Consider the following 56,081-nt stretch of genomic DNA (forward strand, 5'->3'; position numbering starts at 1 on the left):
GGTCCGCGACATCGCCGACTACAAGGACCTGGTGCACGACCAGATCGCCGTACTGCTCTACCTCGTGTACGCGCTGCTCGGGCTCGCGATCATCATCGCGGTGCTCGGGGTGGTCAACACCCTTGCCCTGTCGGTCGTCGAGCGCACCCGGGAGATCGGGCTGCTCAGGGCCATCGGGCTGGCCCGGCGGCAGCTGCGGCGGATGATCCGGCTGGAGTCGGTGGTGATCGCCGTGTTCGGCGCGGTCCTGGGCCTGGCGCTGGGCCTGGTGTGGGGTGTGTGCACCCAGCAGGTGCTGGCGCTGCAGGGCATGACGGCACTGGCGATCCCGTGGGGCACGATCGTCGCGGTCGTGATCGGCTCGGCGGTGGTGGGTGTGGTGGCGGCGCTGCTGCCGGCGTTGCGTGCATCGCGCATGAATGTGCTGGCGGCCATCGCGCACGAGTGATTGGATCACGACAGACGCTCAAGTGCCCTTCAGGTGAGCGGAGTTCATGTCGCGACCGGTCGGCCCGCGCCCGTTCCGCTTCGGCGTCAGCCTCATGACCCCCGCACCGGCCGACGTGTGGCGGGCCAAGTGCCGCCGGGCAGAGGAACTCGGCTACGACGTGATCCTGGTCCCCGACCATCTCGGGATGCCCGCACCCTTCCCGGCCCTGGTCGCGGCGGCCGAGGCGACCGAGCGGCCCCGGCTGGGGACGTTCGTGCTGAACGCCGGTTTCTGGAACCCGGCGTTGCTCGCCCGCGAGGTGGCGACGACCGACGCCCTGACGGGTGGCCGACTCGAACTCGGCCTAGGCACCGGCTATGTGAAGGCGGAGCACGACAGGGCCGGTCTGCCCTGGGGCACCCCGCGCGAGCGCGTGGACCTGCTGCGGCGCACGATCGAGGAGGCGTACCGGTTGCTCGGCTCCGCCGAACACCGGCCGCAGCCGGTGCAGCGGCCCCGGGTGCCGCTGCTCGTCGGCGGCAACGGCGAGCGCGTGCTGTGCCTGACCGCCGAGTACGCCGACATCGCGGCCTTCACCGGAGCGCGCTCAGTGACCTCTTCATGGAACGCGTCCCGTACCTCACGGTGGACCAGATCCTGGAGCTGCCCATCGGGCTGGTCGGTACCGTGGCGGAGATGGCCGCCCAGGTGCTGGCGCAGCGCGAGCGGTACGGGTTCACCTATCTCACCGTGCTCGAACCGAGCATGGAGGCGTTCGCCCCGGTGATGGCACGGCTGCGTGCCGACCGGACGTCCGCATAGTGGAATCCCGCCTCCGCTCCTGCCGCCCGTGATGTGATCGCGGCATGACCGAACTGCGGATACGGGCCGCCACGGCCGCCGACCTCGACATCGTGCTGGCCTTCTGGAAAACGGCCGCCGAAGGCGCGAGCATCAGTGACGACCGGGACGGCGTGGAGCGGCTCGTCGCCCGCGATCCCGAGGCGCTGATCCTGGCCGAGCTGGAGGGCGAGCTGGTCGGTACGGTGATCGCCGGCTTCGACGGCTGGCGCTGCCACCTGTACCGGCTGGCGGTGCATCCGGAGCGCCGCCGCAGGGGCATCGGCTCGGCGCTGCTGGCCGCCGCCGAGGAGAGGTTCGTACGGCTCGGCGGTCGCCGGGGTGACGCGATGGTGCTTGTGCGCAACGAGACCGCGCATCATGCCTGGCGCGCTGCCGGGTACACGCCCGAGGAGCACTGGCGTCGGTGGGTGAAGCAGCTCACCGACTGACACAATTTATCCGCCCTTTACCATCGGGGGAGGCTTCGTCCCTCGATGAGGGATCACCCCGGTCCCCCATGAAAGGTGTGAACGTCCGCCCATGGGCGAGCCTCCCGGCACCCGACGTCGCGCGATCCTGACCGCCCTGTCCGACGATGGGACGGAGGTGTCCCGATGACCGAAGTGCTCCTCCTGCTGGTGGCGATCCTGCTGTCGCTCGCCTGTGGCGCGTTCGTCGCGGCCGAGTTCTCGCTGACCACGGTCGAGCGCAGCGAGCTGGAGCGGGCCGCGGAGCGCGGCGAGCGGGGCGCCGCGGGCGCGCTGAAGGCCGTACGCAGTCTGACTTTCCAGCTCTCCGGCGCACAGCTCGGCATCACGGTCACCAACCTGGTCGTCGGCATGCTGGCCGAGCCGTCGATCGCCGCCCTGATCGCGCAGCCGCTGGAGTCGCTCGGCATCTCCCGCTCGACGGCGAGCTCGATCGCGCTGGTGATCGGTACCGCCCTGTCGACCGTCGTGCTGATGGTGGTCGGCGAGCTGGTGCCGAAGAACTGGGCGATCTCCTCGCCGCTGGCCGTGGCCAAGCGGGTCGGGAACGCGCAGCGCTGGTTCAGCGCGATCTTCCGCCCCTTCATCACCCACTTGAACAACACGGCGAACCGGGTGGTGCGCCGTCTGGGTGTGGAACCCACCGAGGAACTGGCCGCGGCGCGCGGCCCGCAGGAGCTGGCCGCCCTCGCTCGGCACTCCGCCCGGGAGGGCGCCCTGGAAGCCGACACCGCCGAGCTGTTCGTACGGACCCTGAACCTGGCCGATCTCACCGCGGAGAACGTCATGACCCCGCGTGTCCAGGTCATCGCCCTGGAGGCCCAGGCCACCTGCGAGGACGTGGCGAACGCGACGCGGGCGACCGGGTTGTCCCGGTTCCCGGTCTACCGCGGCACCCTCGACTCGGTCGTGGGCACCGCGCACATCAAGGACGTCCTCGCGGTGTCCGCGGACCGCCGCCCGCGCGTCTCCGTCGCCGAGCTCATGCGTGAGCCGCTGCTCGTCCCCGCCACCCTCACCGTCGACCGGCTCCTCGACCGGCTGTCCGGCAAGCGCACCATGGCCGTGGTCATCGACGAGTACGGCGGCACGGCGGGCGTGGCCACCTTGGAGGACATCGTCGAGGAGGTCGTCGGCGAGGTGCGCGACGAACACGACCCGCACGAGACACCCGACATCGCCCCGGCGGGCGACGACGACGAGGGCCGGACGCTGTACTCGGCCGACGGTTCGGCGCGGGTCGACCAGCTCGCCCGGTTCGGACTGCGGGTGCCGGAGGGACCGTACGAGACGCTGGCCGGGCTGGTGGCGGCCGAGCTCGGCCGCATCCCCGTCGTCGGTGACCGGGTCGAGGTCGCCGGCTGGCGGCTGGACGTGGTGGACGCGGCGGGCCGCAGGGCGGCGCGGGTGCTGCTGCACGCCCCGCTCGAAGCCGCTCCGGACCAGGAGACGAGGGAGGGGCGATGACCGCCGTACAGCTGTTCATCGGTTTCCTGACGCTGATCGTCAACGCCTTCTTCGTGGGCGCCGAATTCGCGCTGATCTCGGTGCGGCGCTCGCAGATCGAGCCGTACGCCGAGCAGGGCGACCGGCGCGCCAAGAGCGTGCTGTGGGGTCTGCGGCACGTGTCCGCGCTGATGGCGGCCGCTCAGCTCGGCATCACCTTGTGCACACTGGTGCTCGGCGTGGTGGCGGAACCCGCCATCGCACACCTGCTGGAGCCGGTCTTCCACGCGGTGGGCGTGCCCGAGGGAGCCGGGCACGCGGTTTCCTTCGTGATCGCGCTGACGCTGGCCACGTATCTGCACATGCTGCTCGGCGAGATGGTGCCGAAGAACATCGCGCTGGCCGAGCCGGTGCGCAGCGCCCTGGTGCTCGGTCCGCCTCTGGTGGCGCTGTCCCGGGCGCTGCGGCCGGTGATCTTCACGGTCAACGCCTTCGCCAACGCCCTGCTGAAACTGCTGCGCGTCGAGACCAAGGACGAGGTCACCGCGACCTTCTCGGATGCCGAGCTGGCCCGGCTGGTGCGCGACTCCGGCGAGGCCGGGCTCATCGACGAGCGGGCCCGGGAGCGGCTGCACGACGCCCTGGAACTGGGCCGCAGGCCGGTACGCGACGTGGTGCTGCCGCTGGCGAGCGTCGTCCAGGCGCGCGTCGGTGTCACGCCGGAGGAACTGGAGCGGCTGTCGGCCGAGTCGGGCTTCTCCCGCTTCCCGGTCGTCGACGCGAACCGCCGTATCGTCGGCTACCTGCATGTGAAGGACGCCCTGGACGCCTCACCGCGGGATGTCCCGTTCCCGGTCCGGGAGATGCGTCCCATCGCGCGCGTACGGGAGAGCACACCGTTGGACGACGTGCTCACGGCGATGCGGGGCAGCCGGACGCACCTGGCGGCGGTGCTGGGTGGCGACGGGCGGCTGGCGGGGCTCGTGACCATGGAGGACGTGCTGCGGGAGCTGTTCGGGCAGCGGGCGTGAGAGCGGGGCATGCGACCCGACCGACCGCTGGGTATGGAGTTCGGGATACCATCGCTCCCGCCATGCAGACGAACCCCACTCACACCAGCCTGGTCGCCGTCGGCGACTCCTTCACCGAGGGCATGTCGGACCTCCTCCCGGACGGCTCCTACCGGGGCTGGGCCGATCTCCTCGCCGGCCGGATGGCCGCCCGTACGCCGGGCTTCCGTTACGCCAACCTGGCGGTGCGCGGAAAGCTGATCGGGCAGATCGTCGAGGAGCAGGTCGACGTGGCGGCCGCGATGGGCGCCGATGTGATTACCCTCGTCGGCGGCCTCAACGACACCCTGCGGCCCAAGTGCGACATGGGCCGGGTGCGCGGACTGCTCGAAGAGGCCGTGGAGACGCTCGCCCCGGCCTGCAAGCAGCTGGTGCTGATGCGCAGCCCGGGGCGGCAGGGGCCGGTCCTGGAGCGTTTCCGGCCCCGGATGGAGGAGCTGTTCGCCTGCGTCGACGCGCTCGCCGAGCGGCACGACGCGACCGTCGTCGACCTCTACGGGGTTCCGTCGCTGGCCGACCCGCGCATGTGGGACGTGGACCGGCTGCATCTGACGGCCGAGGGACATCGCCGGGTCGCGGAGGCCGTGTGGCAGGCACTCGGCTACGAGCCCGAGGACACCGACTGGCGTACGCCGGTGCCCGCCACCCTGCCGCCGGGGTGGGTCACGCGCCGGGTCGCGGACGTGCGCTTCGCCCGCCGGCATCTGCTGCCGTGGATCGCGCGGCGGCTGACGGGGCGGTCGTCCGGGGACGGGCTCCCTCCCAAGCGGCCCGAGCTCCTGCCGTACGAGGGCCCGGCGACGTAGGCGCTCGACCGGCCGTCCCACGCCCGGCCGCGCCGCCACGGGGACGCCCCGCTCCCATGGCAGCGCGGTGGCGGACCGTCCCCCGGCGCCTTCGGCGCTCTACCGGCGGGACGCTGCGGAGCGGCGGCCTCGCCGGTACAGCACTGTTCCGGCGACCAGCAGCGCCCCGCTCGCCGCGATGCCTCCGATGACGCTCCCGGCCCCGGTCTCGGGGATCTGCGGACGCTCCGGCTTCGCCGGGGGCGTCTTCGACGGACCAGGCGTCGGGGTGGGCTTGTGGGACGGCGGTGGCGTGGCGGTCTTGGTCGGAGTGGGCTCGGGCTTGTGCGTCTCGTCCCCGTAGCCGTAGCCATAGCCGTAGCCGTGTTCGGTCGGCTCCTCGGGGCCGTACCCGTAACCGTGTTCGCTCGGCTCCTCGGGCCCGTAGCCGTACCCGCTCGGCTCCTCGGGCCCGTAGCCCTTGCCGTTCGACTCCTCGGGCCCGTAGCCCTTGCCGGTCGGCTCCTTCGGCCCGTATCCGTGGTCGCTGGACTCCTTCGGACCGTAACCGTGGTCGCTGGACTCCTTCGGACCGTAGCCGTGGCCGCTCGGCTCCTGCGCATCGTCGTCGAAGCCGTCATGCGCGGGGGCGGGCAGGCGGTGCTCCATCTCGCCGAACGTGTCGTCCAGCTCGTGGAACTTCTCGCGGACCTCACTGAACTTGTCGTCCAGCCGCTCCTCCAGGGCGCCCGGGTCCCACACATCCGTGCGGCTCGACAGTGCGGCACCGGATTTGACCGCGGCCCCCTGCATGCCGGGGGCCGCGGACGACCAGGTGCCGTACAGGGACAGGGCGCTGGTCGCGGCGGCCACGAGCAATCCCTTGGCCAAGGTCTGTCGCATTCTCGTTTCTTTCTCTCGGGAGGAACGGGGAAGCCGACGTCGGTCGGTGACGCGATCTTGTTGAGTGCCGGGATGCGCAAGGTCATCGCGGGGGCGGTGATGCCGCACGTTCACATTCGCCATGACCTGCCGACTATGAACGAAATGTGAAGGCCTGAGGGGACCAGGACGCGTCGAACGCGGGGAATTCACCCGATCGCCCGTCTCGCGGGCCGACGCAGGGGCCGTATCCGGATCACCCCTGACCTGGGGGCCTCCGGACCGTATGGAGGATCCGGGGGCCGTCCGGCCGCCGGGTAAACTCCGTACACGTGACTTCTGCGCCCGCCAAGCCCCGCATCCCGAACGTCCTCGCCGGACGCTACGCCTCCACCGAGCTCGCCACGCTCTGGTCCCCCGAGCAGAAGGTGAAGCTGGAGCGTCAGCTCTGGCTCGCCGTGCTGCGGGCCCAGAAGGACCTCGGCATCGAGGTGCCGGACGAGGCGATCGCCGATTACGAGCGTGTCCTGGACACCGTCGACCTGGCCTCCATCGCGGAGCGCGAGAAGGTCACCCGGCACGACGTGAAGGCGCGGATCGAGGAGTTCAACGACCTCGCCGGGCATGAGCACGTGCACAAGGGCATGACCTCGCGCGACCTGACGGAGAACGTCGAGCAGCTGCAGATCCGCCTCTCGCTGGAGCTGATGCGCGACCGCACGGTGGCCGTGCTGGCGCGCCTCGGCAAGCTGGCCGGTGAGTACGGCGAGCTGGTCATGGCCGGCCGCTCGCACAACGTCGCCGCGCAGGCCACGACGCTCGGCAAGCGGTTCGCGACCGCGGCCGACGAGCTGCTGGTGGCGTACGGCCGCGTGGAGGAGCTCCTCGCCCGCTACCCGCTGCGCGGCATCAAGGGCCCGGTCGGCACGGCCCAGGACATGCTGGACCTGCTCGGCGGTGACGCGTCGAAGCTGGCGGACCTGGAGGGCCGGATCGCCGGGCACCTGGGCTTCTCGCAGGCGTTCACCTCGGTCGGCCAGGTCTACCCGCGCTCGCTGGACTACGAGGTGGTGACCGCGCTGGTGCAGCTGGCGGCGGCACCGTCGTCGCTGGCGAAGACGATCCGGCTGATGGCCGGGCACGAGCTGGTGACCGAGGGCTTCAAGCCGGGCCAGGTCGGCTCCTCCGCGATGCCGCACAAGATGAACACGCGGTCGTGCGAGCGCGTGAACGGCCTCATGGTGATCCTGCGCGGTTACGCCTCGATGACCGGCGAACTGGCGGGCGACCAGTGGAACGAGGGCGACGTGTCCTGCTCGGTGGTGCGCCGGGTCGCGCTGCCGGACGCGTTCTTCGCGCTGGACGGGCTGCTGGAGACGTTCCTGACGGTGCTCGACGAGTTCGGCGCCTTCCCGGCGGTCGTGGCGCGTGAACTGGACCGCTACCTGCCGTTCCTCGCCACCACCAAGGTGCTGATGGGCGCGGTGCGCGCCGGCGTGGGCCGTGAGCTGGCGCACGAGGCGATCAAGGAGAACGCCGTCGCCTCCGCGCTGGCGATGCGTGAGCAGGGCGCCGAGCGCAACGAGCTCCTCGACAAGCTGGCAGCCGACGAGCGCATCCCCCTCGACCGCGCCCAGCTGGACGCCCTGATGGCCGACAAGCTGTCCTTCACGGGGGCGGCCGCCGACCAGGTCGGCGTCGTCGTCGGCCGGGTCGAGGAGATCGTGAAGCAGCGTCCCGAGGCCGCGGGTTACACACCTGGGGCGATCCTCTGACGCGCTTCACAGCCGAGGAGCTGGAGGCCGCTCGCGACCGACTGGTGCCGGACGTGATCGCGGACGGTCTCCGTGTCCTCTTCTGCGGCATCAACCCCGGCCGGATGACGGCGGCGACGGGACACCACTTCGCCCGTCCCGGCAACCGCTTCTGGCCGGTGCTGCACCTGTCCGGCTTCACACCGAGACTGCTGAAGCCGTCGGAGCAGCGGGAGTTGCTGTCGTACGGGCTGGGCATCACGAACGTCGTGGCGCGGGCGACCGCGCGGGCCGACGAGTTGAGCGCCGCGGAGTACCGCGAGGGCGGGCGGCTGCTGGCGACGAAGGTGGCGCGACTGCGGCCGCGTTGGCTGGCCGTCGTGGGGGTCACCGCGTACCGGGCGGCCTTCGACGACCGCAAGGCCCGGGTGGGACCGCAGGAGCGGATGATCGGGGACACGCGGGTGTGGGTGCTGCCGAACCCGAGCGGTCTGAACGCGCACTGGACGGCGGCGACGATGGCGGAGGAGTTCGCACGATTGCGGGTGGCGGCGCAGGACGGCTGACGGGTCACGGCGGGGCGACGTCCGTGACCACGGCAAGGAGCTGGATGTGGTCCGCCGGGTCCCTGTCGGCGACGGCTGTCACGACCCAGCGTCCGGTCCCCTCCGCTTCCCAGAGGTCGGCGACACGGGCACGTGCGCTGAGCGAGGCCCAGGGTTCGGGTATCGCCTCTTCCCCGCTGCGCAGCAGAACGGTCTGCAGGTTCAGCCAATACCCCTCCCCCCAACGGGAGACGAGCAGTTCATGGAGGGCGTCCCGGTACTTCTCGTACTGCTCCACCCGCACCGCTCTCGTCCCGCAGTCGGCCCGGCTGCTCTCCAGCACCACGACGAGGTGGCCGGGGCCCCCGTCGCCGAGGTCCGACGGGCCGTGCTCCGCCGGAAAGGGACGGAAGCACAGCTCGTCGATGAGGGCGAGATGCCGTGCGATGTTCATGTGGTCCAGTAAACCGGGCACCACTGACAATTGGCGTGCCGTCAGGCGTCCCGGCGCACCAGGCTCCAGCCGCCCGCCAGCAACGCGGCCGTCGTCCTTCACCGCCTGCTGCGCAGCGGCAAGCGAGTCGCCGAGGGCGAGTCGCCGCTGTTCCCGGCCTCGGTGCGGCAGCTCGCCGCGCGGTACGGCGAGGCGGGCGGTGATCGGGCGGCCCGGGCGGCGATGGAGCGGGCCCGACTGACCGAACGCGAGGCCGAGGTGCTGCGCCTGATGGCCCGCGGGCTGTGGAAACGCGGAGATCGCCGCCCGGCTGGTCGTCGGCACGGAGACGGTGAAGTCGCACGTCAGCGCGGTACTGGCGAAGCTGGGGGCGCGGGACCGCACGCAGGCCGTGATCGCGGCGTACGAGTCGGGGTTCGTCGCGCCCGGCTGACGGGGACAGCAAGCGGTCTCTGACTCCCCGCGCTCGCCGGGTCACGCCGCGGCGAGTAGCATCCGGCCCACATGCGCACGAGCTGGGAGGACGGACGTTGGCTCGGCTGACCGGCGGGGATCCCTCGCTGCTGCGAAGGATCAACTCCGCGGTGGTGCTGCACGCGTTGCGTGCCACGGATGCCGCGACCCTGACGGAGATCACCCGGGTGACCGGGCTGTCCCGGCCCACCGTCGAGGGTGTCGTCGAGGGGCTCATCGAGGCGGGATACGTCGTCGAGAGGGCGGCCGAGGACAGCCTCGTGCGGCGCCAGGGGCGTCCGGCACGGCGGTTCCGGTTCCGGGCCGAGGCGGGGCACCTGCTGGGCCTGGACATCGGGGCGCACCGGGTGGCCGCGCTCCTCTCCGATCTGGACGGACGGGTGCTCGGGGCCGTCGCCAAGGACGTCGACGAGACGGCTCCGGCCGACGAGCGGCTCGAACGGCTGCGTACGGCCGTCGCCGAGCTGCTGCGCAGGGCCGGTGTCGCACGCGACTCGCTGCGGGCCGTGGGCGTCGCTACGCCGGGCATCGTGGAGGCGGACGGCACCGTACGGCTCGGAGCGGCGCTGCCCGAATGGACGGGGCTGCGGCTGGGTGAGCGGCTGAGCCGGTCCTTCAAGTGCCCGGTGCTCGTCGAGAACGACGCCAACGCGGCGGCGGTCGCCGAGCACTGGAAGGGCGCGGCCGGCGAGTCCGACGACGTGGTGTTCGTGCTGGCGGGGCTGAGCCCGGGCGCCGGATCACTGATCGGCGGGCAGCTGCACCGGGGGTTCGGCGGGGCGGCCGGTGAGATCGGCGCACTGCATCTGCTGGGCCGCGAGGCGACTCCGGAGACGTTGCTGTCCACCACGGACGAGCCGTTGCGTCCCCTGGACGAGCACGCCGTCGCCGAGGTCTTCGCCCAGGCCCGCGAGGGCGACGAGAGGGCTCGCGCGGCCGTCGACCGGTTCATCCAGCGCCTCGTCCACGACGTGGCCGCCCTCGTCCTGGCCCTCGACCCCGAGCTGGTCGTCGTCGGCGGGTGGGCGTCCGGTCTGGACGGCGTCCTGGAGCCGCTGCGGCGGGAACTGGCCCGCTACTGCCTTCGCCCGCCGAAGGTCGTCCTGTCCCTCCTCGGCGAGGCCGCGGTGGCGATGGGCGCGCTGCGGCTCGCTCTCGACCACGTGGAGGAGCAGCTGTTCGCGGTGGAGGGGGCGGCGACGGCGCGGCGGTGATGCCGGGGCCCACCGGTGAACGCGCCGCGCCCCGGAGCGGATCCGGGGCGCGAAGGGGTGGCGGTGCGCCGGTCAGGACGCCCGGCGCTGCGGGTCCTCGTGGATCTCCACGCGGCCGAAGTCGCCGAACGTCAACCGGCAGGTGTCCGCGCGGTACGTGGCCACGGACAGCGCGGCGGTGCGGCCCTCGGCGAGGTAGCGGGTGGTGACGACGAGGACGGGCGCGCCCGGGAGCCGGTCGAGTTCCTTGGCGTCCTCCGCGCGGGCCGAGCCCAGCTCGACGGCGCTCTCCTGCCCCTCCAGCTCCAGACGCTGCAGCTCGCGCAACACGGCACGCGCGCGTGCCACGCCGGACGGCGCGTCGATGGCGGAGAGGTCGGGCACCGACGCCTGCGGGACGTAGAGCAGTTCGGCGGCGACGGGCTGGCCGTGCGTCACCCGGGAGCGGCGCACCGTGTGCACGGGCTCCTCCCGGCCGCACCCCAGGGCGTCCACGACGGACGCCGGGGCGACCGCCTGGGTGCAGTCGGTGGGCTGCCAGACGTCGTCGGCCGCGCCCGGCCAGGTGTGCTGCTCGGTGCCGACAGCCACGCCCATGCGCGGGGGCGCGACGGTCGTACCGACACCGCGGCGGCGCTGCAGCCTGCCTTCCAGTTCGAGCTGTTCCAGGGCCTGGCGGAGGGTGGCCCTGGCGACGCCGAAGCGGGCCGCGAGGTCGCGCTCGTTGGGCAGGATCTCGCCCACGGTGAACTCGGAGTCGAGTGCCTCACTGAGCACGGTCCTCAGGTGCCAGTACTTCGGTTCCGGCACTGATTCCAGCTGCGTGGTCCCCACCCTGTCCTCCGCAATCGCCGTGGCCCGGAGGCCTTTTAGCGCCCTTGTTTATTAAAGGTTGTTGCACTTCTCTGCGACCATAGGGCGGCCCCCACCCTTGGTCAATACCAATCGCCGGGAACGTTCACGGCACGGCGTGCCGCCGCCGCGGCGTCGCGTGGCGGCGGGATCTAGGCGGTCGCCAGTGACCTGAGCTTGTCGGGGTTGCGGATGATGTAGACGGCCTGGATGCGGCCGTCGAGGACGTCCAGCTGGAAGATGGCGTCGGGCTTGTCACCGGACAGCACCAGCAGGGCGGGGCCGCCGTTGACCTCCATGAAGCGGAAGGACGCGTCGGACAGGCCCTTGCGGGCGGCGCCGATCAGGAAGCGGCCCACCTTGTCGGCCGACTCCATGACCCGTACCGGCGCCTTCGCCTTGCCGCCGCTGTCGCCGACGAGGCGGACGTCGGGGGCGAGCAGCGCCATGAGCCCCTCGATGTCACCGTCCGCGGCCGCGGCCAGGAACCGCTCGGTGAGGTCGCGGCGCTGGGCGGGGTCGACCTCGTAGCGCGGTCGCCGCTCGTCGACGTGTTTGCGGGCCCGTCCGGCCAGTTGGCGCACGGCCGCCTCGCCGCGATCGAGCATGGCGGCGATGTCCGCGTACGGGTAGCCGAAGGCCTCCCTGAGGACGAACACCGCGCGTTCCAGGGGCGAGAGCGACTCCAGGACGACGAGGACGGCGAGCGAGACCGAGTCGGCGAGCACGGCCCGTTCCGCGGTGTCCGGTACCGCGTCCCCGAAGTCGGTGACGTACGGCTCCGGCAGCCAGGGGCCGACGTAGGTCTCACCCCTGGCCTTGATCTGGCGCAGGCGGTCGATGGCGAGGCGGGTCGTGACGCGCACCAGGTAGGCGCGCGGCTCGCGCACCGCGGACCGGTCGGCGCCGGACCAGCGCAGCCATGCCTCCTGTACGACGTCCTCCGCGTCGGCGACACGGCCGAGCATGCGGTAGGCGACTCCCAGGAGGACGGGACGGTGCTCTTCGAAGACGTCGGTCTCGATGTCGGTGGTCACCGCACCATCCCAGCCGACGTGTCCGGCGCTGTCCAGGCGAAATCGCCGCCCCAGGGTGTGCGTCGCGCAACCTCGGGGCTGTTCGGACCCGTGGGGAGCCAGACACTCGCCCGAGGCCCGGGGCAGTCCGGGTCTACCCGTCGGTAGCAATTGCTGACAAGCTGTCTACGCCGTCCGTAGCGCGTCCCAGACGAGGAGCACCCCCATGTCCGCCACCGTCTCCTTCAAGGTCCCCTCTCCCCGCGGCCCGCAGAGCGTGACCGTCGACTACGCGCGCGTGGGCAGCGGTGAACCACTCCTCCTGCTGCACGGCATCGGTCACCACCGGCAGGTCTGGGACCCGGTGGTGGAGATACTCGCGGCCGAGCGCGACGTGATCTCCCTGGATCTGCCGGGGTTCGGCGCGTCCCCGGGGCTGCCGGACGACCTCGCCTACGACCTGCCCACGACGACGGCCGTGTTCGGCGCCTTCTGCGAGGCCATGGAGCTCGAACGGCCGCACGTGGTGGGCAACTCGCTGGGCGGACTGATCGCGCTGGAGCTGGCCCGCGAGAAGCTCGTGCGGTCCGTCACCGCCCTCTCCCCCGCCGGGTTCTGGTCCGCGGCCGAGCGGCGCTACGCCTTCGGCGTGCTGCTGACCATGCGCCGCATCTCGCGGCGGCTGCCGCTGCCGCTGGTGGAGCAGCTGTCCCGGTCCGTGGCCGGCCGCACCGTTCTGACCAGCGCCATCTACGCCCGTCCCGGCCGACGCTCACCCGAGGCCGTGGTCGCCGAGACGCTCGCGCTGGCGGGGGCCACGGGGTTCGACCAGACCCTCCGGGCGGGCGGGAGCGTCCAGTTCACCGACGACATCCCCGGAATCCCCGTCACGGTGGCGTGGGGCACCAAGGACCGACTGCTCCTGCGCCGCCAGGGGGTACGCGCCAAGCAGATCATTCCCCGGGCCCGTCTGGTCAGGCTGCCCGGCTGTGGCCACTGCCCGATGAACGACGACCCGGCCCTGGTCGCGCGCGTCATCCTCGACGGCAGCAGCTGATCCGCGCGGGGCGCGCCGGAGCGCGCCGGAGCCGAGGACCACGCCCGATCCGACCAGTGCGCTGCCCAGGACCTGGACGGCGCCGTAGGAGCCGGTCCCGACGAGCGGGGCGGTACAGGCGGCGGCGACCGGGATGAGGCCGGAGAAGAGGGTGGCACGCTCGGCGCCGATCCGCTGCATGCCCACGTACCAGCAGACGAAGCCGATGACGGTCACGACCACCGCCTGCCACAGCAGCGCGAGGGTCTCCGTGGTGTCCGGGCGCCTGAGCCACGCGGTGCCGTCCAGCAGCAGCCCGGCCACCACGGACTCGACGGCGGCGACCCCGCACACCGTGGCGGACAGCAGGCGTGGGCCCAGGGGCCGCAGGACGGGCACGGCGAGGACCGCGAAACCGACCTCACCGGCCAGCGCGCACACGGAGAAGGCGATGCCGGCGGCGTCCGTACGGCCCCAGCCCTGGACCGTGAACGCGCCGACGGCCACCAGCAACGCCCCGTACAGGACGGCGCGTTGGGGCCGGCGCCCGTCCAGCAGCGGAACGACGACGGCCACGACCACGGGCGCGCAGCCGACGAAGACACCGGGGACCGCCGGTTCGGCGGTGCGCTCGGCGGCGATGACGGCCAGGTTGAAGCCCACCATGCCGACGCCCGCCAGCAGCGCGAGGCGGCCCCACTGGCGGGCGCCGAGCGTGCGCAGCCGGGCCGGGGCGCCCCGCCCGGCCAGCGGGACGAGCAGGAGGCAGGCGAGGGCGTAGCGCAGGAACTGGCCGCCGGCGTACGGGTAGTCGCCGAGCAGGCTGTTGGCGGTGAAGGACCCTCCGACGAGGATGCAGGCGAGCGCGGCGAGCAGGGCACCGCGCGTGGTGGTGGCGTTCATGGGAGCGACGCTAGGAAGTGCGGCGGTCCGGATTAAGGTCCACTTTCATGAGGCGATCGCAGACCAATCCAGGCGGGGGGACGGTGGGCGCCGGTTCTGCAGGGCACACGGGGGGTGGAGATCCGGTCCAGGGGGCGGCGGGCGCCGGTCCGGCGGAGCCGCAGGGCGGCACTCTCGCCGGGCTCGACCAGCCGCCCACCGCGCCTTCCGGCGGCGATCCGAAGAGGCCCGCGCCATCCGGCTCCTCCCCCTCGGCCGCCTGGGAGTTGCTCCTGCCGGCCGCCTCGGCGCCCGCACGCGCGCGTGGACGTTCGCTGCAGGCGGCGCTGCGTGAGGCGGTCCGCTCGGGGCGGCTCGCGCCGGGCACGCGCCTGCCGTCGAGCCGGGATCTGGCCGCGGACCTGGGCGTGTCGCGGGGGCTGGTCACCGAGGCGTACGAGCAGCTGACGGCAGAGGGCTATCTGCGCAGCGGCCGCGGTGCCGGGACCTGGGTGAGCGGTGCCGTACGGGCCGCACGCCCACGCGCGCGTGACCTCGCTCCCCGCTCCACCGGCGCCCGGGCCGACTTCGTACCCGGGACGCCGGACCTGTCGCTGTTCCCGCGTGCCGCGTGGGCGTCGGCGCAGCGCGGGGTGCTGGCCGAGCTGCCGCACGCCGAGCTCGGCTATCCCGACCCGCGCGGTCTGCCCCGGCTGCGTACGGCACTGGCCGAGCTGCTCGCACGCCGCCGGGGCGTGGTCGGCGACCCGGAGCGCATCGTGGTGGTCTCCGGCGTGGCCCAGGCGACGACGCTGCTCGGTTTCGTGCTGCACGCGCGCGGGATGCGCGAGGTCGGCGTGGAGAACCCGGGAAGCCCGCAGCACGACGCCCTCTACGCCGCCGCGGGGGCCACCACCGTGCCGCTGCCACTGGACGGCCACGGCCTTGCCATCGGCCCGCTGTACGCGTCGGGCGTCCGCTCCGTCGTCACGACGCCGTCCCACCAGTTCCCCACCGGCATCGCCTACTCCGCCGCGCGCCGTACCGAGCTGCTCGAATGGGCGCGCACCGTCGACGGGTTCGTCCTGGAGGACGACTACGACGGCGACTTCCGGTACGACCGCGCCCCCGTCGGAGCCCTCCAGGGCCTCGACCCGGAACGTGTCGCCTACACCGGCTCGGTCAGCAAGTCCCTCGCTCCTGGGCTGCGGCTGGGCTGGCTGCTCGTACCGGAGGCACTGGCCGACGACGTGGTCGAACGCAAGCGGACCATGGATCTCGGTCACCCGTCGCTGGACCAGGCGCTGTTCGCGCGGTTCCTGGAGCGCGGTGACTACGACAGGCAGCTGCGACGCTGCCAGCGCGCGTACCGGGAACGCCGGGACGCCCTGGTCGGCGCCCTTGAGGAGCATTTTCCGGGCGCCGAGGTGACCGGGATCGCCGCGGGACTGCACGTCATCGCCGCGCTGCCGGAACGGTACGGCCCGCTGGAGCGGTTCGTCGCGCGCGTGACGGCCGCCGGCGTGGCGGTGCGCGCGCTGACGGACTACGCGCACCCGTCTGCCGGGGGCCGCGAGCAGGGGGACGTCCGGCTGGTCCTCGGCTACGCGCACCTGTCGCCCGAGCGCATCCGGGACGGCGTGCGGCTGATGGCGCAGGCCGCGGCCGCGCGCCCACGCTGACGACCTTCGGGGCCGCCGCGCCGAGCCGGCAGGGCGTGACCGGAAACGTGTGTCCACCCGCCTCCCGCTCGACGGTCCGGTTCCCCTGCGGGTGGGGTCAGTTGTTCACTTGTGGTTTGCGTGTGCGCTGCGGCGCACCAGTAGTTGTGGCAGTGCACACTGGCCGGATCCCGCCCCTGGAGGCCCCCATGTCACACCGCCCCTTCCCGGGCCGACGCAGCGTGCTGCGCGGCTCGCTCGCCGCGTCGGCGGCCCTGACCCTGCCCACCGCCCTCGGCTCGGCACCGGCCTTCGCCCGGTCGGGGCGTCCCAGTGCGGGCTGGGGTGTGCAGACGGGAGACGTGACCTGCGACTCGGGACTCGTGTGGGTGCGGTCCGACCGCCCGGCCCGGATGATCGTCGAAACGTCCGCCACCGAGTCGTTCCGCGACGCCCGCAGATGGCACGGTCCACTGCTCGACGCCGGCACGGACTTCACCGGCACCACGCGGCTGCGCGGCCTGCCGTCCGGCGAGCAGATCCACTACCGCGTGCTGCTCGCCGACCCGGACGATCCGCGCCGCACCGGCGCGCCTGTCGCCGGCACGTTCCGTACCGCCTCGGCCCGGCGGCGGGACGGTGTGCGGTTCGTGTGGTCGGGCGACCTGGCCGGGCAGGGCTGGGGCATCAACCCGGACCTCGGCGGCTACCGGATCTACGACGCGATGGCCGCGCTGGACCCCGACTTCTTCCTCTGCAGCGGCGACAACATCTACGCCGACGGCCCGATCTCGGCCTCCGTCGCCCTGCCCGACGGCAGCACCTGGCGGAACATCACCACGGAGGAGAAGTCCAAGGTCGCCGAGACGCTCGCGGAGTTCCGCGGCAACTTCCGCTACAACCTGCTCGACGAGAACCTGAAGCGGTTCAACGCGCAGGTGCCCTCGATCATCCAGTGGGACGACCATGAGGTGACCAACAACTGGTACCCCGGTGAGATCCTCACCGACTCCCGTTACACCGAGAAGAACGTCGACGTCCTCGCCGCCCGCGCCCGGCAGGCGTTCTCGGAGTACTTCCCTATCTCCACCCTGCGCCGCCCCGACGGCCGGGTGTACCGCGTGGTCCACCACGGCCCGCTGCTCGACGTGTTCGTGCTGGACATGCGGACCTACCGCAACGCCAACTCGCCGGGCGACCAGCCTTCCGACGCCCAGGGCATCCTCGGCGCCGAGCAGCTGAAGTGGCTCAAGCGCGAACTGGCCCGCTCCCGGGCGGTGTGGAAGGTCATCGCCTCCGACATGCCGCTGGGCCTGGTGGTGCCGGACACCGGTGACGGCAGGCCGAACGTCGAGGCCGTCGCGCAGGGTGACCCGGGGGCCCCGCTGGGACGGGAGCTGCAGATCGCCGAACTGCTGCGTTTCATCAAGCACCGCGCGATCACCGGCACGGTGTGGCTGACCGCCGACGTGCACTACACCTCCGCCCAGCACTACCAGCCGTCGCGTGCCGCCTTCACCGACTTCGAGCCGTTCTGGGAGTTCGTCTCCGGTCCGCTCAACGCGGGCGCGTTCCCGGCGAACAAACTGGACGGCACCTTCGGCCCCGAGCGGGTGTTCCTCAAGGCACCGACCACCGCGAACGTGTCGCCGGCAGGCGGCTACCAGTTCTTCGGCGAGGTCGACATCGACGGCGGCAGCGGCGAGCTGACGGTGCGCCTGCGCGAGTCGGACGGCACGGTCCTGTTCACCCGCGTCCTCCAGCCGGGCCGGGTCGGCCAGTGACTCCCGTAGCCTGAGCGACGTGCCGCGCACCGGCGTCATCCCCCGGTGCGCGGCCGTGGTGTCACGGCAGCGCGAACACCCCTAAGGAGGTGGTCTTTTCGCAGGTCGGAGCCGATTGTCAGTGGTCGCCTCTACGGTCTTTCCATGACGCGATCTTTGCAGGCCGTGGCCTATTGCCGACCCTCCGCGCTGGAGTCCGCAGCGGACGGACAGCGCCTGGGGCTGGAGACCTCCCGGGGTGCGACGCCCACCGGTGTGCAGGACCATCCGCGCTTCTTCGCGGGGTTCCTGACCTCCCCTCAGGTCGCTGCCGCCGGGCTCCTCGCGGTGGCCGACGTGGCGGCCGCACGGTACTACCAGCGGCAGCTGCGCGCCTCCCTCGACCCAGTGGTGACGGGCAACGGCGACCGGCTGCGCTTCGAGTCCTTCTCCGGCTGCTGCGGGGTGTACGCCCGACTGGACGTACTGGAATCCGGTCTGGACGGCGACGAGGTGGGGCACGGCACGACGAACGTCGACGTCAACAACCCCCTGCGCGAGGCGCTGTCCCGGATCGGCTCCGACGATCCGCTGCATCTGCGCGTGGGCCCGCAGGAGTTGGCGGTGACCACGCTGGACGGCCCGGTCGTGGAGAAGAAGGTGCCGCTCCCCGACCGCTGGCTGCGCGGCTTCGCGGAGGCGCAGGTGATAGCCGCGGGCTTCGACCTGCGGGCCGAGTTGCCGGCCGCGGAGGCGGTGCGGTTCCTGCGGGCGCTTCCGCGCGGTGGCGCACGCGGCGCCTCGATGGGCGCGCGGTGGGTGGTGCCCTCGGGCAAGGGGCTGCGGCCGACGACGCGCGCGGTGCCCGGCGCGGTGTCCCTGCCCGGCCCGGAGCGGCTGACCGCGCTCCAGCGGGTCCTGCGGCATGCCTCGGCCCTGCGGGTGTACGGGCCCGCGGTCACCGTCGGTGGTGCCGCCACGGCCAGTGCCTGGGAGGCGGTGCTTCCGGGCATGCGGCTGACCCTGACGCTGTCGCCGGACGCCTCACGCGGGTTCTCCGGCGAAGGCGGCGTCCTCGACGCGCTCGCCACGGACGAGGCGGCCGAGGACGCGGAGCTGATCTCGGTGCTCCTCGCGTGGGAGCCCCGCGTCGACGTCACCGACCTGGCCGCCGCCTCGGGCCTGCCGCCCGAGCGCGTGCGGGCGGCGCTGGTCCGGCTCGGCACGTCCGGGCGGGTGGGGTACGACACGGCGGAGGCGGCCTACTTCCACCGGGAGCTGCCGTACGACGCCGAACGCGTGGAGCGTCACAACCCGCGGCTGCGGTCGGCTCGTGCCCTGGTGGCGGCGGGCGCGGTCACGCTGGACGGTTCCCTGGGAACGGTGACGGCCGAGGACGGTCACGTGCACCGGGTGCGCGACGAGGTGGGTGTACTCAGCTGCAGCTGTCTGTGGTGGGCGAAGTACCGGGGAGGGCGCGGGCCGTGCAAGCACGCGCTGGCGGTGCGGATGGTGCGGCGCGGTGTCGCCGCGGCGGAGCGGGACATGGCACGAGTCGACGGGGGTGCGTGATGAGTGCGCTGATGGACGCGGTCCGGGACGGGCGGACGGCCGAGGTGGTGAGCCTGCTGGACGGGATGACGGACGCCCAACGGCGCGCGTGCTTCCCGCAGTTGAAGGCGCTGCGCAAGGAGCTGAGGGCGGAGCAGTGGGGTGAGCGGTCCCGCCGTGCCTACCCCGCTCTGCATGTCGCGGGTGCCGCGTGCCAGACGGGTGCGGCCGGTGTGGCGAGTTGGCTCACGGCCGCCGACATGCGCTGGTGGTCCGCACCCCCGGCCGTACTGCTCGACGTCCTGGGCGACAGGGCTGCCGGCTGGCTCGCCGATGTGGCGCACAGGATCGCCGAACGGCCGGTCGGCGCGCGGGTCCCGTACGAGTTGATGGCGGGGCTGGTACGGCTCTCAGGATGTCCGGTGCCGACCACCGAGGCCTACGTGCACGGGTGGGTGGAGCACATCAGCCATGTCTGGCAGCGGGGCGACACGGTTCTGGACCGGCTGCGCAAGGACCCGCACCTGGCTCCGCTGACGGCAGCGCTCTTCGAGACGAACGACATCGGCGGCCGTCTGGCCTGGATGCCCGCCGAAGGTCCCAGCAGCTGGACCGAGGCGCTGGCCCGGCTCACGGCCGAGGGAGTCCTCGACCGCCGTGCCACGGTCGGCGCGTGCCTGGCCCGGCTGCTGCGGGGCGGGCCGCCGGCCGACCACCGGGTGTTCCTGCGCATGCTGCAGGGCTTCGAGCTCACCGGGGAGGAGCTGCGGGAGCACACCGCCGACTGGCTGGCACTGGCCTCCGACGCCACGTCCGTCGTGGCCGGGCACGCCCAGTCGGTGCTCGCGTCACTGGCCCTGGAGGGTGGACTGACCACCCGTCAGCTGGCCGAGATGTCGGGTGCCGTCCTCTTCCGCACCGAGAAGAAGCTGGTGCGCGCCCAGTTGGTCCTGTTGGGCAAGGTGCTCGCCCGCGACAGGTCCGCGGTCGAGGAGCTGCTGCCCGCGGTGGCCCTGGCATTCGGACACGAGGATTCCGACGTACAGGAGCGAGCGCTGAAACTGGTCGAGCGGCATGTCGGCAAGGTCGAGTGCTCGGACGTCCGGGACGAACTCGCGTCGGCTGCCGAGCAGCTGATCCCCGTCCTGCGTGCGCGCGCGGTCGGCAGCCTGGGCGCCGCCCCGGCGAGCCTGGAGCCGGCCCCCTACGAGGAGGTCCTGCCGCCGGCGCCGGAGCCGGTCCGACTGGCTCCCGCGCCCGGGTCGGCCACCGAACTCGCCGAGGAGGTCGGGGCGTTGCTCGCGTCGGGTGGTGACGTGGCGGCGTTCGAGCGGGCCCTGGACGCACTGGTGCGTCACGCATACCGGGACGCGGAAGCCCTGCTGGAGGCGCTGGAACCTGTCGTGGCCCGGCGCTGGTGGGGCGACAGCGCATCGCAGTACCCGTTCAGCGCCGACGACCACTTCACCCGGCACCACGGTCTGATCGACGCGGCGCACGGCCTCGACCTGCTGCTGGCCACACTGCGGGGCAAGATCACGACGGCCACGCTCCGCCATGCGGTCCGGCGCCGTGCCGTCACCAGCGACTGCGGTCACAGTCCTCTCGCCGGAGCCTTCGAGGCCCGCCTCTGGGAGGTGGCCCACCGGATCGGCACCGAGCCACTGCCGTTCCTGCTGTCCACGCCCACCTGGGGTACCGGCCTCCTGGAGCCCGAGGAGCTGGTGGCCCGGCTCGACGAGTACCGGCGCCTCGGCGCCCGGATATCGGCAGCGGACTTCGCCCAGGCACTGCTGCGGGTCCGGCGCGGCGACCGTGCGGTGGCCGAGGCGGCCGCAGAGCGAGCGGCGGCGCTGGGCACGGCAGAGGGGACGCGTCTCGCCCAGTGGTTGACCGCCGGCCCCGCCATCCCGTCGTACCGGCGGCGGACAGCGGGAGACCGCATCCTCGTCGAGTCCGGGGAGATCCTCGAACTGCAGGGTGACTTCCCGTCCGACTTCGGCTCTTTGGGGCGGCCGGTGACCGTGTACCGGGATCGTTGGTACTGCCATCACTGGAGCGACGGCATGCGGCAGCACTGGCTCGCCGTGCTGCCCGAGCAGCGCGAACTGGTGGCGGTCAGACTGCTGCGCGACATCTCGGCGGTCGCCGTCGACGACACGCGGGGCGACGCGGCGATACTTCCCCAACTGGCCGAATCCGACGGCGAGGCCGGGGAGGCCGTCCACCTGGCCGTGGCCTACGGGCTCGGCGCGCGGCATCCGGAGGACCGGCTGGCCGCCGTGGACGCCCTGCTGGTGCTGGCGGCGCGCGGGCAGCTCGACGTGGCCGCACTGGGCTCGGACCTGGGGCAGTTGGTGCGGCGCGGGGCCGTGAAGCCGTCGCGGCTCGTCGAGTCGGTGCGGACGGCGGCGGCCACCGGGGCGAACGCGGTCGTCTGGGGAATCCTGCGGCATTCCCTGCCCGTCCTGCTCGCTGATCTCGGCGCCGGCGGGGCGGCCTCTCCCACCCGAGGGCTGGCGGATCTGCTGACCGTCGCCGCGGAGTGCGCCGAGAGAACGGGGGCACGCGGAGAGCTGCCGCACCTGGCCGGCACGGCGGACCGGCGTGGCTCGTCCCGGCTCGTGGCCCAGGCCCGGCGCCTGCGCAGCGCGCTGACGGAGGGGCTGGCCGCGTGACGGAACGAGGCCGCCTCCCCGGCGGTCACGCCCGCAACACATTTGAACAGTGGACAAAACTGGCATAAAGGTTCTTTACCGCCCGGTCACAAAGCGTTCGTGATCACGCAACACCGTTCCTTCACAGTGGTTGCATGAGTCGAGACATGTCTGATGTGACGCGCGCGAAAGACGGCCGTCCGGTACACCACGGGCGGCGCCACGCCCTCGCTCTCGCCGGGCTCTGCACGGCGGCGGTGGCCCAGGCGGGGGCGAACCTGATCGGGTACGGGCCCGACGGATCGGCCCTGCTGACGGCCTCGTCGGCCGTGCTGGTCGCGGCGGCGGGGTTCCACACATGGTGGACACGCCGCCACGGGCACGCTCCGCCGAAGGGCTATACCGGCGCCCGGCCGCGTTCCGAGGAGCGGGCCGGGCCGTCGGACCGTTCGCCGGACGAGGCGGCGACGGTGCCGGAGGAAGGTGCCCTGTGGCGGATGCGGACCACGGTGCAGGACGCACCTGGGTCGCTGGCCGTGCTGTGCACGGCGCTCGCCGATCTGCGGGTCGACATCCTGAGCCTGCAGACGCACCCGCTGGCCGAGGGCACGGTGGACGAGTTCCTGCTCCGCACGCCGGGTGCGCTCGCGGCGGCCGACATCAGCCGTGCGGTCTCGGTGGCCGGCGGTGCGGGCACCTGGATCGAGCGGGCCGACGCCCACGACCTGGTGGACGCGCCCACCCGGGTGCTGGGCCTGGCCACGCGTACCGCCCTGGACGCCTCGGAACTTCCCCTGGCACTGCGCCAGTTGCTGGGCCGCTGCACGATCCGTTCGCTGCCCGTCGCGCCGGCCGGGAGGGGCCGGGGATCGGAGCCGGTGCCGGTGGAAGGGGCGCTTGAGGACACCGTGATGCGGCTGCGGGCGCCGGAAGGTGGAGTGATCACGGTGGAGCGGCCGTATCTGCCGTTCACCCCCACCGAGTTCGCGCGGGCGCGGGCCCTGGTGGAGTTGGACGCCCGGCTCGGCCCGCGGGTGCCGCGCAGCCAGGACGTGCTGACGCTGCCGGAGGGCAGCGACATCACCGTGCGCCGCGCGGACACCGGTGATCTGGAGGCGGCCCGGGAGATGCACGAGCGGTGCTCCACGCGGACGCTCGGGATGCGGTACCACGGCCCGGTCCGCGACGCGGACCGCTATCTGAACCACCTGCTCAGCCCGCGGTACGGCCGCACGCTCGCCGTGCAGACCGCGTCGGGCCGCATCGTCGGCCTCGGTCATCTGCTGTGGGACGGCGACGAGACGGAGGTCGCGCTGCTCGTCGAGGACGCGTGGCAGCGGCGGGGCATCGGCAGCGAACTGCTGCGCAGGCTGATCGGGATGGCGGTCGAGGCGGGCTGCGAGAGCGTGTATGCCGTGACGCGGTCGTCCAACACCGGAATGGTCGCCGCGATGCGCGGCCTGGGCCGGCCTCTCGACTACCAGATCGAGGAGGGCACGCTGGTGATCACCGCCCGGGTCGGTGCTCCCGTGGGTGAGCAGGCGGGCACCGTGGGAGTCACCGAGCGGGTGTCCCGCGCGGCTGGGTCGGCTCGGCCCGAAGCGCCGTAGGAGAAGCGGAGCGTTCGGCGGCCGCGGGGCCCTTCGCCGCCGGCCGGTCGGCGGAACCGGTCGGCGGCGGGTGCGCGGCGGAACCGGTCGGCGGCGGGTGCGCGGGGGGCCGCGGTGTGCGCCCGCCCCCCGCGCGGCACACCCGGGCCCGCCTGCCGGTCACAGGCTCGGCACGGTCTCCCGGATGCCGACCCCGGCCGTCGGCTCCCCCCGCCCGCCGAGCGCCTCGTCCAGGTCCGTCCACAGGTCGTCGACGTCCTCCAGGCCCACCGACATCCGCAGCAGCCGGTCGCTCACTCCGGCGCCGCGGCGGTCGGTCTCGTCGACGATGCGGTGGCTGATGGACGCCGGGTGCTGGATGAGGGTGTCGACGCTGCCCAGGCTCACGGCGGGGGTGATCAGACGGACCCCGGCGATGACGTCGTGCGGGTCGCCGTGCACCTCGAACGCGACCATCGCGCCACCGATGCGCGGGTAGTGGACGCGGGCGACGCGCGGGTCGGCCGCGAGCCTGCGGGCGAGTTCCGCGGCGGTCGCCGAAGCGGCCCGGACCCGCACCGGCAGGGTGGACAGACCCCGCAGCAGCAGATAGCCGGCGAGCGGGTGCAGGACGCCGCCGGTGGCGAATCGTATCTGCCGCAGCCGTGCGGCGAACTCCTCGTCGCAGGCGACCACGCCCGCCAGTACGTCGCCGTGCCCGCCGAGGTACTTGGTCGCGCTGTGCAGCACGAGCCGGGCGCCCCGTTCCGCGGGGCGCTGGAGCACGGGCGTGGCGAAGGTGTTGTCCACGAGCAGCGGGACCGAGCCGCAGGCATGGGCCACCGCCTGCAGATCCACTTCGGCGAGCGTGGGGTTGGCGGGGGACTCGACCATCACCAGACCGGTGTCCGGACGCAGCGCCTCCGCGATCCCGGCCGGGTCGGTCCAGGTGACCTCCGTCCCCAGCAGTCCGGCGGTCAGCAGGTGATCGCTGCAGCCGTACAGGGGGCGTACGGCGACGACGTGGCGCAGGCCCATCGACGCCCGTACCAGGAGTACCGCGCTCAGTGCCGCCATACCGCTGGCGAAGGCGACCGCCGCCTGAGTGCCCTCCAGACGGGCCAGGGCGGTCTCGAACCGGGCGACGGTCGGGTTGCCGAGGCGGCCGTAGACGGGCGGGCCGTCCGGCTCGGCGCCGGTGGTGGCGAACGCGTCGATGCGGGCCGCCTCACCTCGGCTGTCGTACGACGGGTAGGTGGTCGACAGGTCGATCGGCGGGGCGTGCAGGCCCTTCCGTGCCAGGTCGTCGCGGCCGGCGTGCACGGCCTCGGTGGCGAGTGCTCTCGGGGCGGTACGTACGTCGTCATACCCGTGCATGCCGTCGTATGCCTCTCTGCTCGCGGGATCCATGGGCGGAAGAGTGAACATCGGGCGGGTCGTGCGGGGCGGATGCCGTGTTACGTTCGGGCCATGGCCGAATCCGTCGTACTGGACCCGGTCGATCTGCATCTGCTGCGGCTCCTGCAGAACGACGCCCGGACCACGTACCGCGACCTCGCGGCGCAGGTCGGGGTCGCACCGTCGACATGTCTGGACCGGGTGACGCGGCTGCGCCGCTCGGGCGTGATCCTGGGCCATCAGCTCCGGCTGGACCCCGCCAAGCTGGGCCGAGGGCTGGAGGCTCTGCTCTCGGTGCAGGTCAGGCCGCATCGACGGGAACTGGTGGGGCCGTTCGTGGACCGCATCCGGGCGCTCGCGGAGTCCCGTACCGTCTTCCACCTGACCGGGCCGGACGACTATCTCGTCCATGTCGCGGTGGCGGACATGGCGGATCTGCAGCGGCTGGTGCTCGACGAGTTCACTTCCCGGCGGGAAGTGGCGCGGGTGGAGACCCGGTTGATCTTCCAGCAGTGGGACTGCGGGCCGCTGCTCCCGCCCGGCCCGGCGGGAACCACGCCCTCAGCGAAATCGGGCTGACAGGGGCTGCGCGCGGGGAATCCGGGCTGACGCGGCACCGCTCGCCGTATGAGGATGGGCGGCATGTCTGAGACCAAGACTCCGCTGCCCCGCGAGGTCGCCGACGCGTATGTCGACGAGCTCATCGCCCTCGACCCGGTCACCGGTACGTACCTCGGTGTGAAGGAGAGTTCCAGCAAGCTCCCCGACCTCTCGCCCGCGGGCCAGGAGGCGCTCGCGGAACTCCAGCGGGCCACCCTCGCACGGCTTGAGGAGGCCGAGCGCCGCCCCGGCGCGGACAGTGACATCGAACGCCGGTGCGCGCGTCTGCTGCGCGAGCGGCTGACGGCGGAACTCGCCGTGCACGAGGCCGACGAGGGCCTGCGCTCGGTGGGCAACATGGCCACGCCCGCGCATTCGGTGCGCGAGGTCTTCACGGTCACGCCGAGCGAGACCGACGAGGACTGGGCGGCGATCGCCGAGCGGCTGCGCGCGGTGCCGGCCGCGTACGCGGGCTTCCGCGCGTCGCTGGAACTGGGCCTGGAGCGCAAGCTGTACGCGGCCCCGCGTCCCACCACCACCTTCGTCGGGCAGCTCACCGAGTGGGCGGACACCGGCGAGGGGCGCGGCTGGTTCGAGGACTTCGCGGCGGCCGGTCCCGAGGCGCTGCGCACGGAGCTGGACGAGGCCGCGCGCGCGGCGACGGCCGCCGTGGTGGAGCTGCGGGACTGGATGCGCGAGGTGTACGTGCCGGCGGTGGAGGGCGCGTCGAACGTCGTGGGCCGCGAGCGCTACGCCCGTTGGACCCGCTACTTCAACGGCACGGACCTCGACCTCGACGAGGCGTACGCCTACGGCTGGTCCGAGTACCACCGGCTGCTCGGCGAGATGAAGAAGGAGGCCGAGAAGATCCTTCCCGGCGCCGCGACGCCGTGGGTGGCGCTGGCGCACCTCGACGAGCACGGTCGGCACATCGAGGGCGTCGACGAGGTCCGCGAGTGGCTCCAGGGCCTGATGGACGAGGCGATCGAGAAGCTGGACGGCACGCACTTCGAACTCGCCGAGCCGGTACGGAAGGTGGAGTCGTGCATCGCTCCGCCCGGCGGTGCGGCGGCCCCGTACTACACCCAGCCGTCGGAGGACTTCTCGCGTCCGGGCCGCACCTGGCTGCCGACCATGGGCCAGACCCGCTTCCCGGTCTACGACCTGGTCTCGACCTGGTACCACGAGGGCGTGCCGGGCCACCACCTCCAGCTCGCGCAGTGGACGTACGTCGCCGGGAACCTCTCCCGCTACCAGGCCACGATCGGCATGGTCAGCGCCAACGCCGAGGGATGGGCTCTGTACGCGGAGCGGCTGATGGACGAGCTCGGCTTCCTCACCGACCCGGAGCATCGGCTCGGCTACCTGGACGCGCAGATGATGCGGGCCGCCCGGGTCATCGTCGACATCGGCATGCACCTGGAGCTGGAGATCCCGGCCGACTCGCCGTTCCACCCGGGCGAGCGGTGGACCCCGGAGCTGGCGCAGGAGTTCTTCGGCGCGCACAGCAGCCGTCCGGCGGACTTCGTCGAGAGCGAGCTGACCCGGTACCTGACGATTCCGGGCCAGGCCATCGGCTACAAGCTCGGCGAGCGGGCGTGGCTGCTGGGCCGCGAGAAGGCGCGTGAGCGGCACGGCGCCGCCTTCGACCTCAAGGCCTGGCACATGGCGGCGCTGTCGCAGGGTTCCCTGGGCCTGGACGACCTGGTGGACGAACTGGCCGCCCTGTGATCAACGCCGGAAGCCTCCTTCGGAGTTGATGACCTCGCCCGTGATCCAGCCCGCCTCGTCCGTCGCGAGCCACGCGATGAGGCGGGCCGGGTCGTCGGGCATGCCCCAGCGGCCGGCCGGGAAGGCGGCCGCCACCGCGTCGTACGCCTCGCCGGTCAGGTAGCCCGTGTCGACGGGCCCGGGGTTGACGGTGTTCACCGTGATCCCCCGCTCGGCGAGCGTGGTCGACAGCGAGCGGGTGATCGATGCGAGGGCGCCCTTCTGGAGGGCGTAGGCGATCTCACCCGGCATGCCGCCTGCGATGTCCTGGCCGGACGTCATCATCACCACCCGCCCGCCGGGACCGGCCGGCCTCAGCCGGGCATGGGCCTGGACGAGAAGCAGCACCGAGCGGGTGTCGACGGCCCAGTGGGTGTCGAGCATCGCGGCGTCGATCGTGTCGAGGGTGCCGTCGAAGCCGCTCTGCGCGTGGTTGGCGATCAGGATGTCGAGCCGCCCGCCGAGTGCCGTCGCCGCCGTGGTGACCAGTTCGGCGGGCGCGGCCGGGTCGGAGAGGTCGCCCGGGCCCGCGAGGACCCGCGCGCTCGGGTCGCCGAGCGCCGCACGCACGGAGGCGGCGACGTCCTCGGGCTCGTCGGCTCCCCAGGGCATGGCGGCGTCGTGCGGCACATGGTGGTGCAGATAGACGCTCGCCCCGTACGCGGCGAGCCGCCGGGCCACGGCATGACCGATGCCGCCGCGTCTGCTGGCTCCGGTCACCAGGGCGGTCCGGCCGCGCAGCGGAAGCGGGTCGCGGCGCAGTTCTTCGGGGGCGGGGTGGGGAAGTCGGGGCATGGCAGATCATGATGCGGAACGGCCTGGCCCGGCGCATCCGGTTTTCACGCAGGCGGCACGGCTCGGTCACGCCTCGCGCGCGTCCCGCCCCGTCAGTCCGGCAACCGCCGCAGTTGCACGAGCCCCAGCCAGGTCTCCGGCCCGGGCTGCACGCGGGCGGCGCGGACCGTGTACGCCCCCGGCTCCAGGGCCACCCGCAGATGTTCGGTGCGTTCCGTCTCACGTCCCGGCCAGGCCGGGTCGAACAGGAGCACCGTCCCCGGGACGGTCCAGCGCACCTCGCGCTCCCAGACGGCCGTCGCGAGTGCCGCCGGGACGCGGGCCAGCAGTTCCTTCTCGCAGTCCGCGGCGCACCAGCGTACGAAGACGCCGTGCTCGGGCAGGTACGAGGTCGAGGCGGGCTCGTCGCCGAGGACGAGTGCCGCGCTGTCCCCCACGGGCAGGAGTCCGACCGCCCCGTCGATCTCGCAGGCCCGGTCGTAGTCCGAGACCGTCTCGTCGCCGTCGGCTCCCGCCCAGAACGGCAGTACCGTCTCCGGCACCGCTATCAGGGGGCCGCCGCCGGACTCGACCCACTCCACCACGCCGGGATCCGCGTATCTCACCATGGCAGCAGAACCTACACGCATGGCCGACCCACCTGTTCGCCGTGCTCGGCCGGTGACTCAGCAACCGCAGTCGCGCGCCCCCCACGGCGCCGTGAGGGGGTCTGCGGGGCGGCGCTCGCGCCCCTCCCAGGTCTCGAACTCGAAGCCCTCGCGCACCCAGTACTCGAAGCCGCCGAGCATCTCCTTGACCTGGTAGCCGAGTTCGGCGAGGGCGAGCGCGGCACGGGTGGCACCGTTGCAGCCGGGGCCCCAGCAGTACGTCACGACCGGCACGGAACGGTCGAGCAGGTGCCCGGCCTGTTCGGGGACGAGTGCGGTGGGAAGGTGGACGGCGCCCGGGATGTGGCCCTGGTCCCAGGACTCGGTGGACCGGGAGTCCACGAGGACGAAGCCGGGGTCGCCGTCCGCGGCGAGGGCGGCGGCGACGTCGGACACGTCGGCGTGGAAGGCGAGACTCGCCCGGAAGTGGGCGGCGGCCTCGGCGGGGGCGGCGGGGGCCACGCGCAGCACGGGGTTGGTGGCAGTGGGGGCAGTGGAAGCAGTCGTCATACCCAGAAATCTATGGCTGATGATCCGCCCTCATGAAGGAGAGATCCCCGGCACTCTTCTTGATCGGCCGGCGATTCCCCTGCTATTCATCGCCCATGACCGCGTTTTCCCCGGACGCCACCGACTGGCGCATCCTCGACGTCCTCCAGCGCGAGGGCCGTGCCAGTTTCGCCGAGCTGGCCCGTGCCGTCTCCATGTCCGCGAGCGCGGTGACCGAGCGGGTACGACGCCTGGAGGAGGCGGGCGTCATCCAGGGGTACGCGGCCGTGGTGGACCCCGAGCGGCTGGGCCTGCCGATCCTGGCGTTCGTGCGCCTGCGGTACCCGAACGGCAACTACAAGCCCTTCCATGACCTGGTCGCCGCCACGCCGCAGATCCTTGAGGCCCATCACGTCACCGGTGACGACTGCTTCGTCATCAAGGTCGCGGCCCGCTCCATGCGGCACCTGGAGGAGGTGTCCGGCAAGATCAGCACGCTCGGCTCGGTGACCACGAGCGTCGTCTATTCCTCACCGCTGCCCCGGCGCCCCCTGGGTCAGTGACCGCGCTGCCGCAGCACCGACCCCGATCTGCCCTTGACCACTTCCAACTGCGCGTGAACACGCCGCCGCAGATCGGCGACATGGCTCACGATCCCCACGCTGCGGTCCCGCTCCCGCAGTGAGTCGAGGACGTCGAGGACCTCGTCGAGGGTCTGGTCGTCGAGGCTGCCGAAGCCCTCGTCGATGAAGAGGGTGTCGAGGCGAACCCCGCCGGCCTCGTCGGTGACGACGTCCGCGAGGCCGAGGGCGAGGGCGAGGGACGCGAAGAAGGTCTCGCCGCCGGACAGCGTCGCGGTGTCCCGCTCCCGTCCGGTCCAGGCGTCGATGACGTGCAGCCCGAGGCCGCTGCGGCCGCGACCGGCCCGGTCGTCGGAGTGGACGAGGGTGTAGCGGCCGGACGACATGCGCTGCAGGCGTACGGTCGCGGCGGCGGCGACCTGTTCGAGGCGGGCCGCCAGCACGTAGGACTCCAGGCGCATCTTGCGTTCGTTGTCCGCCGAGGTGCCGGCGGTGAGTGCCGCGAGACGCGCCACGCGGTCGTACTCCTCGCGCAGCGGGCCGAGTCGGCGCACGGCCGCGGCGGCTCGGGCGGACAGTCGGTCGAGTTCGGCGCAGCGCCTCACGGCCGCGTCACGTCCGGAGGCGGCATCGCGGACCCGCTGCGCCGCCGCGGTGGCCTCCCGCTCGGCGGACGCGAGGTCGGCGGGGGGCTGTTGGGCGGCGGCCGCGGCGTCGGGCTCGGCGAGCACGGCGCGAACGGCTGCCTCCTCGAACTGCCAGGCGTCGAGCCGCCGTTGCAGCTCGCGGTGCGCGGCGTCGTCCAGGATGGCTGCGGCCGCGGCCTGCGGGGTGTCGAAGCCCGCACGGAACGCCGCGTCGGCGAGGCGGGCGTCGGCGTCCTTGAGCCGCTGCGCGGTGTCCTCGGCCTCGCGTGCCGCGTCGGCGGCCTCGGTCAGCAGCGCGACCTGCCTCTCCAGCTGCCGGGCCCGCGCGGCCACGCTGTCGGCGACGCCGCGGGCCTGGGCCAACTCCGCCTCCAGGGCGGCCGTCTCGCGCTCCAGCCGCTCGCGCCGGCCGACCCGGGCCGCGGCCCGCACCTGCGCCTGCTGGTGGGCGGCGGTGCGCTGCTCGTGTTCGGACTCGGCCTGCCGCAGTTCCTCGTGGGCCGAGTGCAGCGTGGAGGCGTCCCTGCGGGCCCGCTCGTAGAGCTGCTCCAGCTCGTCCGCCGTCTCGGCGAGTCGGTCCGTCGGCAGGTCGCCGGCTTCGGCGGCGGCGGCCGCCAGGGCTTCCCGTACGACGCCCAGGCGCCGTTCGTCCTCGGCGTGCCGTTCCTCGGCCTGCTGGTAGGCGGTCAGCGCCCGCTCCTCCGCCTCCCGGTCGACGTGTCCGGCGTCCTTGCCGGCGGGTGCGGGGTGCTCGGTGGCACCGCAGACGGCACAGGGCGCGCCGTCCTCCAACTGCGCGGCGAGTTCGGCGGCGATGCCGTTGAGGCGCTGTTCCCTGACGTCCAGCCAGTGCGCCTTTGCCTGCAGTGCCCGGTCGTGGGCGCGGGCGGCCCGTTCGGCGGCCTCCTCGGTGTCGCCTGCCAGCTGGTCGCGCAGCCGGGCGGCGGCCAGGCGCTGCCGCGCGGGTTCGCGCTGTACGGCCAGCTGGTCGGCGCGGTTCGCGGCCTCCTGCGCGGACTCGATACGCGCCTGCAGCCCGGCGCGGGTCGCCTCCCATCCGGCGAGCCAGGTCTCGGTGTCCACGAGGATGTCGAGGTCCGCCCGCTCCTGGCGGTCCAGATCCACGCGTTCCGCGACGAGTTCGGCCAGCCTGCGCTCACCTCGGCGGGCCGACTCCAGTCCACCGAGTTCCTCGGTGATCCGACGCGCGGCGGCGGCGAGCCCGGTGGCATCGGCGTCGGCGAAGCCGTTCAGCGCCCGGGAGCCGTCCTGTCCGGCCCCGGCCGGGCCGTCACGCCGTACGTCGGCTGCCGCTCCGGCCCCGAACGCCTCCGCGAGCAGTGCACGCGTGCGTGCCTGTGCGCCGGCCGCCCGCCGGTGGTCGGCCTCGGCGGCCTCCCTCAGCTCCAGGGCCGGAGCCACCGTCTCGGCCTTGCGGGCGCGCCCCATGCGGGTCTGAGCCTCGCGGTGGGCGTCGGCCCGCTCCTCCAGCCGACGGGCCCGCTGCCGCGCCTCACCGAACCGCTCCTGGAGCCGGGCCAGTTCACGTACGTCGGTGAGGGCGCGCTCGGCGGTGGCGTGGGCGGACTCGGCGGCCGTGAGACGGCACTGGGCGACGGTCAGCTGCTCGCGGGCGGTGCTGCGGGCGATCGCGGCGGCGCCGAGGACGGCTTCGGCCAGGCCCGGCTCACCCGGAGCGAGGTCGGGCAGCGGCATGGCGTCGCCCGCCGCCTGCTGCATCCGGTGGGCGTCGGCCAGCAGCCCGGCGTCGCCGTCGCGCACCTGGTTCTCGGCGGCCCGTCGGCGTTCGGCGAGGCGCTTCTCCACCTCGGCGAAACGCCGGGTGTCGAAGAGGCGGCCCAGCAGCTTGCCACGGGCCTCGGCGTCGGCGCGCAGGAATCGGGCGAAGTCCCCCTGCGGCAGCAGTACGACCTGGCAGAACTGCTCGCGGCTCATGCCGAGCAGTTGGGTGATCTCCTCGCCGATCTCCTGGTGCGAGCGGCTGAGGTCCTTCCAGGTCCCGGCCTGCCGGTCGTACTCCCGCAGCCAGCTCTGCGCCTTGTCGAGCGTCGTGCCGGAACCACGCTTCTTGGGTCGCTCCCAGGGCGGTTGCCGGGTGACCTCCAACCGGCGCCCGGCGACGGTGAGTTCGAGGCGGACCTCGGTGCGCGTGCCGGACGCGGCGTGGTCGCTGCGCAGGTTCATGCCGCCGTGGCCGCTGTGCCGGGCGCCCGGTACGGAGCCGTAGAGCGCGTAGCAGACGGCGTCCAGGACGGATGTCTTGCCCGCGCCGGTGGGGCCGTGCAGCAGGAAGAGCCCAGCCGTCGACAACGCGTCGAAGTCGACGGTCTGCGAGCCGCCGAAGGGCCCGAACGCCGTGATGTCGAGGCGGTGGAGCCTCACCGCGCCACCTCCCGCACGGCCTCGTCGGCCCGCACGGCGTCGAACGCGTCCCGCAGCACGACCTGCTCGTGCTCGTCGGGACCGGCCCCTCGCACATGCGTCACGAAGTCCTCCGCGATCTCCTGGTCGCTGCGGTCCGCGAGCCGGCGCGCATAGGACACACCGGGGTCGTCGGGGGCCCGCTCCGGGGCGAAGACCAGGCTGAGCGTGTGCGGGAAGCGTTCACTGAGGCGGGCCATGGGGTCCGCCGGGCGCACCGGGTCCGTCAGCGTCGCCTCCACCCATGCCTCCTCGTGCCGCGCGAGCCCCGGGTCGGCGAGCAGGTCCTCCAGCCTGCCCCGGATCCTGGCCAGGGCCCGAGGTACCGGGCAGTCGAGTCGCTCGGCGGTGACCGCGCCGTCGGCGGCCAGGTCGACGAGCCACATGCTCTTGCGGTGGTCGGCCTCGGAGAAGGAGTACGGCAGCGGCGAGCCCGAGTAGCGGACGCGCTCGGTGATGGTCTGGCAGCCGTGGAGATGGCCCAGCGCCACGTAGTCGACGCCGTCGAAGACGCCGGCCGGCACGGCGGCCACGCCTCCGACGGTGATGTCCCGCTCGCTGTCGCTGGCCTCTCCCCCGGTGACGAAGGCGTGCGCGAGGACGACCGACCGCGTGCCACGCGCGCGTGCGGCGAGATCGGCGCGCACGCGGTCCATGGCCGCCGAGAGCACGCCCTCGTGTCCGGACCTGTCCACGCCGAACTCGTCCTTCACCAGGGCGGGTTCGAGATACGGCAGTCCGTAGAAGGCGACATCGCCGAAGTCGTCCCGGAGCACGACCGGCGTACCGCACGCCGACGGGTCGGTCCGCAGATGGATGCCCGCACGGCCGATCAGCCCCGCCCCGACGCCGAGCCGACGCGCCGAGTCGTGGTTCCCGGAGATCATCACGGTCGGCACACCGAGGTCGGCGAGCCGGTGCAGTGCGTCGTCGAACAGCTCGACCGCGGCGAGCGGCGGCACCGCGCGGTCGTACACGTCTCCCGACACGACGACCGCGTCGACGCCGCGCTCACGCACGGTCGTGACGAGGTGACGGATGAACTCGGCCTGGGCGCCGAGCATGCCTACGCGGTGGAAGGCACGGCCGAGATGCCAGTCGGACGTGTGCAGAATTCTCAAGACGCCGCTCCGACCCGCATGATTGCCCTCACTCCGCCCCTGGACCCGGCACCGGACCAGCACGGCCCTCGTCGTCCACGGCCCTCGTCGTCAGCACCGACCACGCTAACGCCCGCCGGCACCTGACTCCTCACGGGCCTCAGTCTGCCACCGGCATCGACGTGGCCGTCCATGGATGTCCACGAAGGATTCGGGTCATGTCCGACAAGTCACGTACGGCGCCGAACGCGAAGTCGCCGTCACGCACCGCCGGGACCGACCCGGTCCGGAGGACCCGTTGTGCCGTCGGCCGGTGGGAGGCCGCCCGGTCGACTCCGGGGTTCCGGCCAGGGCCACGGCTCGGCCGGTGTTCCGTCCGCCTCCAGGCCGTAGCGCAGAAGCCGGTTCTGTGCCGGGCTCTCGTACCACCGTGAGAGATGTTTCAACGCGGACGTGTCACCGGCGTCGGCTGCCAGCCGGGCCAGCCGTTCACTCCCTGCACGGTCGCCCGCTTCCTGCCGCAGCCTTACCAGGCTCCGCCATGCCATGGTGTCGCCGGCTTCGGCGGCCTGCCGGGCGAGCCGCTCGGCTCCCTCCTGGTCACCGGTCCGCTCTCTGGCCAGGGCGAGGATCTGGAGCGCCACGGTGTCCCCGGCTTCGGCGGCAGCGCCGTACAGTCGCTCGCCCTCCGCACGGCATCCGTTCTCCTCCCGCCGTCTGGCCAGTTCGCGCAGCGTACGTCCGTCACCGCTCCGTGCGCTCTGCCGGGCAAGTCGCTCGGCCCCTGACCAGTCGGAGGCGCGTTCTCGTATCAGGGCCAGCTCGTGGAGCGCCGCCCGGTCACCGGCCCCCGCGGCCTGCAGGGCGAGCCGCTCGGCCGTCTGCTTGTCCCCTGCTGCTTCCCGTATCTGAGACAGGAATCGCAGTGCCGCGCGGTCTCCGTCGGCCGTGGCCTGTCGAGCGAGCCGCTCCGCTCCCCGTGAGTCGCCGCTGCGTGCCCGTGCCAGCGCCAGTGTGCGCAATGCTTCGGTGTCTCCGGCCTTCGCGGCCTGTCGAGCGAGCGGCTCGGCGTCGTCCCAGTCACCGGAGCGAATCCGCGTCAGGGCCATGCGGGCGAGCGCGGCGGGGTATCCGGCGTCCGCGGCCTGTTCGGCGAGTTCCTCGGCTCCCCGCGAGTCGCCGAGGGCTTCGCACAGCAGTGCCAGTGGGCCCAGCGCGGCGGGACTCCCGGTGTCGGCAGCCTCTTTGTACAGCCGATACAGGGCACCTGCCGACTTCCGGCTCCCCGTGGCCAGGACCATCGCCTGTCGCCGGTCGGCCAGTTGGAGCAGCGCGCCGACGACTCCGGCCTGTGCGGCCTGCCGGGCGAGCCGCTCCGCTCCCCGCTTGTCGCCGGCCCTCTCCCGCATCAGAGCCAGACTGCACAGCGCAGCGGTGTCCCCGGCCTCGGCGGCTTCCTCAAGGAGCCGCTCACCGTCTCTCGGGTCGCCGTACTGCGCGCGTTGCCGTGCCAGCGCGTGCAGCGCTCGCGGGTCTCCTGCCTTCAGGGTCTGCCGGGCAAGCCACTCTCCCCTGCGGGGCTGCCCCTTCCGGTCTGCTGACAGAGCGACGTACTCGGCGATCTCGGGGAAGTCCCGGGCGAGTTGTTCGGCTCCTTCCCAGTCCCCGGCCTGCACTCGGAGTTCCGCGACCCTGTGCAGGGCACGGTTGTCCCCCGCGCCGGCCGCGGCCTCGTACAGACGCTCGGCTCCCTCCTGATCACCGGCTTCTGTCCGGAACAGCGCGAGGGACCGCAGGGCACCGACGCTTCCCGCGTCAGCAGCCGCGCAGTACAGGGCGGCAGCGTGCCGGTAGCGGTGACGCACCTGGGCCGCATGGGCGAGACCGGCGAGGTCGGCGTGATCGGGCAGGTACTCGGCGGCGGCACACCAGAACTCCGCCGGTGGGCTCAGCGTGCCCCGGGTGCGGCGGCCGTGCTCCTGGAGATAGTCGGCCAGCCGTGTCACACCAGGCTGTGCGCCCATTCCGGATGAACGCGGAACGTCCTGGAACACCGACGTGATGCCTTTGATCGATTTCCGGCCGTAGGCGAAGGCGTCCGCGAACCACTGGCAGCCGGCGGCGGCACGCTGCTCCTCGGCCAGGTAGCCAGGGGCAGCGGCTTCCAGGAAGGCCAACGGCAGCCACCGTGTGACGCCCAGTCGGTTCGCGTCCATCGCGGCACTGATCAGCGCGGCGCCGTAGAGGCCGTTCTCCCCCACGGGATGCTCGTACTGCTGGACGAGATCCGGTCCCGCTGCCAGGGTCTGGGTGACGTTCGTGGTCCTCAGGGCCACGACAGCGGCCAGAGAAGGGTCGGCTCCGGCCGCCGCGCCGACGGCGTCCAGGCTGTCGGCGAACGAAGGCGGCACGTAGATGCGGTGGGCCTGGGCGAGCAGTTTCCGGGTGTTGCGGTGGCAGTCCTCGTCGCCGGGCTGAGGCCTGCTCATGAACGCTTCGTCGTGTTCCGGCCAGAGGGTGGCGATCACGATGAAGGGGCCTTCTGCGTCGAGGCGGCGCAGCAGTGCGGCGGCCGCGGCCTCTCCTTCCGGGCCCGCCAGGTAGTCCTGGGCCTCGTTCAGCCAGAGGACGGTACGCGGGCCCGACGCGGCGGCGAGCGTCTCGGACAGACCAGCCGCGTCCGCGGGAAAACAGAGCTGGAAGTCGTGGGGCACCGCCTGCTGTACGGCTTCGAAGGCGCTTCGGGTCTTGCCGGTGCACGACCGCCCGCGCACCACGACGAGTGTCGGCTGCGCCTGGCCGGTTGCGGCTTCGGCCAGGTGATCGCGCAGTTCGTCGTCGTGCGGACGGGGCACGTAGGTGGGCAGGACGAAACCGGGAGCGGTCTGTCCGGGGGCGCGTCCGGAGATCGCGGGATGCACCCCGAGCCGCTTGGCGGTCCAGGAACGGATGTCCCGGGCGCGATCGGACACCGCCGGAGGACGAGCCGGCCGCTCGTCCGGGCGGCGACCGCCGGAGACCGCGCCCGCGCTGGTCGCTGTCTCCAGCAGGTGGAGCAGGTGACCGGTGTCGAGGCGCAGGGCGTCAGCGAGCGCACTGACCGTTGCCGCGCTCGGCGGTCGTGCGGAGGGGCTGAACGCCTGGCTGACGACGGTACGTCCCAGGCCGCTGCGAGCCTTGACCTGCTTCATGGTCAGGTGCTGCTTGAAACGCGCGTTCTTGAGCCGGGCGCGCAGCTCGACGAGTGCCTGTTCCGCGTCGAGCGCCGGCCGCCCGGGATCGCGCTGCGGGTCCATCACGGTCCAGCCCCCCGAGTGGTGCGGTCGTTCGTCCACGTTCGTTTCCGTTCGCGGGTGAACCTGCGCGAACAGAGTCTCCGTCAGATTCGGCCCGTCACATGCTGTCCGGACCGAGGGAGTGATCGGTTGTGTCTGTGCTCGCGTATCTGCTGATGTCGGGCTGCGTCCTGGTACTGGTCGTCGCGTTCCTGGTGGGTGGCGCTGCCGGGTACCTGGCTCGCCGGGACGGCGCCTCGTACCCGGCCGCCGTGACACGCGCGGCGACCGCGTTCGGGGCGACGCTGGGTGTGGTGGCCGCGGTCGTCGGGGCGTTGGCGGCGGTGGTCGCCGTGCTTCGGTGACAGCCGTGCGCCGTCCTCGCCATGGTCCCCCGTCCGCATCCCGTGTGGCCCGGCCGCGGGCGCGACCGCTCCACATGTTCCCACGGCCAGACGCCGAGGATCCCCTCATCGCCCCGTCGGGGCAGGTACGTTGTCAGCCCATCAAGGCCACGCGCCTGCGCACCCGGCCGTCCCGCACCCGCGCCCCGGTCACACGTCCCCGTACGCCTCTCCCCCGAGCTCGAACCCCGCCGCCCCCGCCGTGGCGTCCGCGAGCCAGGCCCGGAACGCCTCGACGTCGGCGTCGGGCAGGCCGATCTCGATCGTCACCGCCTCCCCGTAGCGCACGTCCCGCACCTCGCGCCCGGTCGCCCTCAGGTCGTTCTGGATCTTTCCCGCGCGCTGGTGGTCGACGGTGACCGTGGCCAGGCGGAAGCGGCGGCGGGTCAGGGTGCCGATCGTGTCCAGGGCCTCGCCGACCGCGCCGCCGTAGGCCCGGATCAGCCCGCCGGCGCCGAGCTTGACGCCGCCGTAGTAGCGGGTGACGACGGCGACGACGTACCGCATGTCACGGCGCAGCAGCATCTGCAGCATGGGGACGCCGGCCGTGCCACCAGGTTCACCGTCGTCGCTCGCCTTCTGGACCGCGGCGTCGGCCCCGATGACGTAGGCCCAGCAGTTGTGCGTGGCGTCCGCGTGCTCCTTGCGCACGGCGGCGACGAAGTCCTGGGCCTCCCGCTCGGTGGCCGCCGGGGCGAGCGCGCAGAGGAAGCGTGAGCGGTTGACCTCGGTCTCGTGCACGCCCGCGCGGGCGACTGTGCGGTACTCGTCCTGCATCCGACCAGCCTATGCGCAGCCCCCGCAGCCACCCGCCCGCGAGGCCCTCACCGCTTCTTTCCCCGCGCCACCATGACGCCCGTCAGCAGTGCCGTGCCGGGGGCGAGGGCTCGCCAGGTGGTGCCGTACCAGGCCAGTACGGCGATGGCCGACGTCGGGAACTTGGTGCGGACCTCGTCCAGGGTGTCGTCCAGGCCGTCGCCGGCGAGGTCGAGGACCAGTTCCTCCAGGCCGGGGTTGTGTCCGATCAGGAGCAGCGTCTCGACCTCGGGGGGCGCCTCGTGCACGACCGACAGCAGCTCGGGCACCTCGGCGGCGTACACCCGTGGGTCGAGGCGGACGGGTGGTGGCGTGCCCCACTGGGCGGAGGCCAGTTCCCAGGTTTCCCGGGCGCGTACGGCCGTGGAGCACACGGCGAGGTCGGGCAGGCAGTCGGAGGCCGCGAGGAGGCGGCCCGCGACCGGGGCGTCCCGGCGGCCGCGCGCGGCGAGTGGTCGTTCGTGGTCGGCGACACCGTCGGGCCAGGCCGACTTGGCGTGTCTGAGGACGACGAGCCGGCGTAGCGGGCCGGCGCCCAGGCGCGCGGTCATCGCGGGCTCCCCAGGTCGCGTGCGAGGTCGAGGCCGAGGAGGCGGTCGGCGTGGGCGTACGTCTCGAAGCGGGCGCCGTCCGGCAGGTCCGGCGCGGTCTCCACCCGGCGCAGGACCCCGAGGACGCCGGGCAGGTCGAGGTCGTCCTCCCAGGCCGTGCGCAGTTCGCCCCGCACGTCGTCGGGGATGGGCCGTGAGGGCCGCTGCGCCCAGCCGGCGACGGCCCGGCGCCACCGTACGAGGGTGTCGTGGCTGCTGGTGAGAGTGCCCGCGTCGAGCTGGACGGGGACGCTTCTGTGCCGGGAGAGCAGCGCGAGGCGCAGGGCGGCGGGGTCGGCCTCCTCGGGGAGCGCCTCCGTGTGGACGGGCGCGACGGCGACACGCACGCCGTCGGGGGCACCGCCGGAGGGTGCTGCGCCCTCTCTCACGACGTGGAGGACCTGTGCCTCGCCCAGTCCCGCCGCGGCGTCCCGGCCGTCCTCGAAGGGCCGGACGCCCAGCGCCGCGGCACCGGCCCGAAGGTCCGCCCGCGCTGACTCCTCGTCGAGCAGCGCCCAGACCGGCGTCCCGCCGAGTTCCAGGGCGCGGACCAGCAGGTCGGCGACGAGCAGGACCCGCAGGGCGGTGACGTCGAAGCCCTCCGTATGTGCCTCGACACGGGTCAGGCCTCGGCGGGCGGGCGCGGCGTCGACGGTCTCGCCGGTTCGGGCGTCGATGATGCGCAGCACGGAGCGAGCGTAGGCAAAGAAGCGGTCGTTCGCAGCCATCCGGCCGGGTTCCCGGGCCGCGTGGCGGGACTCGGGTCTGCCGGAGTTCGGCCGGTCATCCACGGCGATACGGCCCACCCTCGTGTACGAGGAGCTTTTGGTACCCGGGCATCGCCACCCCCTGCCGTGCGGACTGCCCGAACGGTACTGCGCCCCCGCCCGCCCGAACAGCAGTGCCGGCACGGTCCCTCGCGCACGCCGGGCGCGGCGGGAATCCTGGCGGGCCGTCGGCCGTTGTGCGTGATGCCGGGCGAGCGCGACGGCGGAGCAACAGCAGGGCGACGGCTGAGGACGACGGTTCGGCAGCGAACTCACGAGAGACAAGGAGGCCGGCGGTGTACGGCGACGACGCAGCGGTCCGCAAGATCCTCACCGACCTGGGCGACACCTGGGCCGTCGTGGGGCTGTCGTCGAACCAGCGGCGAGCGGCGTACGGCGTCGCGCAGGTGCTGCAGCGCTACGGCAAACGCATCGTCCCCGTCCATCCGAAGGCGGAGACGGTCCATGGCGAGCAGGGCTACGCCTCCTTGGCGGACATCCCCTTCGACGTGGACGTGGTCGACGTCTTCGTGAACAGCGACCTGGCCGGTCCGGTGGCCGACGAGGCGGTCGCCAAGGGAGCCGGGGCAGTCTGGTTCCAACTCGGCGTCATCGACGAAGCGGCGTACGACCGCACCCGCGCCGCGGGCCTGGAGATGGTCATGGACCGCTGTCCTGCCATCGAGATTCCGCGTTTGGGCTAGGAGGTCGGTCTTCCGGCGCACTCCCGTGCCTGGGCCGGTCCCGGGCCTGCCTTCGGCGCGTCGGACCACTCCATAATGCTCGGGTGACCTCCAACCCGTCCCACCCCGACTCCGGTGCCGTGCAACGATTCCCGGTCGTCATCGTCGGCGCCGGACCGGCCGGCCTCACCCTCGGCAACATCCTGCGGGCGGCGTCCGTCGACTGCCTGGTCCTGGAGACCGAGACCCGTGCGTTCATCGAGGAGCGGCCGCGGGCCGGGGTCATCGAGGAGTGGGCCGTACGGGGACTCCAGCGGCGCGGTCTCGCGGACAATCTCGTGGCGCGGGCGCAACGGCACAGCGAGTGCGAGTTCCGGTTCGCCGGGGAGTCCTACCGGTTCGAGTACGCCGAACTGACGGGGCTGCACCACTGGATCTATCCGCAGCCCCTGCTGGTGACGGACCTGGTGCGGGAGTACGCGGACGTGCGCGGCGGGGCCGTGCGCTTCGGCGTGCGGGACGTGGAACTTCACGACCTCGAAAGCGACCACCCCTCGGTGTCGTACACCTGCCCGCGGACGGGGCAACGGCAGCTCGTGCACTGCGACTTCGTCGCCGGCTGCGACGGGGCACGCGGGGTGACGCGAGCCGCGGTGCCCGTGGACCGCGCGCTCGTCTCTCGCAGCGACTACGGCATCGGGTGGCTGGCGCTGCTGGCCGAGGCACCGCCGTCGTCCGACTGCGTCCTGTTCGGCATGCATCCGAGCGGGTTCGCCGGTCACATGCCGCGCAGCGCGGAGGTGACCCGCTACTACCTGCAGTGCCCGCCCGGCGACGACCCGGAGAACTGGTCGCACGACCGCGTCTGGACCGAGCTGCAACACCGGCTCGGGGCGAACGGCGCGCCCCCGCTCACGGAGGGGCGGCTGATCGAGAAGCGCGTGCTGGACATGCACAACTACGTCGTCGAACCTATGGTGTTCGGCCGTCTCTTCCTGGCCGGCGACGCCGCCCACCTGACCGCCCCGATCGCCGCCAAGGGCATGAACCTCGCCCTGCACGACGCCTTCGTGCTCGGCGACGCGCTCGTCGCGTACCTCACCGACGGCGACGGCTCCGCACTGGACGGCTACTCGGCGGCCTGCCTGGGCCGTGTGTGGGACTACCAGGAGTTCTCGATGTGGCTGTCGGAGGTGTACCACGGCACCTCCTCCGGGGATCCGTACCGGGCGGGCACGACTCTGGCCCGGCTGCGCCGCATGTTCGGATCCCCGGCGGCGGCCAGGGCGTTCGCGGAGCAGTACCTGGGCGGCGCCGCCTTCTGACCCGTCCCGGCCGCCCGTCTCCGCGGTGGCGGCCTGCCTCAGTCGTGCGGCGGCCGGTCGCTGAGCCGGTGGTCCGCCACGTTCAGGGCTTCGTCGACGAGGCGGCGCAGATGGCCGTCGCGCAGGGAGTAGATCACCCGGCGGCCCTCCTTGCGGGTGTCCACCAGCCCTGCCAGACGCAGCCTGGCCAGGTGCTGGCTGACGGCGGGCCGGGCGGCGCCGCAGGTCTCGGTGAGCGTCGTGACGTCCGCCTCCCCTGCGGTCAGGGCGTGCAGCAGCGTCAGGCGGGTGCGGTCACCGAGCAGAGCCAGGAGTTCGGCGGCGAGTGCGAACTGTTCCTCGCCCGGGCTGCGCGGATGCGCATCTTGCGCAGGTGAGAGGTGCATGCGTGCGCTCATACGCACATAATGGCGTCGTGGGCGGCCACTCGTCCACTCTCCACCCGCACGGACCGGAAGGGGACGGCGTGAGCGAGCGGCACGACGAAGCGCACCGCCATGGGCACGGGCACACACGTGATCACGGGCAGGGGCAGGGGCAGCCCCACGGCCACAGCCACGGCCACCCGCACACAAGCGGACACGAGCACGGAGACGGCCACGGACAGGGCCACGGCCACGGCCACCGTCTCGGCGATCCCCATCCCCACCAGCACCCCCACCGGCATCCGCACCTCCACCCCCACCCCCACGGCCCCTCCCCCACCGGCCTCCGCCACCGACTCGCCCACCTCCTCAAACCCCACTCCCACGAGACGGCCGACAAGCTCGACTCCGCCCTTGAGGCCTCGGCTCGCGGCATGCGTGCGCTGTGGGTCTCCCTCGCCGTGCTCGGCGCGACGGCACTGGCCCAGGCGGTCGTCGTGGTCGCCTCCGGGTCGGTGGCGCTGCTCGGCGACACGGTGCACAACACCGCGGACGCGCTGACGGCCGTACCGCTGGGAATCGCCTTCCTGCTGGGCCGGCGCGCGGCGACGCGCCGCTTCACCTACGGCTACGGGCGAGCCGAGGACCTCGCGGGCATCGTCATCGTGCTGACGATCGCCGCGTCGGCGGCCTTCGCCGGGTGGACGGCGGTCGACCGCCTTCTCGACCCGCGGCCCGTGGAGCAGATCCCGGCCGTGGCGGTGGCCTCGCTCGTGGGGTTCGCGGGCAACGAGTGGGTGGCCCGCTACCGGATCCGGGTCGGCCGTGCGATCGGCTCGGCCGCGCTCGTCGCGGACGGCCTGCACGCCCGTACGGACGGATTCACTTCACTTGCCGTTCTGGTGAGCGCGGGCGGTGCCGCGCTGGGGTGGCAACTCGCGGACCCGATCGTGGGGTTGGCGATCACCGCAGCGATCACTCTGGTGCTGCGGGACGCGGCGCGGGAGGTGTTCCGGCGGGTGATGGACGCCGTGGATCCGGCCCTCGTGGACCGCGCCGAGGAGGCGCTGCGGGAGGTCGAGGGCGTGCGGGAGATCGGCGAGTTGCGGCTGCGCTGGATCGGGCACCGGTTGCGCGCCGAGGTGGCCATCGTCGTGGACGGCGAGGCGACGGTGCGCGAGGCGCACGCCATCGCGGTGGACGCCGAACACGCTTTGCTGCACGCCGTGCCCCGGCTCACCGCGGCGCTGGTCCACGCCGATCCGGCGCCGGTGCCGGGCGAGGCCGATCCGCACCTGACGCTCGCCCACCACACGGCGGCGTGAGACGTCAGACCGCGACGCCGAGCCCCTCCAGAACGACCGCCCCGGGCAACTCGGCGAACGCCTTGCCCGGCACGAGCAGCTTGCCGCGCCTGCGCCCGCTGCCGACCAGGACGTACGGCAGGTCGACGACGGCGGAGTCGACCAGCACGGGCCACCCGGCGGGCAGCCCGATCGGGGTGATGCCGCCGTACTCCATGCCCGTCTCGCCGGTCGCCGTGTCCATCGAGGCGAACGACGCCTTGCGGGCGCCCAGTTGCCGGCGCACGACACCGTTGACGTCGACGCGCGTGGTGGACAGCACGACGCACGCGGCCAGCGTCGTGCCGCCACCGCGCTTGCCCGCGACGACCACGCAGTTCGCGGACCGGTCGAGCAGGTCCTGTCCGTAGTGCTCCACGAACACGGCGGTGTCGGCCCACTGCGGATCGGTATCGACGTAGACGATCTGGTCGGCGGGGACGCTGCCCTGCCAGTGGCGAACGGCGTCGGCCACCGGAAGGGTGAGTTCGTCGAGGCAGCCGGGCGCGGGCAGGGGGTTGTCGAAGTGACCGATGGGTGCGTCCATGAGCGCACGCTAACAGCCCGGACCGGGCCGTGGACCGGCCGTCTCAGTGCACGAGCGGGACCGACACGGTCAAGGTCATCTCCATCGGGACGTCGCCCTGATTGGCGTAGGTGTGCGGGGCGTTGGCCTCGAAGGTGACGCTGGAACCGGCCGGGACGCGGTACGGCACGCCCTCGACGGTCAGGGTCAGTTCACCGGCCGTGACGTGCGCGATCTCGACCGTGCCGCCGGGGTGGGGGTCGGATCCACTGCCCTCGCCCGGCATCAGCTTCCACTCCCACATCTCCAGTGGGCCGGGCGCCTCGGTGCCCGCGAGGAGCCTGCTGTAGCTGCCCGCCTCGGTGTGCCACAGCCTGACCACCTGCTCGGGCGGGACGACGCGCACCTTCGGGCCCTGCTCGTAGTCGAGGAGGGTCGTGATGCTGACCCCGAGCGCGTCACCGATCTTGACCACGGTACCGAGGCTCGGGTTCGTTCGGGCCTGCTCGATCTGGATGAGCATGCCGCGACTGACCCCGGCACGGGCGGCCAGCGTGTCCAGGGTGAAGCCGCGCTCGGCACGCCAGCGCTTGACGTTCCGCGCCAGGGACTGGGTCAGCAGGTCGAGGTCCGACACATTCCATCCACGAGGTGAGGCCGATGTTCTGGAGCGCAGAGTTCAACTCACTGCACTACGGTGAGGTGCACCCGATCGTGCACGGAACTGTACTGCGAGGCGTCCCGGGACAGCACTCTCCGCCCTGGCCACCGTCAAAGCTCGGCGGCCGGCCCACTCAGGACTCGGCGGTCGGCCGGGCCAGACGGGCGTCCACGTCCTCGTCCAGCTCGGCCAGCTTCGCCGCCGTCTCCTCGTCCAGCCCGGCCAGGGCCTGGAGCTGCTCGGGAGTGACCCCGTCGGGGATCGGCACGGGGGCCGGCGTCCGCAGCGGCGGCTGCCAGCCGTCGTCGGGCGTCCAGCGCCGTACGACCCGCGCGGGCGCCCCCGCCACCACGGCGTGGTCGGGCACCGCGCCCCGGACCACCGCGCCGGCCGCGACCACGACGTTCCGACCGATCCGCGCGCCCGGCAGGATCACCGCCCCGGTGCCGATCCAGCACCCCGGGCCGATCTCGACGGGCTCCATCCGCGGCCACTGCTTGCCGATGGGCTCGTGCGGATCGTCGTAGGAGTGGTTGGTGGACGTGACGTAGACGTACGGGCCGAAGTAGCAGTCGCTGCCGATGGTGACCGTCGTGTCGGCGATGACATGGCTGCCGCGACCCAGCACGACACCGTCCCCTATCCGCAGGATCGGTTCCGGGCCGAGGTCGAGGTCGGGCATGAGACCGGCCGTGAGCGTCACCTGCTCGCCGACGATGCAGTGGGAGCCGAGGTGGATCCAGGGCTCTCCGAAGACCGTGCCGAGCGGGAAGGCGAGACGGGTCGCTTCGCCGAGCGAGCCGAAGCGGAAGCGGCCGGGTCGCTCGGCGGTCACCGATCCCGTGCGCTGCACCCAGGCCCAGCCCACGTGGACGGCGCGCTGCGCCAGTCGGCGTCGCCAGGATGAGAACGTGTTCTTGCGCTTCGGCACGGGCTCACCGTACTGACCCTTCGGCGCCGCCATGAGGTGCTGGGCCTGTGATCTTCGCCCTACCGGGTGGCGGTAGCGTTCCTGTGTACCGCGGACGACGGGAGACGTGATGACGCACCAGGCGCTGATCAAGGGCATCGGCGGCAGAGAGCCGAAGATCGACGGGGAGGCGTTCGTGGCGCCGACGTCCTCGGTGATCGGGGACGTGACCCTGGAGGCGGGCGCCAGCGTCTGGTACGGCGCGGTGGTGCGCGGTGACGTCGAGCGGATCTCGGTCGGGGCCCGGTCGAACATCCAGGACAACTGCACGTTGCACGCCGACCCCGGGTTCCCCGTGACCATCGGTGAACGGGTGTCGGTCGGTCACAACGCCGTCGTGCACGGGGCGACCGTCGGGGACGACTGCCTCATCGGGATGGGGGCGACCGTGCTGAACGGCGCGGTGATCGGCGCGGGTTCCCTGGTGGCCGCCCAGGCGCTGGTGCCCCAGGGGATGCAGGTCCCGCCCGGGTCGCTCGTGGCCGGGGTGCCGGCGAAGGTCAAGCGTGAGCTGACGGAGGAGGAGCGTCAGGGCGTGACGCTCAACGGGACCATGTACGCGGAGCTGGCGAAGGCGCACCAGGACGCGCACCGGGCTTGAGGACGCGCACCGGGCCTGAAGGCCGTGCCTGGTCCGGGGACGCGTGGCTGGTCCCGGTCGCGCGGCTCCCCGCGCCGGAAGCGGCTCGTCTCAGTCCGCGGCGCCCACCGGCTCCGGTTCCGGCTGTGCGGGCTGCGCCTTCTTGGCCTTGCGCTTGATGATCAGCATCGAGGTCACGCCGATCAGTACCGCCGCCACCAGGCCCAGCCACGAGAAGCGCTTCAGCCAGGACTCGGCGACCACTCCCACGTAGTAGATGACGGCGGTCGTGCCGCCCGCCCAGAGGATGCCGCCGAAGACGTTGGCGATCAGGAACTTCCAGTACGGCATCCGCAGGACGCCCGCGAGGGGGCCCGCGAAGATGCGCAGGAGGGCGACGAACCGGCCGAAGAAGACCGCCCACATGCCCCACTTCTGGAACGACCGCTCGGCGGTGGCGATGTGGCCCTCACTGAAGTGCTTGGGGAATTTCGCACCCAGCCACGCCAACAGGGGGCGACCGCCCCTGCGGCCGATGGCGTAGCCGATGGAATCGCCGATGATCGCGCCGGCGGTCGCGCAGGCACCGAGCACGAAGGGGTCGATGTCACCGTGCTGGGAGGCGAGCAGCGCCGAGGAGACCAGGATGATCTCGCCGGGCAGCGGAATGCCCAGGCTCTCCAGTCCGATGACGACGCCGACCAGCAGATAGATGGCGAGCGGGGGCACCGTTTCGAGCCATTCCTGGACGTGCAACGCCGCTTCCTCCCATGTCCTGAACCTGCGGGGTTCCCGGCGCACACCCGGCTGTGAGCGTGCGCGCCGGGGCAGCCTACCCGTTCACAGTGACGCTCTTTGCGTCCCGCAGGTTGCACCAGGACTCACGGGCCACGCTTGTGATGCCGTGCCCCGAAGACGTCGTCCGGCACGTATCGCTTCTCGTACTGCGGCTTCGACTCCTCCGCCGATCGATCCGGCTCGTCCTGCGGTGACACGTCCCGGGCCGGCTCGGTGGCGACCGGGCGCGGCGCCACTCCCGTCGGCTCTCCGCCCGCGCCCTCCTTCTCCCTCCCGCCCGGCTGGTCCTCCTCTTCCTTCTCGCCCTGTTCCTTCTCTCCTCCTGCCGGCTCCCCCTCCGCCTTCTCGCCGCGCTCCGCTCGCTCCTGCTCCTCCGCCTCGTAGGCCTTCTTCCCGGGTTTCGTCCCGGCCCCGTCCGCGCGTGCGCCGTCGAGCAGCCATCCCTGTCCCTCGGACCCGTCGCGTTCGGCGAGCACCAGGCGCTCGTCCTCGCCTTTCGCGACCGCCAGCCCCGCGGACCGACGCGGCATCAGCTCCCCGTGGACGGTGAGGTCGTAGCGGACCTCACCGGCGTGCGCGAGGCAGTCGGCCAGGGCGACCGTTCTCGTGGCGGGGTCCGAGCCGAGGCAGAGGGCGGGGGCGGCGGCACTGCGCAACAGGCCGTCCTGCTGGTACGACCACTGCTGGGACGCGGCGGACGAACACGTGGCCAGCTCGGCCCGGGTGCCGGGGCTGACCTCACCGTCGCGCAGGTCCAGACACAGGCCGCGGTCGAGGTTGCGGAGCCTGCCCTGGGCGATCTCGACGGACCTCTCGGCCGCGGCGGCCGACGGCGACCCGCCGGACGAGGGCGGGGAGAGGGTGCCGGGACGGACGGTGTGGCCGCTGGGCGCGCCCCAGGTGGCCGTGGCGTCGGGAACGCCTGCCTCCTCGGACCAGCTCCGGGCCGTGAGCACGGTCACGAGCAGGACGAGGGAGGTCAGACCCACCCCCACGGCGACGGCCTTCGCCCGGCCGCGCGGCGGGGGGAGCGTCGGACGGTGGCGGCCGCCGCGGCGCGGGCGGGTGGAGGCGTCCGGCCCGTGGCCGCCTCGCCCGGGACGTGAGTCCAGATAGCGCCGGGTACCCCAGCCGAGCACGGTTTCGGCGATGAGCACTTCGAGACCGCCCTCGAAATGGCTGAGTTGCTCGGCGGCGTGCCGGCAGTAGCGACACCCCTCCAGATGCTGTTGCACATCGGGCAACAGGGCACCGCCCCGGCGAATGGGTACATCGAGGAGACGGTTGTAGTAACGGCATTCACGGGTGGGAGCGAGTTCCCGGTGGGCGCGGACACAACCCGCCCGGAATTGCTCACGCACTTCGTCCAGAGCCGCCGACGCGGTACCCGCGTCCACCCCCAGCAGACCAGCGGGTATGGTTATCGGCTCCGCCTCCACCTCCGTGTGCCACAGAAGGCATTGAGAGGCGCCCGGAAGCGCCCGGAAAGCGCGTTCGGCGATCTGCCGCCTTTCCGGCGTCGTGGAGCGCGCGGCGCGCAACCCACGACCGCCGGTCGGTTTGCCGAGTTCCGGCAGAAGGGCGGAGATGTCCGCGTCGGCGGCCCACTCCTTCACCAGGTCGCGTACGGCGGCGAGGAGCTGAGGGCGCAGCGCGCCGCCGGACGGTCGGCCGAGCACCCGGTGGAACGCCGCCGCGGCCACCACGGCCGCGGAACTCTCCTCGGTCACAAGGCAGATGGCGGCGTACTCATGCGTCGCACGCCAGTGCCGGGCCATCAGCAGCGCGACGGCACGGCCGTGCGCGCCGGTGGCACCCAGGCTCGCGAGGAGGTCCCGGTCGGATCCCCCGGGACTCACTCCGGGCCGTGGCGGGTACGGCGGTCGTGGGGGGTAGGGGGATTGCACTGAACCATTTCCTTCCCAGCCGTAGGACGGCATGGGGGATGCACGTCCATCGGAAAGCAGGTGCCTGATTGGTGCATACCTAGGCCGCGTCACCTGGAGACCGGCCATCGGGCCGCTCACTTTCGCACAAGCAACGGACAGGAAACAAGAAGTTCGAGTGGCCCACATTCAAAACGCGGGAAATTCAGAAAGAGTTACCGCCGGTATCCGTACCCGTATTCGAAATCAACAGGACGTCGGCTCAAGTTGTGTGAGAGTAAAGATCAGAGACACACGGAATCTTCAATTCCGCACGGCGGTGCGACCAGCGTGCGAACGGCTCGGTGTAGGGCCGGGGATCACGACATGGCTCCAATTCGCTCCAGGGGGCGTACGCCCGTCTCACACACGCCGCAGGGGCCCCGTTCAGGGCCCCTGCACACTATCGGTCCGCTCGCTCAGCCGTTCGGCCGCAGAGTCCAGATCACCGTCATCTCGCCGGTCACGGCCCCGTCGCCGCGCCGGATCTCGATGGCCACGGGGAACTCGGGGCGCTCCCCCGCCTCCAGTTGCGCGACGACCTCGGCGGCAGGGCGGCCCAGCGTCGCGGTAGCGGTGACGGGACCCATGGCGAGCTTCTTGTAGGCGATCTCGGCCCGCACGGCGAGCGGCACGGCACGGGAGAGCTGGTCGCCGAACGCGGCCAGCACGATCGCCCCGCTGGCGGACTCGCCCAGCGTGAACATCGCCCCGGCGTGCGGCCCGCCCACGTGGTTGTGGTACTCGCCCTGGTCCGGCAGGGCCACCACGGCCTTCTCCGGTGTGGTCTCGAGGAACTCCAGGTTCAGGGTCCGGGCCATGGGCACCGTGGCGGCGAGCATCTCGCCGATCGACATCTGGTCTGCGCTCATGCCGGTCATGTTACCCATGAGTAGGTTCCGGGGGACAGGTGATGTGACGAGCGTCGTACTCGGCGACGTACCCAAGACCCGGCCCGGGCCGATCCGGCCCCGCTCAGCCGATGCCGAAAGCCCCGTCGGGAGGTTCGGGTGACGGTACGGCGTCCTCGTCCCGCACCGGTCGCGCGTCGCCGATGAAATCCGCCAGGGCCGGTCCGTGTTCGACGCGGGCCGGGAAGGCGTCGGACGCCGCGCGCCGGGCCAGGGCGGTGGTGTCGAGGGGCCGGTGCGCAGCGACGAGGACCGCGTTGCCGAACCGCCGCCCGCGCAGCACGCCCGGCTCGGCGATCAGCACCAGTTCCTCGAACAGCGTGGCCAGGGTGGCGAGCTGGGAGCGCAGGAAGGCGAAGGGCGCGGCATCGGCGAGATTGGCCAGGTAGACACCGTCGGCGCGCAGCACCCGCTCGGCGTGCCGGGCGTACACCGTGGACGTCAGATGCGCCGGCACGCGTGACCCGCCGAAGACATCGGCGACGAGCACGTCGGCCGAGTCGTCCGGCGCCGCCTCCAGCCAGGCCCGCGCGTCCCCGGCATGCAGCCTGATGCCGTCCGCGTCCGGAACCGGCAGATGCTCCACGACCATCTCCAGCAGCCCACGGTCGGCCTCGACGACGTCCTGCCGTGAGCCGGGCCGGGTGACCGCCAGGTACCGGGGCAGGGTGAGTGCCCCGCCCCCGAGATGCAGCGCGTCCAGCGGCCGGCCGGCCTCCGCGACGGTGTCGAGGACGTGCCCGAGCCGGCGTGCGTACTCGAACTCCAGGTGCGCCGGGTCGTCGAGATCGACGTAGGACTGGGGTGCCCCGTCGACGGTGAGCAGCCAGGCCCGCTTCCGGTCGACGTCGGGCATCAGCTTGGCGGTGCCGTGGTCGACGGCGCGGGTGACGGGTACCGACTCGTTCACCGTCTCATTGTGCCCGGCGCCGACCGGCCCGAAGGAGCGCGGGGACCACGCGACCGGCCACCACGGCCGCGCGGCCCCCACGAACCGGGACAGCCCTCACTCGACGGCTGTCACGGTCCCCGCCCCGACGGTCCTGCCGCCCTCGCGGACGGCGAATCCGAGCCCCGGCTCCAGCGGGACGTCCCGCCCCAGCTCAACGGTCATCGTGACCGTCTCCCCGGGCCGCGCGACCCCCACCTCACCGAGGTCGATGTCCCCGACCACGTCCGCGGTACGGATGTAGAACTGCGGCCGGTACCCGGTGGCGACCGCCGTCGTACGCCCGCCCTCGCGAGCGGACAGCACGTACACCTGCGCGGAGAACCGACGCTTGGGCTTCACACTGCCCGGCGCGGCCACCACGTGCCCCCGCCGGACGGCGTCCCGCGGAACCCCGCGCAGCAGCAACGCCACGTTGTCCCCGGCCTGCGCCTCCTCCATCGGCTTGCCGAAGGTCTCCAGGCCGGTGACCACGGTCTCCAGCTCGGCCCCGAGCACATCGACCCGGTCACCCACGCGCACGGTGCCCCGCTCGACGGCCCCGGTCACCACGGTCCCCCGGCCCGTGATGGTCAGCACGTTCTCGACCGGCAACAGGAACGGGGCGTCCAGATACCGCTCCGGCATCGGAACGTAGGTGTCCACCGCGTCGAGCAGCGCCTCGATCGACGCCGTCCACTGCGGGTCGCCCTCCAGGGCCTTCAGCCCCGAGACCCGTACGACGGGCGCGGCGTCGCCGCCGTAGCCGTGCTGGGTGAGCAGGTCGCGGACCTCCAGCTCCACGAGGTCGATGAGCTCCTCGTCACCCGCGTCGGCCTTGTTGAGGGCGACGACGATGTGGTCGACGCCCACCTGCCGGGCGAGCAGCACGTGTTCGGCCGTCTGCGGCATGATCCCGTCGAGCGCGGAGACGACGAGGATCGCCCCGTCCAGCTGCGCTGCGCCGGTGACCATGTTCTTGACGTAGTCGGCGTGGCCGGGCATGTCGACGTGCGCGTAGTGCCGGGTGTCGGTCTCGTACTCGACGTGCGCGATGTTGATGGTGATGCCGCGGGCGGCCTCCTCCGGCGCCCGGTCGATGCGGTCGAAGGGCACGAAGGTGCCGGACCCGCGCGCGGCGAGCACCTTGGTGATGGCGGCGGTCAACGTGGTCTTGCCGTGGTCGACATGACCCATGGTGCCGATGTTGAGATGCGGTTTGGTACGCGTGTACGCCGTCTTGGGCATGGCTGAACCTCGAAGTCTCGTCAGCGTTGGTGGGACCCCGGGTACTCGCCGACCCTCCCCCTGCGGGGTCCGCCGGACGATCCGGAGAGGGTCAGCTTCGGGCGCCGTCGACAGCGGCCGGGAAGACGGAGACGGCAGCCTTCGGAGCATCCGCGACCGCGGATGCTGCGAGGACGAAGGCGTACCGGAACATGACGTCGATCCTCGTCGAAGCCGTGCCCGACGTCGAATGGTTTTCCGGTGATGGGGAGTTCGCGGCCTACGCCCCGATGTTCTTCAGCGCCTCCCGCACCGACAGCGGCGCGAACCTTCCCCGTTCCCGGGCCATGAAGTCCCGTACGGCGTCCGGGTCGGTCTTGGCGTACTCGCGCAGGCACCACCCGATGGCCTTGCGGATGAAGAAGTCCGTGTGCGCGGACTGGCGCAGGCAGTACTCGAAGAGCCGCCGGGTGTCGGTGCGTTCCCTGTAGCGCAGTTGGTGGAGCAGGGCCGTGCGGGCGACCCACAGGTCGTCGTCGGCGATCCAGGCGTCCATGTCCGCCGTGAGCTTCGGATCGGCCGCGACCAGCCCGCCGACGACGTGCGCGGCGAGCGCGTCGACGGTGTCCCACCAGGAGACGGTGGTGACGAGGTGCCGGGTCACCGGCAGCAGGCCGGAGGAGCAGCGCCCCACGTGACGGCGCAGGTAGTCGACGGCGAAGTAGTGGTACTCGCGCTCGGGCAGCCGCCAGCAGCGCAGGGCGACGGCGGTGCAGTCGGCTTCGTCGGGGCGGGGTGTGCCCTCCAGGACGGTGCGGGACAGGGCACGGCGGGCGGGCGTGGGGATGCCGAGGAAAGAAGCCACGTCCTTGACGTACGCCTGGGCCGCCGCCGCCCGAACGGGGTCCGCGGCGGCCGCGTACGTGGCGGTGAGCCGCTCCAGGACGACGTCGGCCAGAGCACTGCGGGGAACCTCCGGGGTTCCCGCATCCGTGACGCTCATGAGACGAACCATACGGCGATCACACATCTTTGTCGGTTAGTGTCACCGGATGCTCGATGCCACCACCCGCTCTGGGGGCACCGCAACGGCTCCTCCCCGGGCCGCCGCCACGGAGCTCGCCGTCCCCGCGCCGCAGCCGGCACCCGCACGCCCGGGCTTCGCCGCGCGGTGCTCCAGAGTGCTGTCCTCGCCGTGGTCGCGGTTGTCCCTGCTGGTCGCCCTGCTGGCGGCGAGCGCGTCGAGCGTGCTGGTCTTCCAGCCGCAGAAGCTGCTCACGAACGGCTGGCCGCCCCAGGTCGAGGGCACGGCCGCGGTGGTGCTGTTCGCCGTGGCGTACGGGCTGGTCACGGTGGCGTTCGTGCCGCGTCCCCTGCTGAACCTGGCGGCGGGCGCGCTGTTCGGCTCCCAGTGGGGTCTCGGCGCGGCTCTCGCGGGGACGGTCCTGGGTGCCGGGGTCGCCTTCGGCCTGGGACGGCTGCTCGGCCAGGAGGCCCTGCGCCCGCTGTTGCGCGGCCGGGTGCTGAAGGCGGCGGACGGCCAGTTCAGCCGGCACGGTTTCCGTTCGATGCTGGCGGTGCGGCTGTTCCCGGGGGTGCCGTTCTGGGCCTCGAACTACGCCGCCTCCGTCTCCCGCATGGGCTACGTCCCGTTCCTGCTCGCGACGGGGCTCGGGTCGATCCCGAACACCGCCGCCTACGTCGTCGCGGGCGCCCGCGCCTCGACACCGACGTCCCCCGCCTTCCTGATCGCGCTGGCCTGTATCGCCGTACCGGCGCTGGCGGGCGTGGTGGTGGCCTGGCGCAAGCGCCACCACCTGCGGGACCGCTGAACGCTCCAGCCGCGACGGGGCACGCGAGCCGTTGCCCCGGCCGCGGCCTCGGTCACACCGTCTCCAGGATCATCGCGTTGGCGAGGCCGCCCGCCTCGCACATCGTCTGCAGGGCGTAGCGGGCGCCGCGCTCGCGCATCGCGTGGACGAGGGTCGTCGTCAGCCGGGTGCCGCTGGCGCCCAGCGGATGACCGAGGGCGATCGCGCCGCCGTGCACGTTGACCTTGGCGAGGTCGGCGCCGGTCTCCTGCTGCCAGGCGAGCACCACGCTGGAGAATGCCTCGTTCACCTCGAACAGGTCGATGTCGTCGAGACGCAGCCCTGCCCTGCGCAGCACCTTCTCGGTCGCGGGGACGACCCCGGTCAGCATCAGGAGCGGGTCGGATCCGGTGACGGCGAAGCTGTGGAGCCGGGCGAGGGGGCGCAGGCCGAGCCGGGCCGCCGTGTCGCCGTCCGTGATGAGCACGGCCGAGGCTCCGTCGTTGACGGGGCTGGCGTTTCCGGCGGTGACGTTCCACTCGATCTGGGGGAAGCGCTCGGCGAAGGCGGGGTCGTGGTAGGCGGGCTTGAGACCGGCCAGGACCTCGGTGGTGCTGCCGGGCCGGACGCACTCGTCGCGGGCGACACCGTCCAGCGGCGCGACCTCGGCGTCGAACAGGCCCTTGTCCCAGGCCGCGGCGGCCTTGCGGTGCGAGGAGACGGCGAACGCGTCCATCTGCTCGCGCGTGATCGACCATTTGGCCGCGATCAGCTCGGCGCTGATGCCCTGCGGGACCAGGCCCTCCGGGTAGCGTTCGGCGACGCCGGGGCCGAAGGGGTCCTTGCCGGGCGGCACGTTCGACCACATCGGCACCCGGCTCATCGACTCGACGCCGCAGGCGACGACCATGTCGTACGCGCCCGAGATGACGCCCTGGGCGGCGAAGTGCACGGCCTGCTGGGAGGAGCCGCACTGGCGGTCCACCGTGGTCGCCGGGACGGTTTCCGGGAAACCCGCCGACAGGGCGGCGTAGCGGGTGGTGTTCATGGCCTGTTCGCCGACCTGGTCGACGGTGCCACCGATGACGTCGTCGATCAGCGCCGGGTCGACGCCCGAGCGGTCGACGAGGGTGCGCAGGGTGTGGGCGAGGAGTTCGACGGGGTGGACGTGTGCGAGGGATCCGTTCGGCTTGCCCTTGCCCATCGGGGTGCGTACGGCTTCGACGATGACTGCGTCACGCATGGTGCCTGCCTCCTTGGCGGCCGGAGCGACGACCGGCACACGGGCCGGTGTGACGACCGGGGTGAACTACCGGTGAGTAGGAAATCCGAACTCACCTTAACCCGGCGAGTTGGAAAACCAAACCCATTGAGTTGGGAAATCGAACCCACCCGGGTTGGAAACTCGAACCCTCACCTAGACTGAGCGTCATGGCCGCCACGAAGAACCCGCGCCCCTGCTCCATCGCCGACGCCCTGGCCCTCGTCGGCGAGAAGTACTCCCTGCTCGTCCTGCGCGAGGTGTGTCTCGGCAACGGCCGCTTCGACCAGCTAGTCCGCAACATCGGCGCCCCGCGCGACATCCTGGCCACGCGACTGCGCCGCCTCGTCGACGCCGGCATCCTCACCAAGAGCACCTACAGCGAGCGCCCACAGCGGTTCGAGTACCGGCCCACGCAGGCGGGACTGGAGCTGGAGCCGGTCCTGATGACGCTCATGGAGTGGGGCGACCGCCATCTGCGCGAGGACGACGACCGCCCCATGGTGATCGAGCACAGCTGCGGCAACGAACTGGTCCCGGTCGTCACCTGCCGGGCATGCGGCGACCCGGTGCGCCACGAGGACCTCACGGCCCACCCCCAGGCTCCGGGATGGACGGTGGCGGGGCCGTCCGCCGCGTGAATCACACCCGCACGTCCGGGCACCTCAGGCCATGGACACCAGGGCCTCGACGAGCCCCCGGCGCTCACCAGGGGTGCGTGCGAAGGTACTCGGCGATCTCCGCCCGCGCCCACCCCCCGTCGGCCACGACGACCCGGTAGCGGGAGCCACGCCCGCGAAGGGCTCGTTGCGTACGAACCAGTGGGCGGGGTGGGTGCCGCGCTCGTCCCCCTCCGCGAGCCTGACGGACGCGGGCAGGTGGGAGTCGCGCGCGATGGCGCCGGTGCCGGTCACGGCGGCCCGTGGACGGACGACGCGCGAACGGGCTTCGGCGCCCCCAGAGCGCAGCAAGCGCTTTCTGCTCGCTGCAACGTAAGCGGAGGCCCCATAGCAGGTCAACACCGGTATGCCGACGACCGGCGGGCGCCCGCCGA

49 protein-coding genes and 4 pseudogenes (1 of these 53 cut by a window edge) are annotated in these 56,081 nt (G+C 72.5%); 26 read left to right on the forward strand and 27 right to left on the reverse strand.

Annotation, left to right across the window (positions count from 1 at the left end; genetic code table 11):
* From ACWCPI_RS17550 to ACWCPI_RS17575, 6 genes and pseudogenes are all read left to right on the forward strand, one after another.
* A protein-coding gene (locus ACWCPI_RS17550; protein WP_451038949.1) for an ABC transporter permease crosses the window boundary here: on the forward strand, positions 1–448 show its 3' end. It extends 2,138 nt beyond the left edge of the window; the window shows 448 of its 2,586 coding nt (coding positions 2,139–2,586); its start codon lies beyond the left edge, outside the window; it ends in the stop codon at positions 446–448.
* A 46-nt stretch (positions 449–494) separates the two neighbouring features.
* Positions 495–1,252 (forward strand): annotated as a pseudogene (locus ACWCPI_RS17555) (TIGR03621 family F420-dependent LLM class oxidoreductase).
* A 44-nt stretch (positions 1,253–1,296) separates the two neighbouring features.
* On the forward strand, positions 1,297–1,722 hold the full coding sequence (locus ACWCPI_RS17560) for a GNAT family N-acetyltransferase (protein WP_451038950.1): 426 nt from the start codon (positions 1,297–1,299) through the stop codon (positions 1,720–1,722).
* A gap of 165 nt (positions 1,723–1,887) precedes the next feature.
* On the forward strand, positions 1,888–3,228 hold the full coding sequence (locus tag ACWCPI_RS17565; protein WP_451038951.1) for a hemolysin family protein: 1,341 nt from the start codon (positions 1,888–1,890) through the stop codon (positions 3,226–3,228).
* On the forward strand, positions 3,225–4,238 hold the full coding sequence (locus tag ACWCPI_RS17570; RefSeq protein WP_451038952.1) for a hemolysin family protein: 1,014 nt from the start codon (positions 3,225–3,227) through the stop codon (positions 4,236–4,238). Before ACWCPI_RS17565 ends, ACWCPI_RS17570 begins: the two co-directional genes overlap by 4 nt.
* Before the next feature lie 62 nt (positions 4,239–4,300).
* Positions 4,301–5,083 carry an SGNH/GDSL hydrolase family protein gene (locus ACWCPI_RS17575; protein ID WP_451038953.1) on the forward strand — a complete coding sequence of 261 codons (783 nt, stop codon included), beginning with the start codon at positions 4,301–4,303 and terminating at the stop codon, positions 5,081–5,083.
* A 99-nt stretch (positions 5,084–5,182) separates the two neighbouring features.
* On the opposite strand, the gene ACWCPI_RS17580 is transcribed toward ACWCPI_RS17575, so the two are convergent.
* Positions 5,183–5,965, reverse strand: coding sequence for a hypothetical protein (locus ACWCPI_RS17580; protein WP_451038954.1), 783 nt, complete (start codon positions 5,963–5,965; stop codon positions 5,183–5,185).
* A 311-nt stretch (positions 5,966–6,276) separates the two neighbouring features.
* Here ACWCPI_RS17580 and purB point away from each other — a divergent pair, with 311 nt between their 5' ends.
* Both purB and mug read left to right on the forward strand, forming a co-directional pair.
* Entirely contained in the window at positions 6,277–7,719 is a 1,443-nt protein-coding gene (purB, locus tag ACWCPI_RS17585) for an adenylosuccinate lyase (RefSeq protein ID WP_451038955.1), read from the forward strand.
* Positions 7,720–7,763: 44 nt separating this feature from the next.
* Positions 7,764–8,264, forward strand: coding sequence for a G/U mismatch-specific DNA glycosylase (gene mug / locus ACWCPI_RS17590; protein ID WP_451038956.1), 501 nt, complete (start codon positions 7,764–7,766; stop codon positions 8,262–8,264).
* Between the two features lie 4 nt (positions 8,265–8,268).
* Here the strand turns inward: mug and ACWCPI_RS17595 are convergent, their stop codons facing one another.
* Positions 8,269–8,697 carry a hypothetical protein gene (locus ACWCPI_RS17595; RefSeq protein ID WP_451038957.1) on the reverse strand — a complete coding sequence of 143 codons (429 nt, stop codon included), beginning with the start codon at positions 8,695–8,697 and terminating at the stop codon, positions 8,269–8,271.
* Positions 8,698–8,820: 123 nt separating this feature from the next.
* Here ACWCPI_RS17595 and ACWCPI_RS17600 point away from each other — a divergent pair.
* Positions 8,821–9,130 (forward strand): annotated as a pseudogene (locus ACWCPI_RS17600) (response regulator transcription factor); the annotation flags it as partial.
* A gap of 97 nt (positions 9,131–9,227) precedes the next feature.
* Positions 9,228–10,385, forward strand: a complete 1,158-nt coding sequence (locus tag ACWCPI_RS17605; protein WP_451038958.1) for an ROK family transcriptional regulator — start codon at positions 9,228–9,230, stop codon at positions 10,383–10,385.
* A gap of 72 nt (positions 10,386–10,457) precedes the next feature.
* Here ACWCPI_RS17605 and ACWCPI_RS17610 read toward each other — a convergent pair whose 3' ends face one another.
* Entirely contained in the window at positions 10,458–11,219 is a 762-nt protein-coding gene (locus tag ACWCPI_RS17610; RefSeq protein WP_451038959.1) for a GntR family transcriptional regulator, read from the reverse strand.
* Between the two features lie 170 nt (positions 11,220–11,389).
* Positions 11,390–12,274, reverse strand: a complete 885-nt coding sequence (locus ACWCPI_RS17615) for an RNA polymerase sigma-70 factor (RefSeq protein WP_451038960.1) — start codon at positions 12,272–12,274, stop codon at positions 11,390–11,392.
* Between the two features lie 205 nt (positions 12,275–12,479).
* Between ACWCPI_RS17615 and ACWCPI_RS17620 the strand changes: the two genes are divergently transcribed.
* Positions 12,480–13,310, forward strand: coding sequence for an alpha/beta fold hydrolase (locus ACWCPI_RS17620; protein ID WP_451038961.1), 831 nt, complete (start codon positions 12,480–12,482; stop codon positions 13,308–13,310).
* Positions 13,311–13,355: 45 nt separating this feature from the next.
* On the opposite strand, the pseudogene ACWCPI_RS17625 reads toward ACWCPI_RS17620, so the two are convergent.
* Positions 13,356–14,192 (reverse strand): annotated as a pseudogene (locus tag ACWCPI_RS17625) (DMT family transporter); the annotation flags it as partial.
* A 47-nt stretch (positions 14,193–14,239) separates the two neighbouring features.
* On the opposite strand from ACWCPI_RS17625, the gene pdxR reads away from it, so the two are divergent.
* The 5 genes from pdxR to ACWCPI_RS17650 all read left to right on the forward strand — a co-directional run bounded on the left by pdxR (position 14,240) and on the right by ACWCPI_RS17650 (position 23,413).
* Positions 14,240–15,853 (forward strand): MocR-like pyridoxine biosynthesis transcription factor PdxR, encoded by a 1,614-nt coding sequence (pdxR, locus tag ACWCPI_RS17630; RefSeq protein WP_451038962.1) that lies wholly within the window; start codon positions 14,240–14,242, stop codon positions 15,851–15,853.
* 188 nt (positions 15,854–16,041) lie between these two features.
* Positions 16,042–17,616, forward strand: a complete 1,575-nt coding sequence (locus tag ACWCPI_RS17635) for an alkaline phosphatase D family protein (protein WP_451038963.1) — start codon at positions 16,042–16,044, stop codon at positions 17,614–17,616.
* A 144-nt stretch (positions 17,617–17,760) separates the two neighbouring features.
* On the forward strand, positions 17,761–19,167 hold the full coding sequence (locus ACWCPI_RS17640) for an SWIM zinc finger family protein (protein WP_451038964.1): 1,407 nt from the start codon (positions 17,761–17,763) through the stop codon (positions 19,165–19,167).
* A complete protein-coding gene (locus ACWCPI_RS17645; protein WP_451038965.1) occupies positions 19,167–21,824 on the forward strand; it encodes a DUF7824 domain-containing protein in 2,658 nt (885 codons plus the stop codon). Before ACWCPI_RS17640 ends, ACWCPI_RS17645 begins: the two co-directional genes overlap by 1 nt.
* Before the next feature lie 146 nt (positions 21,825–21,970).
* Positions 21,971–23,413, forward strand: coding sequence for a GNAT family N-acetyltransferase (locus ACWCPI_RS17650; RefSeq protein ID WP_451038966.1), 1,443 nt, complete (start codon positions 21,971–21,973; stop codon positions 23,411–23,413).
* Positions 23,414–23,572: 159 nt separating this feature from the next.
* Here the strand turns inward: ACWCPI_RS17650 and ACWCPI_RS17655 are convergent, their stop codons facing one another.
* On the reverse strand, positions 23,573–24,802 hold the full coding sequence (locus ACWCPI_RS17655) for a trans-sulfuration enzyme family protein (protein ID WP_451038967.1): 1,230 nt from the start codon (positions 24,800–24,802) through the stop codon (positions 23,573–23,575).
* A 60-nt stretch (positions 24,803–24,862) separates the two neighbouring features.
* On the opposite strand from ACWCPI_RS17655, the gene ACWCPI_RS17660 reads away from it, so the two are divergent.
* Positions 24,863–25,369 carry an Lrp/AsnC family transcriptional regulator gene (locus ACWCPI_RS17660; protein ID WP_451038968.1) on the forward strand — a complete coding sequence of 169 codons (507 nt, stop codon included), beginning with the start codon at positions 24,863–24,865 and terminating at the stop codon, positions 25,367–25,369.
* Between the two features lie 63 nt (positions 25,370–25,432).
* Positions 25,433–27,121, forward strand: coding sequence for a DUF885 domain-containing protein (locus ACWCPI_RS17665; RefSeq protein ID WP_451038969.1), 1,689 nt, complete (start codon positions 25,433–25,435; stop codon positions 27,119–27,121).
* Here the strand turns inward: ACWCPI_RS17665 and ACWCPI_RS17670 are convergent, their stop codons facing one another.
* The 3 genes from ACWCPI_RS17670 to ACWCPI_RS17680 all read right to left on the reverse strand — a co-directional run bounded on the left by ACWCPI_RS17670 (position 27,122) and on the right by ACWCPI_RS17680 (position 29,112).
* Positions 27,122–27,955 carry an SDR family oxidoreductase gene (locus ACWCPI_RS17670; protein WP_451038970.1) on the reverse strand — a complete coding sequence of 278 codons (834 nt, stop codon included), beginning with the start codon at positions 27,953–27,955 and terminating at the stop codon, positions 27,122–27,124.
* A 92-nt stretch (positions 27,956–28,047) separates the two neighbouring features.
* On the reverse strand, positions 28,048–28,563 hold the full coding sequence (locus tag ACWCPI_RS17675; protein ID WP_451038971.1) for an immunity 21 family protein: 516 nt from the start codon (positions 28,561–28,563) through the stop codon (positions 28,048–28,050).
* Positions 28,564–28,620: 57 nt separating this feature from the next.
* Entirely contained in the window at positions 28,621–29,112 is a 492-nt protein-coding gene (locus ACWCPI_RS17680) for a rhodanese-like domain-containing protein (protein ID WP_451038972.1), read from the reverse strand.
* Positions 29,113–29,207: 95 nt separating this feature from the next.
* Here ACWCPI_RS17680 and ACWCPI_RS17685 point away from each other — a divergent pair, with 95 nt between their 5' ends.
* Positions 29,208–29,654, forward strand: a complete 447-nt coding sequence (locus ACWCPI_RS17685) for an Lrp/AsnC family transcriptional regulator (protein ID WP_388794108.1) — start codon at positions 29,208–29,210, stop codon at positions 29,652–29,654.
* Here ACWCPI_RS17685 and ACWCPI_RS17690 read toward each other — a convergent pair.
* The 3 genes from ACWCPI_RS17690 to ACWCPI_RS17700 all read right to left on the reverse strand — a co-directional run bounded on the left by ACWCPI_RS17690 (position 29,648) and on the right by ACWCPI_RS17700 (position 37,196).
* A complete protein-coding gene (locus tag ACWCPI_RS17690) occupies positions 29,648–32,722 on the reverse strand; it encodes an AAA family ATPase (RefSeq protein WP_451038973.1) in 3,075 nt (1,024 codons plus the stop codon). The genes ACWCPI_RS17685 and ACWCPI_RS17690 overlap by 7 nt on opposite strands.
* Complete coding sequence (locus ACWCPI_RS17695; RefSeq protein ID WP_451038974.1) at positions 32,719–33,882, reverse strand: exonuclease SbcCD subunit D; 1,164 nt, start codon at positions 33,880–33,882, stop codon at positions 32,719–32,721. The genes ACWCPI_RS17690 and ACWCPI_RS17695 overlap by 4 nt, the downstream gene beginning before the upstream one ends.
* A gap of 239 nt (positions 33,883–34,121) precedes the next feature.
* Entirely contained in the window at positions 34,122–37,196 is a 3,075-nt protein-coding gene (locus tag ACWCPI_RS17700) for a hypothetical protein (protein WP_451038975.1), read from the reverse strand.
* 92 nt (positions 37,197–37,288) lie between these two features.
* Between ACWCPI_RS17700 and ACWCPI_RS17705 the strand changes: the two genes are divergently transcribed.
* A complete protein-coding gene (locus ACWCPI_RS17705) occupies positions 37,289–37,501 on the forward strand; it encodes a hypothetical protein (protein WP_451038976.1) in 213 nt (70 codons plus the stop codon).
* Between the two features lie 189 nt (positions 37,502–37,690).
* Here the strand turns inward: ACWCPI_RS17705 and ACWCPI_RS17710 are convergent, their stop codons facing one another.
* The 3 genes from ACWCPI_RS17710 to ACWCPI_RS17720 are packed head-to-tail and all read right to left on the reverse strand — an operon-like array spanning position 37,691 to position 39,674.
* Positions 37,691–38,317, reverse strand: a complete 627-nt coding sequence (locus ACWCPI_RS17710; protein WP_451038977.1) for a YigZ family protein — start codon at positions 38,315–38,317, stop codon at positions 37,691–37,693.
* Positions 38,318–38,364: 47 nt separating this feature from the next.
* Entirely contained in the window at positions 38,365–38,907 is a 543-nt protein-coding gene (locus tag ACWCPI_RS17715) for a SixA phosphatase family protein (RefSeq protein WP_451038978.1), read from the reverse strand.
* The gene (locus tag ACWCPI_RS17720) at positions 38,904–39,674 is read right to left on the reverse strand and encodes a hypothetical protein (RefSeq protein ID WP_451038979.1); all 771 of its coding nucleotides are present in this window, start codon (positions 39,672–39,674) and stop codon (positions 38,904–38,906) included. The genes ACWCPI_RS17715 and ACWCPI_RS17720 overlap by 4 nt, the downstream gene beginning before the upstream one ends.
* 335 nt (positions 39,675–40,009) lie before the next feature.
* Between ACWCPI_RS17720 and ACWCPI_RS17725 the strand changes: the two genes are divergently transcribed.
* Both ACWCPI_RS17725 and ACWCPI_RS17730 read left to right on the forward strand, forming a co-directional pair.
* Positions 40,010–40,417 (forward strand): CoA-binding protein, encoded by a 408-nt coding sequence (locus ACWCPI_RS17725; protein WP_451038980.1) that lies wholly within the window; start codon positions 40,010–40,012, stop codon positions 40,415–40,417.
* An 83-nt stretch (positions 40,418–40,500) separates the two neighbouring features.
* Positions 40,501–41,721: a 4-hydroxybenzoate 3-monooxygenase gene (locus ACWCPI_RS17730; protein ID WP_451038981.1), complete on the forward strand. Its 1,221-nt coding sequence runs from the start codon at positions 40,501–40,503 to the stop codon at positions 41,719–41,721.
* A 38-nt stretch (positions 41,722–41,759) separates the two neighbouring features.
* Here ACWCPI_RS17730 and ACWCPI_RS17735 read toward each other — a convergent pair whose 3' ends face one another.
* On the reverse strand, positions 41,760–42,119 hold the full coding sequence (locus ACWCPI_RS17735; RefSeq protein WP_451038982.1) for an ArsR/SmtB family transcription factor: 360 nt from the start codon (positions 42,117–42,119) through the stop codon (positions 41,760–41,762).
* A gap of 68 nt (positions 42,120–42,187) precedes the next feature.
* Between ACWCPI_RS17735 and ACWCPI_RS17740 the strand changes: the two genes are divergently transcribed.
* Complete coding sequence (locus ACWCPI_RS17740; protein ID WP_451038983.1) at positions 42,188–43,411, forward strand: cation diffusion facilitator family transporter; 1,224 nt, start codon at positions 42,188–42,190, stop codon at positions 43,409–43,411.
* 4 nt (positions 43,412–43,415) lie between these two features.
* On the opposite strand, the gene ACWCPI_RS17745 is transcribed toward ACWCPI_RS17740, so the two are convergent.
* The 3 genes from ACWCPI_RS17745 to ACWCPI_RS17755 all read right to left on the reverse strand — a co-directional run bounded on the left by ACWCPI_RS17745 (position 43,416) and on the right by ACWCPI_RS17755 (position 45,547).
* Positions 43,416–43,976: a YbaK/EbsC family protein gene (locus ACWCPI_RS17745; protein ID WP_451038984.1), complete on the reverse strand. Its 561-nt coding sequence runs from the start codon at positions 43,974–43,976 to the stop codon at positions 43,416–43,418.
* Positions 43,977–44,019: 43 nt separating this feature from the next.
* A complete protein-coding gene (locus tag ACWCPI_RS17750) occupies positions 44,020–44,592 on the reverse strand; it encodes a helix-turn-helix domain-containing protein (protein WP_451038985.1) in 573 nt (190 codons plus the stop codon).
* 157 nt (positions 44,593–44,749) lie between these two features.
* Positions 44,750–45,547: a DapH/DapD/GlmU-related protein gene (locus ACWCPI_RS17755; protein WP_451038986.1), complete on the reverse strand. Its 798-nt coding sequence runs from the start codon at positions 45,545–45,547 to the stop codon at positions 44,750–44,752.
* A 109-nt stretch (positions 45,548–45,656) separates the two neighbouring features.
* Between ACWCPI_RS17755 and ACWCPI_RS17760 the strand changes: the two genes are divergently transcribed.
* Positions 45,657–46,187, forward strand: coding sequence for a gamma carbonic anhydrase family protein (locus ACWCPI_RS17760; protein WP_451038987.1), 531 nt, complete (start codon positions 45,657–45,659; stop codon positions 46,185–46,187).
* A 90-nt stretch (positions 46,188–46,277) separates the two neighbouring features.
* Here ACWCPI_RS17760 and ACWCPI_RS17765 read toward each other — a convergent pair whose 3' ends face one another.
* The 6 genes from ACWCPI_RS17765 to ACWCPI_RS17790 form a co-directional block, all read right to left on the reverse strand.
* Entirely contained in the window at positions 46,278–46,922 is a 645-nt protein-coding gene (locus tag ACWCPI_RS17765; RefSeq protein WP_451038988.1) for a DedA family protein, read from the reverse strand.
* A gap of 125 nt (positions 46,923–47,047) precedes the next feature.
* The gene (locus ACWCPI_RS17770; protein WP_451039059.1) at positions 47,048–48,742 is read right to left on the reverse strand and encodes an RICIN domain-containing protein; all 1,695 of its coding nucleotides are present in this window, start codon (positions 48,740–48,742) and stop codon (positions 47,048–47,050) included.
* 566 nt (positions 48,743–49,308) lie between these two features.
* Positions 49,309–49,746, reverse strand: coding sequence for a DUF4442 domain-containing protein (locus ACWCPI_RS17775; RefSeq protein WP_388797178.1), 438 nt, complete (start codon positions 49,744–49,746; stop codon positions 49,309–49,311).
* A gap of 118 nt (positions 49,747–49,864) precedes the next feature.
* On the reverse strand, positions 49,865–50,710 hold the full coding sequence (locus ACWCPI_RS17780) for a spermidine synthase (RefSeq protein WP_451038989.1): 846 nt from the start codon (positions 50,708–50,710) through the stop codon (positions 49,865–49,867).
* A gap of 96 nt (positions 50,711–50,806) precedes the next feature.
* The gene (tuf, locus tag ACWCPI_RS17785) at positions 50,807–51,976 is read right to left on the reverse strand and encodes an elongation factor Tu (RefSeq protein ID WP_451038990.1); all 1,170 of its coding nucleotides are present in this window, start codon (positions 51,974–51,976) and stop codon (positions 50,807–50,809) included.
* A gap of 259 nt (positions 51,977–52,235) precedes the next feature.
* Positions 52,236–52,958, reverse strand: coding sequence for a DNA alkylation repair protein (locus tag ACWCPI_RS17790; RefSeq protein WP_451038991.1), 723 nt, complete (start codon positions 52,956–52,958; stop codon positions 52,236–52,238).
* Between the two features lie 49 nt (positions 52,959–53,007).
* On the opposite strand from ACWCPI_RS17790, the gene ACWCPI_RS17795 reads away from it, so the two are divergent.
* Complete coding sequence (locus tag ACWCPI_RS17795) at positions 53,008–53,787, forward strand: TVP38/TMEM64 family protein (protein WP_451038992.1); 780 nt, start codon at positions 53,008–53,010, stop codon at positions 53,785–53,787.
* A gap of 52 nt (positions 53,788–53,839) precedes the next feature.
* On the opposite strand, the gene ACWCPI_RS17800 is transcribed toward ACWCPI_RS17795, so the two are convergent.
* Complete coding sequence (locus ACWCPI_RS17800) at positions 53,840–55,009, reverse strand: thiolase family protein (protein WP_451038993.1); 1,170 nt, start codon at positions 55,007–55,009, stop codon at positions 53,840–53,842.
* A gap of 188 nt (positions 55,010–55,197) precedes the next feature.
* Here ACWCPI_RS17800 and ACWCPI_RS17805 point away from each other — a divergent pair, with 188 nt between their 5' ends.
* Positions 55,198–55,668 carry a winged helix-turn-helix transcriptional regulator gene (locus ACWCPI_RS17805; protein ID WP_451038994.1) on the forward strand — a complete coding sequence of 157 codons (471 nt, stop codon included), beginning with the start codon at positions 55,198–55,200 and terminating at the stop codon, positions 55,666–55,668.
* Positions 55,669–55,732: 64 nt separating this feature from the next.
* Here the strand turns inward: ACWCPI_RS17805 and ACWCPI_RS17810 are convergent.
* A pseudogene (locus ACWCPI_RS17810) lies at positions 55,733–55,872 on the reverse strand (oxidoreductase); the annotation flags it as partial.
* Between the last annotated feature and the right edge of the window lie 209 nt (positions 55,873–56,081).

Source organism: Streptomyces sp. NPDC001920, from assembly GCF_053594495.1.

Excerpts from the sequence above, each read along its gene's own strand:
- ACWCPI_RS17560 (WP_451038950.1), top strand. The coding sequence starts at position 1,297 with ATGACCGAACTGCGGATACGGGCCGCCACGGCCGCCGACCTCGACATC.
- ACWCPI_RS17565 (WP_451038951.1), top strand. The coding sequence starts at position 1,888 with ATGACCGAAGTGCTCCTCCTGCTGGTGGCGATCCTGCTGTCGCTCGCC.
- ACWCPI_RS17570 (WP_451038952.1), top strand. The coding sequence starts at position 3,225 with ATGACCGCCGTACAGCTGTTCATCGGTTTCCTGACGCTGATCGTCAAC.
- ACWCPI_RS17575 (WP_451038953.1), top strand. The coding sequence starts at position 4,301 with ATGCAGACGAACCCCACTCACACCAGCCTGGTCGCCGTCGGCGACTCC.
- ACWCPI_RS17580 (WP_451038954.1), bottom strand. The coding sequence starts at position 5,965 with ATGCGACAGACCTTGGCCAAGGGATTGCTCGTGGCCGCCGCGACCAGC.
- ACWCPI_RS17595 (WP_451038957.1), bottom strand. The coding sequence starts at position 8,697 with ATGAACATCGCACGGCATCTCGCCCTCATCGACGAGCTGTGCTTCCGT.
- ACWCPI_RS17620 (WP_451038961.1), top strand. The coding sequence starts at position 12,480 with ATGTCCGCCACCGTCTCCTTCAAGGTCCCCTCTCCCCGCGGCCCGCAG.
- pdxR (WP_451038962.1), top strand. The coding sequence starts at position 14,240 with ATGAGGCGATCGCAGACCAATCCAGGCGGGGGGACGGTGGGCGCCGGT.
- ACWCPI_RS17635 (WP_451038963.1), top strand. The coding sequence starts at position 16,042 with ATGTCACACCGCCCCTTCCCGGGCCGACGCAGCGTGCTGCGCGGCTCG.
- ACWCPI_RS17640 (WP_451038964.1), top strand. The coding sequence starts at position 17,761 with ATGACGCGATCTTTGCAGGCCGTGGCCTATTGCCGACCCTCCGCGCTG.
- ACWCPI_RS17645 (WP_451038965.1), top strand. The coding sequence starts at position 19,167 with ATGAGTGCGCTGATGGACGCGGTCCGGGACGGGCGGACGGCCGAGGTG.
- ACWCPI_RS17650 (WP_451038966.1), top strand. The coding sequence starts at position 21,971 with ATGTCTGATGTGACGCGCGCGAAAGACGGCCGTCCGGTACACCACGGG.
- ACWCPI_RS17655 (WP_451038967.1), bottom strand. The coding sequence starts at position 24,802 with ATGGATCCCGCGAGCAGAGAGGCATACGACGGCATGCACGGGTATGAC.
- ACWCPI_RS17660 (WP_451038968.1), top strand. The coding sequence starts at position 24,863 with ATGGCCGAATCCGTCGTACTGGACCCGGTCGATCTGCATCTGCTGCGG.
- ACWCPI_RS17665 (WP_451038969.1), top strand. The coding sequence starts at position 25,433 with ATGTCTGAGACCAAGACTCCGCTGCCCCGCGAGGTCGCCGACGCGTAT.
- ACWCPI_RS17670 (WP_451038970.1), bottom strand. The coding sequence starts at position 27,955 with ATGCCCCGACTTCCCCACCCCGCCCCCGAAGAACTGCGCCGCGACCCG.
- ACWCPI_RS17675 (WP_451038971.1), bottom strand. The coding sequence starts at position 28,563 with ATGGTGAGATACGCGGATCCCGGCGTGGTGGAGTGGGTCGAGTCCGGC.
- ACWCPI_RS17680 (WP_451038972.1), bottom strand. The coding sequence starts at position 29,112 with ATGACGACTGCTTCCACTGCCCCCACTGCCACCAACCCCGTGCTGCGC.
- ACWCPI_RS17685 (WP_388794108.1), top strand. The coding sequence starts at position 29,208 with ATGACCGCGTTTTCCCCGGACGCCACCGACTGGCGCATCCTCGACGTC.
- ACWCPI_RS17710 (WP_451038977.1), bottom strand. The coding sequence starts at position 38,317 with ATGCAGGACGAGTACCGCACAGTCGCCCGCGCGGGCGTGCACGAGACC.
- ACWCPI_RS17715 (WP_451038978.1), bottom strand. The coding sequence starts at position 38,907 with ATGACCGCGCGCCTGGGCGCCGGCCCGCTACGCCGGCTCGTCGTCCTC.
- ACWCPI_RS17720 (WP_451038979.1), bottom strand. The coding sequence starts at position 39,674 with ATGGCTGCGAACGACCGCTTCTTTGCCTACGCTCGCTCCGTGCTGCGC.
- ACWCPI_RS17735 (WP_451038982.1), bottom strand. The coding sequence starts at position 42,119 with ATGAGCGCACGCATGCACCTCTCACCTGCGCAAGATGCGCATCCGCGC.
- ACWCPI_RS17745 (WP_451038984.1), bottom strand. The coding sequence starts at position 43,976 with ATGGACGCACCCATCGGTCACTTCGACAACCCCCTGCCCGCGCCCGGC.
- ACWCPI_RS17760 (WP_451038987.1), top strand. The coding sequence starts at position 45,657 with ATGACGCACCAGGCGCTGATCAAGGGCATCGGCGGCAGAGAGCCGAAG.
- ACWCPI_RS17770 (WP_451039059.1), bottom strand. The coding sequence starts at position 48,742 with ATGGCCCGGCACTGGCGTGCGACGCATGAGTACGCCGCCATCTGCCTT.
- ACWCPI_RS17775 (WP_388797178.1), bottom strand. The coding sequence starts at position 49,746 with ATGTCGATCGGCGAGATGCTCGCCGCCACGGTGCCCATGGCCCGGACC.
- tuf (WP_451038990.1), bottom strand. The coding sequence starts at position 51,976 with ATGCCCAAGACGGCGTACACGCGTACCAAACCGCATCTCAACATCGGC.
- ACWCPI_RS17790 (WP_451038991.1), bottom strand. The coding sequence starts at position 52,958 with ATGAGCGTCACGGATGCGGGAACCCCGGAGGTTCCCCGCAGTGCTCTG.
- ACWCPI_RS17795 (WP_451038992.1), top strand. The coding sequence starts at position 53,008 with ATGCTCGATGCCACCACCCGCTCTGGGGGCACCGCAACGGCTCCTCCC.
- ACWCPI_RS17800 (WP_451038993.1), bottom strand. The coding sequence starts at position 55,009 with ATGCGTGACGCAGTCATCGTCGAAGCCGTACGCACCCCGATGGGCAAG.
- ACWCPI_RS17805 (WP_451038994.1), top strand. The coding sequence starts at position 55,198 with ATGGCCGCCACGAAGAACCCGCGCCCCTGCTCCATCGCCGACGCCCTG.